This window comes from Streptomyces sp. NPDC127038 (assembly GCF_042725875.1).
GTDB lineage: Bacteria > Actinomycetota > Actinomycetes > Streptomycetales > Streptomycetaceae > Streptomyces.
In genome coordinates this window covers 1-56,323 of sequence record NZ_JBHXDQ010000043.1, presented here as the reverse complement: position 1 = coordinate 56,323, position 56,323 = coordinate 1, and the positions used below count along the sequence as shown (strand labels likewise).

Sequence of the window (56,323 nt, the reverse complement as noted above, 5' to 3'; positions counted from 1 at the left end):
TCACGGCGACCCACGCGGGCGGCAAGGCGGACGGCCCCCCGCTGCTGCCCTGGCCCGACAACCACGCCGAAGGCCTCACCGTGCTGCTCGGCCCCGGCTCCGACGTCGGCCGCGCGCTCGCCGCGGGCCGCCCCGACCGCGCGGCCGTGCTGCTCGCGCCCTGGCGGGAGATCTACGGCGACGCCCTGCGCCTCGAAGCCGTCTGGCACGGCCGCCAGGGCACCGGCCCCGGCTCCCTGCGCCTGGCCGCCCGCACGGTCGGCTTCGCCGCCGAGCAGCGGGTGCGCCCCGTGCTCAGCAACGCCGTCCGGTACGCCGACGCGGGACTCGGCCCCGTCGCCGACGTCCTGGACGCCGCCCGCCGGCTCGTCCCCGTCGACCCCCGCGGCGAGCTGGACTCCGGCGAGGCCTGGCTCAAGGACGAGGCCGCCATGCTGGCCGCCGCCGAGCGGATCGTCGAGGCGGCGGGCTACCGCCGTGACACCGCGCTCCGGCTGCTCGAACAGACACGGGCCACCGCCGCCGCCTGCCGCGTCGACCCCGAGGACGACCTCGGCATCGGCGGCGTCCGCTTCCCGGAACCGCACCTCGTCGGCGCGGACCGGCGCACCGCCCAGCGCGTCCTCGCCTCGCGCGCGGCGGCGGGCATGGTGCTGCGCGGCTACGCCGACCGCCGCGACTACTGGGAGCGGATGCACCACGAGCTGGACATCATCGCCCACCACAACTTCGCCTCCTACTTCCTGACGGTCGCTCAGGTCGTGGACGACGTACGGAAGATGGGCATCCGGGTCGCGGCCCGAGGCTCCGGGGCCGGCTCCCTGGTGAACCATCTCCTCGGCATCGCGCACGCCGACCCCGTCGAGCACCGGCTGCTGATGGAACGCTTCCTGTCCAAGCGCCGCCCGGTGCTGCCCGACATCGACATCGACGTGGAGTCCGCCCGCCGTCTGGAGGTCTACCGCGCGATCATCGGCCGGTTCGGCACCGAACGGGTCGCGACCGTCTCCATGCCCGAGACCTACCGCGTCCGGCACGCCGTCCGTGACGTGGGCGCCGCCCTCTCGCTGGACCCGGCCGAGATCGACCGGATCGCCAAGGCCTTCCCGCACATCCGGGCCCGTGACGCCCGTCTGGCCATGAAGGAACTCCCCGAACTGCGTGAGCTGGCGAGGGAGAAGGACAGGTACGGCAGGCTGTGGGACCTCGTCGAATCCCTCGACGCCCTCCCGCGCGGTATCGCCATGCACCCGTGCGGGGTGCTCCTCTCCGACGCCTCCCTGCTCGCCCGCACGCCGGTCGTGCCGACCAGCGGCGAGGGCCTGCCCATGTCGCAGTTCGACAAGGAGGACGTCGAGGACCTCGGTCTGCTCAAGCTCGACGTGCTGGGCGTGCGGATGCAGTCCGCGATGGCGCACGCGGTGGCCGAGGTGGAGCGGGCCACGGGGGACCGGCCGGACATCGACGCGGTGGCGCCGGGCGACCCGGCGACGTACCGGCTGATCCGGTCCACCGAGACGCTGGGCTGCTTCCAGATCGAGTCGCCGGGCCAGCGCGACCTGGTCGGACGGCTCCAGCCCGCGACCTTCCACGACCTCGTCGTCGACATCTCGCTCTTCCGGCCGGGGCCGGTCGCCGCCGACATGGTGCGGCCGTTCATCGAGGCACGGCACGGCCGGGCGCCGGTCCGCTACCCCCACCCGGATCTGGAGGGGCCCCTGAAGGAGACGTACGGAGTCGTCGTCTTCCACGAGCAGATCATCGACATCGTCGACATCATGACCGGCTGCGGACGCGACGAGGCGGACCGGGTGCGGCGCGGACTGTCCGACCCCGAGTCGCAGGGGCGCATCCGGTTCTGGTTCGCCCAGCACGCGGCGGTCAAGGGGTACGACACCGAGACCATCGCGCGCACCTGGGAGATCGTCGAGGCCTTCGGGTCGTACGGCTTCTGCAAGGCGCACGCCGTCGCCTTCGCCGTCCCGACGTACCAGTCGGCGTGGCTGAAGGCCCACCATCCGGCCGCCTTCTACGCGGGGCTGCTCACGCACGACCCCGGGATGTATCCGAAGCGGCTGCTGCTGGCGGACGCGCGGCGGCGCGGGGTGCCGATCCTGCCGCTGGACGTGAACCGGTCGGCGGTCGCCCATCGTATCGAACTGGTGTCCGATCCGAAGGGGGACGGTCCCGCCGGTTCCTCCGTCTCCCGCGGCCGGTGGGGTGTCCGGCTGGCGCTCTCCGACGTGCACGGCATCAGCGAGGCCGAGGCGGCGCGGATCGCGGACGGGCAGCCGTACGCCTCGCTGCTCGACTTCTGGGAACGGGCCCGGCCGAGCCGGCCGCTCGCCCAGCGGCTCGCGCAGGTCGGCGCGCTGGACGCGTTCGGCGCCAACCGCCGTGATCTCCAACTGCACCTGACCGAACTGCACCGCGGGTCCCGGGGCGCGGGCGGCGGCCAACTCCCTTTGTCCGGCGGGCGGAACACCGCCTCCGCCGGGCTGCCCGACCTGTCCCCGGCGGAACGGCTGAGCGCCGAACTGGGCGTGCTCTCGATGGACGCCTCGCGCAATCTGATGGACGATCACCGCGCGTTCCTGGGAGAGCTGGGCGTGGTCACGGCCCGTCGGCTGCGCGAGGCCCGGCACGGCGAGACGGTCCTGGTCGCGGGCGCCAAGGCGGCCACCCAGACCCCGCCGATCCGGTCCGGCAAGCGGGTCATCTTCAGCACGTTGGACGACGGGACGGGCCTGGTCGACCTCGCCTTCTTCGACGACTCCCACGACGCCTGCGCCCACACCGTCTTCCACTCCTGGCTGCTGCTCGTACGCGGAGTGGTGCAGCGCCGCGGCCCGCGCAGCCTCAGCGTGGTGGGCGCGGCGGCCTGGAATCTCGCCGAACTGGCCGAACTGCGCGCCGAGGGCGGTCTCGACGTGGTGGCGGCGCGCCTGGCCGAGCCCGCGCCGGAACGGCCGAAGAGGCAGGGGGAGCGGGGCAGTTCGGGAGAGGAGCCGGGGGAGCCGGACGGGCGGGGAGGTCCGCGGGGGCCGCGGCGGCTCGAACCGTCCGGTGACGGCGGTCCGTCCGATGGTGGCGGTCCGTCCGGGGGCGGCCGGACGATCCGGATGCCAACGGGGTACGAGATGCACCCCTGGGCCGATCTGCGTCCCGCGGGCGAAGGTCCCGCGGGTGGGAAGAAGTTGTGGCACCAGAGTCCGGGGAGTGCGGGATGACCGTCCTTTGTGTACGTTTCCAGCTGCCTCCGCTGGACGAGGCCGCCCTGCCCCGGCTCCTCGGCGTCCTGGAGGAGTTCACCCCCGTCGTCGAGGCGCTGCCGCCCGACGCGGCCCTGCTCGATCTGCGGGGTGCCGAGCGCTACTTCGGGCGCGGCGCCGTCGAGTTCGCCTCGCTGATCCGGGTGCGGGCGCTCGCCCTGTACGGGACCGACTGCGTGATCGGCGCCGGGCCCGGGCCGATGCTCGCGCGGATGGCGCTGCGGGACGCCGTGCCCGGGGTGCCCCGGGTGGTGCCCGAAGAACCGGACGCCGTCACGGAGTTCCTCGCCGGCCGGCCCGTCGCCGCGCTGCCCGGTGTCGGCGGCGCCACCGCCCGCACCCTGTGCGAGTACGGCCTCGACACCATCGGCAAGGTCGCGGCCGCGCCCCTGTCCACGCTCCAGCGTCTCACCGGTGTCCGGCCCGGCCGTGAACTGCGCGAGAAGGCGTCCGGCATCGACCGCGGCCGGGTCGTGCCGAACGCCACCTCGCAGTCCCTGGCCGCCGAACACCCCTTCTCGTACGACGAGTTGGATCCCTCCATGCATCGCCGGGCCCTGCTCTCCACGGCCGGGGAGCTCGGTACCCGGCTGCGCTCCCTGGAGAAGGTCTGCCGCACGCTGACCCTCACCGTGCGGTACGCCGACCGCTCCGCGACCGTCCGCAGCCGTACCCTCAGGGAGCCCACCGCCCACTCCGCGACGCTGACCGGCACCGCGTACCGGATGTACGAGGCGCTCGGCCTCCAGCGGGCCCGGGTCCGGGTGATCGCCCTGCGGGCCGAGGGCCTGACCCCCGCGGCGCAGGCCTCCCGTCAGCTCACCTTCGACCCGGTCGACGAGAAGGTCCGCCGTATCGAGGAGGTCGCCGACCGGGCGCGGGCGAAGTTCGGCCCGCATGTGATCGGCCCCGGGACGCTGGCCGCCTGAGCCGAGGGCTCAGTTGGCCCAGGGCGGTGTGAGGACCGAGCCGTCGGCCAGCTCCGCCCGGAGGCCGACGGACGTGGTGACCCAGGAGAGCGCGGTCTCCCGGGTCGGGTTCTCGACGCCGAAGGACACGCCCGGGGTGATGATCAGGGTGTCGCCCTCGGTCATCCGCTCGGTGCGGCCGTCGAGGGTGACCAGCAGTTCTCCGGAGAGGAGCAGGAAGACCTCCTCGCGGTCGACGGTGTGCACGGGGGCCCGGTGCCCCGCGGGGATCTCCGCACGCCAGGCGCACAGCTCCTTGCTGCCGCTGCGGGGAGAGGCGTACGAGACGAACCGGGCGCCGTGGATCTCGTGGACGACGGCTTCGGACGAACGGATGACGGGCACGGGTGCCTCCAGGGTCGGGATCGGGATCGGGGCGGGGTCTGGATGGGGTCTGGATGGGGCCGGGATGGAAGATGGTCAAGTTGCTTGACCATCCATGATGAACATAGTCAAGCTGCTTGACCGAATAGTCAAGGGTGTTTGAATGCGTGCGTGCAGAACTCCGAGGCCATGGCCCTGTCCGCCGCCCTGCTCGCCGCCGCCGGCGAGCTGACGCAACGTATCCACGAGGGGGTCGTCGCCCGCGGCTTCGAGGGGGTGCGCCCCGCGCACGGCTTCGCCTTCGCGCGGCTCGCGCCGGACGGCGCGACCGTCACCGAGATCGCCGCCCACCTGGGGGTCACCAAGCAGGCGGCCAGCCAGCTCGTCGAGGAACTCGTCCGCAGGGGGTACGTCGAGCGGCGGCCGCATCCCGAGGACGCGCGGGCCCGGCTCGTGGTGCTCACCGAACTGGGGTGGGCCTGCACCCGGGCGGCCGAGGAGGCGGCCGCGGACGCCGTACGGGCGTGGGCCGAAGTGCTGGGGGAGAGCGAAATGCGCGCGTTGCGCACGCGCTTGACGAGCATCGCGCCCTACGGTCCGATCAAGCCCACCTGGTGACGTTCCGTCACCGGCGACGATCACCCTGGTTATCACTGGAAGTTTTTACTGACGCGTAACTTCACACATCTGCTACTCGACCGTAACTTGACGAGTGAACAGCATCCTCGTGATCCGGATCGCAGGGCGTACACCCCCACAACTCCCTTGAGCCGCAAGGAGATCACCCGATGCTGCCCTGGAAGCGAGTGCTCAGACCCCTGGCCGCGCTGCTCCTGACCGCCACGGTCGCGATCGTCCCCGCCGCCGCAGCACAAGCTGATTCCGCCCCCAGCAGTGGCTGGAACAACTACTCCTGCAAGCCCTCCGCCACACACCCCCGCCCCGTCGTGCTCGTCCATGGCACCTTCGGGAACTCCGTCGACAACTGGCTGGCCCTCGCCCCCTACCTGACCAGCCGCGGGTACTGCGTCTTCTCCCTCGACTACGGGCAGCTGCCCGGCGTCCCGCTGTTCAACGGCCTCGGCCCGATCGACGCCTCGGCCGCGCAGCTCCAGGTGTTCGTCGACAAGGTGCTCGCCGCCACCGGCGCGGCCAAGGTCGACCTGGTGGGACACTCGCAGGGCGGCATGATGCCCCGCTACTACCTCAAGTTCCTCGGCGGAGCGGCCAAGGTGAACGCCCTCGTCGGCATCGCCCCCGACAACCACGGCACGAACCTCAACGGGCTCACCAACCTGCTCCCGTACTTCCCCGGAGCCAAGGACCTGCTGTCCGCGGCCACCCCCGGACTCGCGGACCAGATCGTCGGCTCCGCGTTCCTGACCAAGCTCAACGCGGGCGGCGACACCGTCCCCGGCGTCCACTACACGGTCATCGCCACCAAGTACGACGAGGTGGTCACCCCGTACCAGTCCGAGTTCCTGAGCGGATCCGACGTCCACAACGTCCTGTTGCAGAACCTGTGCTCCCTGGACCTGTCCGAGCACGTGGCCATCGGGATCCTCGACCGGATCGCGTACCACGAGGTGGCGAACGCGCTCGACCCGGCGCACGCGTCGACCACCACCTGTGCGTCCGTGTTCAGCTGACCTGCTCGGCGGACCACTCGTCCATGGTGGTCCGCCCGAGCGCGCCGGCGTGATCGTCCGTCCGTCCGCGTTCCGCCGCGTGCGGACCGCGGACGGCGGACCACGCCGCCGGGGGCTGTCCGGCCTGAGCCGCCGGTCAGCCCCCGGAGTCGTTTCCGCACCCCGGTCTTCCCGGGGCGCGCCCCAGGGCCTGTCTGACGATTCCCGTCCCCCGGCCCTAGCGCCCGCGCCGGCCGCTCGGGGTCGCGCGCCGCCGCACCGAGGCGAACAGCGCCGCGGCACCGAGCGCGAGGGCGGCGGCACCGCCGATCGCGACGTACGAGGTGGAGGCGTCGCCGCCGGTCTCGGCGAGGCTCCGGGCCGAACCGGCGGCCTCCGGCCGGCTCTCCGCGGAGTCCACGGACCCGGCGGAATCGACGGTGTCCCGGGTCTCCGCGGCCGGTCCGGCCGACGCGGTGTTCCCGGCCGCCCCGGACTCGCTCGCGGCCGGCTTCGCGGAGGCACCGGCGTCCTCGTGCCCGTGATCGTGGTGCACGGTCGACTTGTCGCTGCCGTCCTCGATCTGCTTCTCCGACGGAGCCGAGGCGCTCGGCGCGGGAGCGCTGCCGGAGCCCGCGCCCTTGCCGCCGCCCGCGCCCCCGAACGCCACGTCGGAGCAGGAGTAGAAGGCCTCCGGACTGTCCGAGCGCTGCCAGACCGCGTACAGGAGCTGCTTGCCCGAGCGCTCCGGGAGCGTGCCGGAGAAGGTGTAGAAGCCGCCCGAGGCCGCCGGGTCGGTGGCCGTCGCGACCGGGTGCGTCAGATCGAGGTCGCTCCAGGCCAACGGCCGCGACGGGTCGTAGCCCTGCTTCGTGATGTACACCTTGAACGTGCCCTTGTGGGGTGCGGTCACCCGGTACTTGAAGCTGTACGAGCCGCTGCTCACGCTCGTCGCGGGCCAGTCGGCGCGCGCCAGGTCGAGCCCCTTGAACTCGGCGCTGTTCGCGCTGCACAGCTTGCCGTCCGGGATCAGCTCCTGGTGCCGCCCGTTCGCGTCGCCGATGCGGATGCCGTTCCAGTCGTACAGCGCCTGGGTGCCGCCCGCCGCGACGGCCGCCTTGCAGGCCGCCGACCTGGGGTTCTCCGGCCCTTCGGCGTAACACTGGGACACCCGGCTCACCGGGTCCCCCATCGAACCGTGCGCCGCCGCCGGCACCGCGGCCAGCGCGGACAGGGCGAGCGGGACGGTGCCGAGCACGGCGACGCCGGCGGCCTTGCGGCGTGCGGACATGGGGAACTCCTCGAACGGTCCTGGTACGTGGGGGGTGAGCCCCGCACGGCGCTCCGTGCGGGGATCCCGTGGGGGATCCCGTGGGGGTGATCAGAAAACTAGCCCGAGGAACCCGCGAAATCGCCTGTCGGAGCCGGGAGACGGAGATCCTTATGCTGCGTTTAAGGCAGGGCTAACGGGGGGCTGAGGAAGGGGGTCGGGGAGCTCGGTCCGAGCCCGGTCCGACCTGCTGCGGAGCGCTGCCGCTGTCCGGCGGGGCGGCCGGCGGGAAGAGGTGCGTGCGGGAGGCGCTGAAGCGGGTGATTCCCTGAGCACCCCCGTGTTCACCGGTGGTGCGACGACTTCCGCGAAACCGTGAACTCTTTCGAACCCATCGGGGAACAGCAGGTGACACGCACTCACCGACGAGTCAGGGGAAACATTGTGAGCGGACCGCCGCCGTCCACGGCACGGGCGGAGGACGACGCGGAGATAGTCGCGCAGTCGTTGGAGCAGTCGGAGCTTTTCGCCCTGCTCTACGACCGCTACGCCCCCGACATCCACCGCTATGTCGCCCGTCGCCTGGGTGACACCGTCGCCGACGACATCACCGCCGACACCTTCCTGATCGCTTTCCGGATCCGGTCCCGCTACGACCGCACGCGCGCCAACGCGCGCCCCTGGTTGTACGGCATCGCCGGAAACCTCATCGGCAAGCAGCGCCGCGCCGAGGTGCGGGCGCTCAGGGCGCTCGCCCGCACCGGCCGCGACCCGCTCGACGTGTCCGGGGGCGAGTCCTGGCTGGAGGACGCCGACACCCGGATCGCGGCGCAAGGCCCGCTGGCCGGCGCCCTCGCAGGACTGTCGGCGCCGGACCGGCACGTCCTGCTGCTCGTCGCCTGGGCCGAACTCACCTACCAGGAGGTCGCGGAGGCGTTGGACATACCGGTCGGCACGGTTCGTTCGCGGCTCAACCGGGCGCGACGCAAGGTACGTACAGCGCTGGGTGCCGATCCTGCGTTCGTGATCGACGTGGCGGAGGTGGCGTAGCCATGGACGAGATGACCGAAGTACGCGAGTTGCGCGCCCACGTGCCGGTACCCGACCGGGCCCGGCTCGCACCGGGACGGGCGCGTCTCACCGAGGCCGTGCTGGCCAGGGAATCGCGGCACGCGTTGTGGCGACGGCGGGAGTTCGCGATCGTCGCGGTCGTGGCCGCCGTGACCGCCGTCGCCGTCGCCGCCACCCTCCTGGTGGGCGGGAAGGGCGCGGGACGCTCGGTGCACCCCGCGGCCACGCCGAGTGTGCGCTACAAGGGGGTGAGCGCGGCCGAGTTCCTGCGGCAGGCCGCCGACGCGGTCCAGGCGCAGCCGGACGGCGCCGCTCCGACGGCGAAGCAGTGGATCTACATCAAGTCGGCGCCGGAGCCTTGGAGGAAGCCCGACCGTTTCATGGGCGACGGGGAGGGCTGGATCCGGTTCGACGGCTCCGCCAGCGCCTCCCGGTTGGGGAACAGGCCGCTCGACATCACCAAGATGCACCTGGAGAACGGAGCCGAGGGCGACGACCGCTCGGCGCGCGAGATGTACCGGGTCCTCGTCGCCCTGCCGGCCGACGGCAAAGGAACGACGAAGGCGCTCCGCGAGCAGAACGCCATCGCCGACTCGAAGGAACTCTCACAGGCACGCAACGACTACTCCGAGATCAGCGTCCTGCTCTCGGCCGACGTGATGCCGGCCAAGGGCCTGGCCTCGCTCTATCGCGCCCTCGCGCTGGTACCGGGCGGAAAGGTCACCGACCACCTGGTCGAGACCGCCGCCGGACGCCGGGCGATCGCCCTGAACTACAACCGCGGGAAGAACCCCGCCACCGGTGAATCGATGGACGACCAGTGGCTGATCGACCCGCAGACCTACCGGATCGTCGGCAAGAGGTACGTCGATGGACGCGGCAAGGTCCTCGGCGGCAAATCGACCGTCGCGACGGCCGTGGTGAACAGGGCAGGTGACCGCAGCTGACCGACCACGGTTCCGGGCGGCCCGCACCACGGGGGCGGGCCGCCCCGCTCCCGATGCTTCGGAGGGATCGCCCTCGGCGGGCTCTACGCTGCCTTCAAAGGGAGTGCCGAGACTGCGATCAGGTGGATGGGGTGCGGGCATGGGCGAGACGGCCGGGAGGGGCGGCGGGGTGTCCGCGGGGGACGGGGTGCGGGTGGCGGTCGCCGGTGACGTGCCTCTGGTCAAAGCCGTGATCGACGCCGCGTTCCAGCCCTATGTGGAGCGCATCGGGGTCGTGCCGGTGCCCATGGAGGCGGACCACGCGGCGAACGTGGCGGCGGGGCGGGTGTTCGTCACCGGAGAGCCGGTTCTCGGGCTCGTGGTCGTCGAGGAGCGCCCGGACCACCTCTACCTCGACATCATCGCGGTCCGGCCCGAAGCCCACGGCCAGGGCGTCGGCCGGCGGCTGCTGCGGTTCGTCGACGCGCACGCGCGGGCGCTCGGGCTGGACGAGATCAGGCTCTACACCAACGCGATGATGTGGGAGAACCAGAAGATCTACCCGCGGTACGGGTACGAGATGACCGAGCGGCGCGTGAACGGGCCCTACGACCGGATCCACTACCGCAAGCGGCTGGCCTGACGCGGGCCGTCGCCGGCTGCCGGGGCCGCTCGCTCGGGCTTTCGTCAGGCTCTCGGCGGCGGCCCGCGATGGCTCAGCCGTCCGGCCACCAGGTGCGCGCGATGTCCTTCCGGACCTCCGGGCGCTCGGCGGGGCGCTCGTCCGGCTCGTCCCGTACACGGCGGGAGTCGGACTTCCTCAGGGGCTTCTGCACGGTCACTCGGCGCATGGCTGCCTCCTAGTGTCCACCCGGATCCGCGGTTGTACGGGGGTGGACCGTTCCGGGGAGAGTTCCTCATCGGTCGCGAAATGTCTGTGGCGCCCGTCACCCGCCGGGCGCCCGTGGCGGGCCCGGGCCGATTGTCAGTGGCGGGTGACAAGGTGGAACGCATGGTGAGCGACGGTGGGACGAATCCAGGGGCGGGCGTCGACTGGGACGCGGCGTCCGGCACCTTCGACGAGGAACCCGACCACGGGCTGCGCGACCCCGAGGTCCGTGGCGCCTGGGCGGCCCGGCTGCGGGACTGGCTGCCCGGCAGCCCCGGTGATCTGCTCGACGTGGGCTGCGGCACCGGCAGCCTCTCGCTCGTGGCGTCCGAGCAGGGGCACCGCGTCACCGGGGTCGACCTCGCCCCGGCCATGATCGACAGGGCCCGCGCCAAGCTGGCCGGGCGGGACGCCGCGTTCCTCGTCGGCGACGCGGTGGCACCGCCCGTCGGGGAACAGCGTTTCGACGTCCTGCTCAGCCGCCATGTGCTGTGGACCCTGCCCGATCCCGGGCGCGTGCTGCGGCACTGGCGCGGACTGCTGCGCCCGGGCGGGCGGCTGGTGCTCGTCGAGGGAGTGTGGGGGACGGTGAGCCCGGTCGGCATATCCGCCGAGCGGATGGCGACCCTGCTGCGGCCCCTGCTGTCCGACGCCGCCGACCTGCGCGTGGAGCCGTTGTCGGGCGAGGCGCTGCTGTGGGGCCGGGAGGTCGAAGACGAGCGGTACGCGGCGGTGGCCCGCTTCTGAGCGGCGTCCGGCGGGTGTGTGAGCGGCGTCCGGCGGGTGCGTGCTTTCGTGAAGCCTCGCCGGGTGCCCTCGTGAGGCCTTGCCCGGGTTTCCGCGCGGGAGCCTCGCCGGGTGCCCTCGTGGGGCCCTGTCCGGCGTACCGTGGGGCCCTGTCCGGCGTTCCGCGGAGCCCTGTCCGGCGTTCCGCGGAGCCCGGCGGGTGATCCGCGAAACGGCGTCCTTCGTGGCCCGGGCCCGAGGGCTAGGTCAGGAGTGTCTCGAAGCCGCCCTCGCGGGCCAGGTGTTCGAGGTCGTCCAGGGCCTTCTCGGCGGCGGCCGCGGCTGCCGGGTCGGTGGTCGCCAGGCCGCTCTCCGCGAACTCGTCCTCGTCCAGACGCCGTACGTCCGTGCCGTCGGCCGAGAGCCACAGGTCCAGGTCGAGATCCTCGACGGTCAGCCGGTCCCCGGAGACGGTGGCCGGACGGGTGATGTCGCAGTACCAGCCCTTGCGTTCACCCGCCGCGTTCGTGACCTCCTTCACCGCGTACCAGCGGTCCCGCCAGTAGTACTCGGTGAAGACATCGCCCTTCTCGAACCGGACGAAGCCGAAGTCGCGGACGCCGTCGCCCGCCCAGGGGGCCCGCACGACCACCCGGTTCCCGTCGTCGGCGAGCAGCTCGGCCGGGTAACTGATCTTCGTACGGCCCGCCTTGACGAGTACGATCTCCAGGGACGAGCCGGGCGTGTCAGCCGAGGTCGCGGACATACATCACCTCCGTTGCGCAGATTTCGTAACCGAACCAGTCGTTGATCGCCAGCATCGGCACGTTGCCGGCGTCGTTGCCCGTGAACGCCTCGGTGAACCCGGCCGCTCGGGCCCGGTGCAGGGAGTCGTTCTTGGCGAGTTTGGCCAGACCACGGCCTCTGAAGGCGCGGCCGGTGCCGGTCATCACGGTGGCGTAGCGGGTGCCGCCGTCGGTGCCGGCCGCGCTGAACGCCGCCGGGCCGCCGTCCACGAGCGCCACGGACGTGAGCTCGTGGTTCAGGAGCGGGTGGTGCCAGGTCTCCGCCAGCCAGGCGTCGTAGTCGGTGAACTCGCGGTCGACGTCGCCCGGTTCGTCGCCGAGCGTCTCGGCGTGGAGCCTGAACAGCGGCCGGGGGTCGTCCGCGAAGTCCGCTCCGGTGCGCAGCTCCACGCCGTCCGGCGGAGGCCGGAGCGCCGGAAGGGTGCCGTTCGCGAGGTCGAGGCGGAGGAAGTGCGCCGGTCTGGCGGCGCGATAGCCGCGTTTCTCGGCGAAGGCGCGGTATCTGGGTTCGTCCAGCACCCAGGTGTGCAGCCGGGTCGCGCCCAGGGCGGCCAGCCGTTCCTCGGCGGCGCGGGCCAGCAGCGAACCCGCCCCGCGTCCCGTGCGGCCGGGCCGGACGTAGATGTTGAGGCTTCCCTGGCCCGGCTCCGGGCTGTCGTGCACGAGGCCGATCTGCGCGGTGCCGATCAGCTCCCCGTCCTCCTCGGCCAGCAGCGGCACGCGGTGGGCGTCGGGATGGGCCCGCTCCAGGTCGTAGGTGACGGACTCGGGCGTGAAGAGGATGAACGGGAGGGCCTGTTGACGAATGCGCGCGAACCCCGCCGTGTCCACCGGGTCCCCGTGCCGCAGTTCGCGAACGATCACGGTCATGTGATCGCACGTTACGCGGGCGCCGCGGGCGGATGCCCCTCATTTTCGCGCGGGTACGGGACAATCGCCGCGTGACCCTGAAGATCCGCATCGCAGAGGGGGCCGCGCCGTACGAGCAGGTGCGCGCCCAGATTTCCGAGCAGGCCAGGTCCGGCGTGCTGCCGGTCGGCCACAAGCTGCCGACGGTACGGGGGCTGGCCGAGTCGCTGGGCCTCGCGGCCAACACCGTGGCCAAGGCCTACCGGGCCCTGGAGTCGGACGGGGTGATCGAGACGCGGGGCCGCAACGGCACGTTCGTGGCCGCCGCCGGGGACGCGGCGTCCCGCGAGGCCGCGTCCGCCGCGCAGGCCTACGCCGAGCGCGCGCACCGGCTCGGTCTGACCGAGGCCGCCGCTCTGGACGCCGTACGGGACGCCCTGCGGGCAGCCTTCGAGGACGCTTAGCCGGCGGCCGCCGGCCGCGCCGGGTTCGAGGGGGCCGGTGCGGGCCTCGGTGCCGTCACAGGTACAGACCCGCGTCCGCGCCCTCGCGCTGGTCCGGGACCGACGTCGGGGTCGTCCCGCGGCGCAGCGCGTACAGCTCCGCCAGGGTCGCGCCCTCGCGCGAGACCCCTTCCTCGGTGCCCAGCCAGCCCACCGCCTCGCGGCGCGTGAGTGCTCCGACCTCGATCCGGGCCAGGCAGCGGCCGGGGCGGACGACGGCGGGGTGCAGGCGCTCCAGGTCCTCGTTGGTCGTGACGCCGACGAGGACGTTGCGGCCCTGGCCGAGGAGTCCGTCGGTGAGGTTGAGCAGCCGGGACAGGGCCTGGCCCGCTGTGTGCTTCGCCTCGCCGCGGATCAGTTCGTCGCAGTCCTCGAGGAGGAGGAGCCGCCAGCGGCCCTTGCCGGTGCCGTCCTCCTCGCCGATCGCGATGTCCATCAGATAGCCGACGTCGGAGAAGAGCCGCTCGGGGTCGAGTACGCAGTCCACCTGGCACCAGTCGCGCCAGGAACGGGCCAGCGTGCGCAGGGCGGAGGTCTTCCCGGTGCCGGGCGGGCCGTGCAGCAGCAGCAGCCGGCCGGCGATGTCCTCCGGCGTCGTCTTCATCAGCCGGTCCATGGCGTCCGCCACCGGCGCCGTGTAGTTGGGCCGGATCTCCTCCCAGGTGCCCGCCGAGATCTGCCGGGTCGTGCGGTGCGGGCCCCGGCGCGGTGACACGTACCAGAAGCCCATGGTGACGTTCTCCGGCTGCGGTTCGGGTTCGTCCGCGGCCCCGTCGGTGGCCTGCTTCAGCACCTTCTCGGCGAGCTCGACGGTGGTCGCGGTCACCGTGACGTCGGCGCCGCGGTTCCAGCGGGACACCAGCAGGGTCCAGCCGTCGCCCTCGGCGAGGGTGGCGCTGCGGTCGTCGTCACGGGCGGACCGCAGCACCCGGGCGCCCGGCGGGAGCAGGGTGGCCCCGGACCGTACGCGGTCGATGTTCACCGCGTGCGAGTGCGGCTGCTCGCCCGTCGCGAAGCGGCCGAGGAACAGCGCGTCGACGACGTCCGACGGCGAGTCGCTGTCGTCGACGTTGAGCCTGATCGGCAGAGCGTCGTGTGGGTTCGCAGACATGCCGCCATGATCTGCCACACGGGCGCCCCGTGCACCCGGTTTCCACGGTGCGTCCGGTGTGTCGCGCCCGGGTCCCGCTCTTCCGGTGCATCCGCGGGGGCCGGGATTCCCCCGTGGCGGCTCCCCGCGGCGGCTTCCGGCCGTCCCGTCGCGGGCCGCGGGAGTTGACGCGTTGCCCCGCTTTGTCATGCGGTTGCCGCACGATCGTCATGGACATGTAACGGCATAGGTGATGAACGGTCACATATCGGCCGGTTGATGCATAAGAGTCTTGGCATGGACACTTCCTGTCAACACGCGTAGCTGCTACCAAAGTTGTGGCAGAGATCCTGCTAAAGGGAGGTTCCATGAGACGTCCCAGATTTTCGGCATACGTGACCTCACTCCTCCTGGCCGCCGGCCTCGCCCTCACCGGGGCGGCGGCGGCTCAGGCGCAGACAGCGGCGGCCACCGGCTACGTGGCCCTCGGTGACTCCTATTCCTCCGGTGTCGGCGCGGGCAGCTACATCAGCTCCAGCGGCTCCTGCGACCGCAGCACGAAGGCGTACCCCTATCTCTGGAACGCCGCGCATTCACCCTCGTCGTTCAACTTCACCGCTTGCTCCGGCGCTCGTACGGGTGATGTCACGGCGAATCAGCTCGGCCCGCTCAGCTCCTCCACGGGCCTCGTCTCCATCACCATCGGCGGCAACGACGCCGGATTCTCGGACGTCATGACGACCTGTGTCCTCCAGTCCGAGAGCACCTGTCTCTCACGCATCGCCACGGCGAAGGCGTACGTCGACTCCACGCTCCCCGGCAACCTCGACTCGGTCTACTCGGCGATCAGTGCGAAGGCTCCGGCCGCCCATGTGGTCGTCCTCGGCTACCCGCGCTTTTACAAGCTCAACGGCAGCTGCCTGACCGGGCTTTCGGAGACCGAACGGTCCGCCATCAACGGTGCGGCCGACTATCTGGACAGCGCGATCGCCGCCCGTGCCGCCGCCCACGGTTTCACGTTCGCCGATGTGCGCGGCACCTTCACCGGTCACGAGATCTGCTCCGGTGACGCCTGGCTGCACAGTCTGAACTGGCTGGACATCGGCGAGTCGTACCACCCGACCGCGGCCGGCCACTCCGGCGGCTACCTGCCTGCCTTCTCCGGAGCCGTCTGACCTCCGGGCCCCCACCCCGGAACCCTTCGAGAGAACACCGTCCCGGCGGGGAGAACGCCCGCCCCGCCAGGACGTCACCCGCCCCGCCAAGGGCAGCCCGCAGTGTCAGGGACACAGCCCACGCTGCCGGGGGGCAGAGCCCACCCTGTCAGGGGGAGGCGGACACGGATGCGGAGGCCCCGTCCGTCGGGGTCTCCGTCACACAGGTGATGGTGAACGGGACGGAGTTCGAGGTCACGCGCACGGGGCTGCGCACCTCCACACCGATCGAGTTGGCGAACTCCCCGCTCGTGTCGTACGTCGTCGCCACCACCGTCTTCTGCTGGGTCCTGCCGCCGCCCGCGGGGAACGACAGCGTCTTCCAGCTCGGATCGGTCACCTCGCCGGTCTGCGTCACCCAGCGGTACTCGACGTCCACCGGAACACGGCCCACCGTGAACGTCACCGTGAACGAGGGGGCCTGTGCGCTCGACGGCGGACAGCTGCCCGTGTAGTGGGTGTTGTGACCCTCGACCGTCACCTGGACGGACTGCGCGGGCGGGGCGGTGGTCGAACTCCCGCCCCCGGGAGCGCTGCTGGAGGGACTCTCGCCGCCGGTCGCACCGGCCGTGGCGCTCTGGCTCGTGTGGCCTCCCGGGACCGTCCCCCCGTCGGTGGTGCCGCTGCTGCTTTTCCCCTGCCCGGTGTTCCCCTTGTTCCCCTTGTTCTGGTCGAGCAGGGCGTACGTCAGCCCGCCGAGGGCGAGTGCCAGCGCGACCAGGCCCGCGATCAGGGCGACGGCCGCCCGGCGGTTGCGGCCGGGTTCCGCCGCCGGGGTGGCCGACGGGACGGTCGCGGGAGCCGGACCGAACCCCTGGGGCGGAGTCGGGGAGGAGGACGAGGCCGCCGGACCGAACGCGCCGATCGTCGGCGCCTCCGACGAACGGGTCACGCCACCCAGGGGACGCGTGGGCGCCGTACCGCCCCCGGCGACCACGCGCAGCTCGCGCTCGGCCGCCTCGGCATCCGTCCGCTCGGCCGGGTCCTTGGCGAGCAGCCCCTCGATGACCGGGCCGAGCGCGCCCGCCCGGCGGGGTGCGGGCAGCGGTTCGTCCACGATGGCCCGCAAGGTGCTCAGCGGAGTGGGCTGCCGGAAGGGGGAGTTGCCCTCGACCGCCGCGTACAGGAGCACCCCGAGCGACCACAGGTCCGACTCGGGCCCGGGGGTGCGCCCCAACGCCCTTTCCGGCGCCAGGAATTCGGGTGAACCGATGACCTCGCCCGTCATGGTCAGCGCGGAGCTGCCCTCGACCGTCGCGATGCCGAAGTCCGTCAGGACGACCCGCCCGTCGTTCGCCATCAGCACGTTGCCGGGCTTGACGTCCCGGTGCAGGACCCCCGCCTCGTGCGCGGCGCGCAGCGCGGCGAGCACCTCGGCGCCGATGTGGGCCGCGCGCCGCGGATCGAGCGGCCCCTCGGCGTCCAGCAGATCGGAGAGCGCGATGCCGCGGATCAGCTCCATCACGATCCACGGCCGGCCGTCCTGCACGGCCACGTCGTACACCGTCACCACGTTGCGGTGGGAGACCCGGGCGGCCGCCCACGCCTCCCGCTCCAGACGCGCGTACATCCGCTCGACCTCGGAATCGGGAAGCCCGGCCGGGGCGCGGACCTCCTTCACGGCGACCTCGCGTTGCAGCACCTCGTCGCGGGCGCGCCACACCGTGCCCATCCCGCCTTCGCCCAGGGGCGAGAGCAGACGGTAGCGCCCCGCGATCACACGTTCACTGCCCGGATCTTCGGACACGTGCGTCCCCCATTCGCTCGCGCGCGATTTCTCCCCAAAAGTAGCTCAGCCGAGGACGGATGCCGCCCCCTTGAGTACCAATCCGGCCCCGAGCGCCACGACGATCAGCGCCGATCCGAGGGGCGCGGTCCTGCGGACGAGGAGCACGAGACGTCCCTCGGCCCAGCTCCGGCGTCCGGCCAGGGCGCGGTTCACGCCGCTGCCGAGCTTGACGACGGCGAAGCCGGCCGCGGTCAGGGTCAGGGCGAGCCCGACGCCGTACGCGAGCACCAGCAGCAGGCCGAACCAGGCCTGTCCGAGGGCCGCCGCGCCGACCAGGACGACGACCGCCGAGGGACTGGGCACCAGCCCGCCGGCGAAGCCGAGCAGGATCGTGCCGCGGACGGTGGGGGCGATCTCGTGGGTGTGGGTGAAACCGCCGTGGGTGTGTTCGAGGGCGGGGGAGCGGGGGGTGCGGCCCGAGCCGTGGGCGTGGTCGTGGTGGTGGCCGTGACCGTGGTCGTGGCCCTGTTCGTGCTCGTGGCTGTGGTCGTGCGGGTGCGGGTGCGGGTGCGGGTGCGGGTGGTCGTGGGTGTGGGGCCGGGTTGCCGTTGCTGTCGCCGTCGTGGTCGCGGCGGTCGTCGTGACGGCGGCGGTGGCGTGGGCCAGTACCAGGGGGCGCGCGGAGTGCACATGGTCGTGATCCGGGGCGTGTTCGTGCTCGTGGTCGTGCACATGGCCGTGCTCGTGCTCGTGATCGGTGTCGTGGCCGTCGCCCGGTCCGTGTCCGTGTCCGTGGTCATGGTCGTGGTCGTGGGCGTGGGCGTGGGCGTGGTCATGGGTGTGGGCCGGGGCCCGGTCCCGGCCGTGTTCGTGGGCGTGCTCGGGCCCGTGGCCGGACGCGTGGTCGTGGGTGTGGCCCGCGTCGTGCGGGTGCCCGTGCTCGTGTGTGTGCGAGGCGACGGATCCGTGCTCGTGGTCATGTGCCGGGGCGTGGGCCGCGGGCCGGCTGCGCCAGGCCCGGCGCAGGAGGGTGACCCCGGCCCCGGTGACGAGGACGCCGCTGGACACGCCCAGCCAGGCGATCACGGAGGGGGCCGCCGCCGAGCCCGCGGTGACCAGCAGACCGAGGGCGACGACCCCGAGGGTGTGGGTGACGGTCACCGAGGCGGCCAGGGGCAGTACGTCCTTGAACCGGGCCCGGCCCCCGCGCGCCGCCGCCGTCGCGGCCATCAGGGTCTTGCCGTGGCCGGGCGCGAGAGCGTGCAGGGCACCCAGGCCGACGGCGATGAGCAGCGACAGCGCCGCGAAGCCGAAGGTGAGGTGATGCCGGGCGACCAGGTCGTTCAGGTACTGCGTCCAGCGGTCGGCGCCGCGCGGGAGCACGGAGGCGGCCGGAGCGGCACGGTGCTCCTCGACGAGGGCCGGGCCGCCGGGGCGTATCCGCAGCGAGGCGGCGGCGGTGTCGGCGGGGGAGGAGAGCAGTGCCTTGGGGTACCGGGTCAGTTCCGACGAGACGGACTTCCGCGGTACGTCCGAGGAGGTGAGCGTCATCCGGTCGCCGCGGGCGGTGATCTCGCGCCAGCCGGGCCCGTGGTCGGTGCCCGCGCTGTGGAAGTCCACGGTCACCGCGCCCGCGCCGGACAGCGGTGCCGTCAGCCGGCACTCCACGCGCAGCGTGTGGAGCCCCGCCTGCCCCGGCCTCAGCTCGGCGTGGCTCGCGCCCGAGGTGAGCGTCACCGCCCGCCCGTCCACCGTGACCCTGCTGCCGTGCGCGGCGGTCTCGCACCGCTGCCGGGCCCACTCGGACATGCCGAGCCGCTTGATGTCCGGCTCGGCCTGGGTGGCGGGGATCTCGGCCAGGTCCTCGAAGTGATCGACGCGCAACTGCCCGGGTGCGGCGACGAGACCGTCGTAGCGGTTGACGGTGAAGTTGCCCAGCGGATGCGCGCTCGCCGGCCCCGACGGGCCCAGCACGAGCGCGCAGGCCGCGGTCAGGACCGTGCCGCAGAGCGCGAGGACCCTGGGCGCCCTCACTTCGACGCCCCCAGTGCCTTACGGGCCTCGCGGGCGCCCAGCGGCGAGAAGCCCGGGTTCAGGTCCAGGGCCGCCTTCAGCGCCGAACGGCCCTTGTCGGCATGGCCGTTGGCCCGCTCGATGATGCCGAGGTGGTAGAGGAAGGACGCGTTGCGGTAGCCGGTCGCCGTGGCCTGACGCGCGTACGGCAGGGCCTCCGCGTCGCGGCCCGACACGTGCAGGGCCCAGCCGAGCGCGTCCGCCGTGTGCACGGTGTGGCGGCGGGCCCATTCGGCGCGGGCCGCGGTCAGCGCGGCCTTGTGGTCGCCGTGGTCGGCCGCCGCCAGCGCGGTGTCGAGGTCGGCGTTGACGCCGTAGGCGTGGGCGAGGGCGATCCAGGCGTTCACCAGCTTGTACTGGTCGTGGGCCTTCCGCTCGTCGCCAGCCGCGCCCCTGGCCTCGTACAACTCACCCAGTTCGACGAGGGGTTGGGGCAGCGGGTAGCGCTGTACGACCAGTTCCATCCCCTTGATCGCGGCCGCCCGGTCGCCGAGGGCGGCCTGGGTGCGGGCCCGGCCCTCAAGGGCGGGGAGATAGTTGTCGTCGGCGGCGAGCGCTCGCGCGTAGTAGGAGAGCGCCGAGTGGTAGTCGCCCTGGTTCCAGGCGAGTTGGCCGAGCGCGGAGGTCACGTACGAGATGTCGCCGCGGCTGGTCGCCGTGTCCAGCGCCTGTTTCAGGACCCGTTGGGCCGTCTTCACGTCGCCGCGCAGCTCGTGGACGTAGGCGTAGCGGGTGAACACCGGGACGCCCGGCCGCCGTGAGTCGGCCAGGTCGGCGGCCTTCGACGCCTCGTCGTACCGGCCGAGTTCGACGAGCGCGTCGATCCGGGAGGACAGGGCGCGTTCGCTGTACGGGTTCTGCTTCAGGGCGAGGTCGGCGTACTTCAGGGCGCCGGCGAAGTCGTGCCGGGCCGCCGCGAGGGCCGCTCGTCCGGCGAGCGCGGGATCGTAGCCGGGACGCAGCTCGAGGGAGCGGTTGAGGGCTTCCTGCGCCTGGGGGTAGCGGGAGGGGTCGCCCTTGGTGCGGGCCTGCTCGACATAGGCGAGACCGAGCGTCGCCCAGCCGCCGAAGTCCTTGGGCTGGGTGCGGAGATGGGCCTGGAGGGCGAGGATGCTCGCGTCGAGGTCGCCGCTCGCGAGGAGCTGCGGTGACACGCCGTTGGACACGGCCGCGACGGCGGGAGTCGTCGCGCCGTCCCGCAGGGCGCCGAGCACCACCGCGCCCGCCGTCATGGCGACGGCCAACGCGGCGGCACAGAAACCGAGTTGAGCCGCCCTCCAGCGACGCTGCGACCGCGGGAGCAGCCGCACGGACGTCTCGGGCTCATCGCCCGCGTCCCCGGCGGCTGTCGACTTCGAGGTGCCCGCCTCGTCCACGTCCACCGCGCTCTCGACGGCCTCGTCCGCGACGGCCTCGTCCGCGACGGCCTCGTCTGTGACGGCCCCCTCTGCGACGGTCTCGTCAGCGGCTGCCCCGTGGGTGCCGGTGGCCGTGGCGGACGTCGTGTCATCGGCCGGTGCCGCCGGGCGGGCCCCCTCGTCGGGCGTGGCGTCCACCGCGCTCTCGGTGGCGTCGGCCCCCGCGATCTTCTCGTCGGGCGTGGCCCGGTCGGCGTCCGGCGTCGCGTTGTCGTTCGTCCGCGGGGACATGCCCTCTCCTCAAAATCCTTGGCGAAACGGTCGTCGTGGGGGTGGGGGGCGGCGCGGCCCGCACCGTGGGGGGTCGAGTACTGCGTGCGGGCCGCGCCAGTCGGGGAGCCGGGTCAGTAGGCCCGGTTGTACATCCGCCGGCGCCACCACAGCAGACCGGAGCCGATGAGCAGGATGCCGGCGGCGCCCGCCGCCGCGGAGCCCGCGATCAGCATGGTGTCGGTCCCGCCGCCGGAGCTCGTCCCGGCGGGCTGGAGCGCGTCACCGAGCTGGCTGCGCACGTCGGTCCCGCTGGTCGTGCCCTTGGCGAGCGCGCCGCGCGAACCCGAGGTCGGCTCGGCGACGTACGGGAACGTCTTCTCGAAGCTCTTGTCGTTCTTGTCGACCGCGTCGCCCAAGTCGTTCTTGGAACCGACCAGTTCACCCTCGACGACCTGGAGCGAGGCGTCGATCACGTCGTCGGTGAGCCGGCGTCCGTTCGGGAAGCCCGCGTTGTCGCCGTCGAGGACACCGAGCCGCTTGGGGTGCATGGACGGCTTGATCGAGGTGTTGAGGCGCAGTTCCTCCGCCGGACGCACGTGCGGCGGCTGGTTGAGGCCCTTCACGCCCTTCAGGAACACGTCGACCAGGTCGTTGCGGGGCTCGGCCGGAGCCTTGATCTTGTAGATCGACTCGATGAGCTTCGGCAGCTCGGGGTTGGTGACGTTCTTCAGGAACTGGGCGTCGTCCCAGGGCGCGGACGCGTTGAACTTGTCCTTGTCCTTCTGCGGGTTGACGACCTCGTTGACCAGCGGCATGCCCAGACGCGACACCTGGCGGTAGCGGCCGCTCGCGTCCCTGCGCTGCGTGGTGGACCAGATGCCGACGATCGGCTGCCCGGCCGACTCACGGATCATGTCGTTCGGGACCTGGAGGGCTATGGAGTTGACGTTGTAGCCCTTGAGGGTGTCCCGTCCGACCTCGCTCAGGTTCCCGCCGTACAGCAGGTCGAAGACGCGCAGGTCCAGGAAGAACGGGTCGTCGGCCTGGCCGGCGAACGTGGTCGAGCCGCCGGCGAGCTTGGACACCGCCTGGTGGCGCAGCTTGGCGTAGTCGGGCATGGACGCCTTGCCGACGTCGGACGGAGCGACCGGGATGTCGTCCGCGATCTTGGTCTTCGACACCAGCCGCTGGTTGTGCAGCCGCAGCAGATCGATGTCGTACGTCTGCGTGATGTTCAGGTCGGGGTCGTTCAGGCTGGTGACCGGACCCGTGTTGTACAGGAACGTGTTGCCGTTCTTGCGGTGCGTCTTGAAGGTGTAGCGGTAGATCAACTCACCTTGCGCGTCACCGTTGTTGTCGATGTGGATGTCGTACTGGGCGTCGTCGGCGAACGTGTAGAAGTTCGGGCCGCCGGCGGGCTCCTCGAAGGGGATCCAGTTCGCCACGATCGTCGTCGTGTCCGGCTTGTCCGGGCTGACGAAGGCGTACACGTCGGTGTTGTCGTACTGCGGAGTGCCCGAGATCAGCGGTGCCTCGCGGTGGCTGGAGGCGGAGGCCGCCCCCGGTGCCAGCGCCGTCGCACCCGCGGCCGCGAGCCCCCCGGCAGCCAGCGCACCGCATACGAGGGTCGCGAGAGTCCTGCGACCCGCGCCGCTCCTGGAGATAGGTGTCATGCCGTCCGTCCTCTGTCCAACTTGCCTGACGCACGCCATTCGGAGCGGTCGCCGGGGTGGATTGGTCGAATCCCAAACGTCTTTACGGCGGTTGTCGCGGCTTGTTTCACCGGCGCTCCGGCTTCTTCTCCGGTGCGCTCCCGGAGCGGCCGGCCGGGGAAGCGGGCCGGCGCCGGTGGGGGAGGGGGACGGACCGGTCGCGGAGCGCACGAACTGATCCCTGTCCGACACGCGTTTTCGGCTCCCTGATCCGTAACCCATCCGTAGACGGGTTCGCTGCGAAGACGTAGGGGAAAGGACGGGCCGTGCAGGGCCGGAGAGGGGGACGGGTGGAGGCTGACGAGCTGCTGCTGCTGGTGGCCGGAGGCGACCAGAAGGCGTTCGACGAGCTGTACGGACTGGTGTCCGGGCCGGTGTTCGGACTGGTGCGCCGCGTGGTGCGGGACCCGGCGCAGTCGGAGGAGGTGTCGCAGGAGGTCCTGCTCGAACTCTGGCGCTCCGCACCGCGGTTCGACCCACGGCGGGGCAGCGCCCTGTCCTGGGTCCTCACGCTCGCGCACCGCCGGGCCGTCGACCGGGTGCGCAGCGCGCGCGCCGCCACCGAGCGCGAACAGCGCGAGGGGCGGCGCAACCACCACCCGGCGTTCGACCAGGTCGCCGAGGAGGTCGAGGCCGGACTCGAACGCGAGTGGGTCCGCCGCTGTCTGGACCGGCTCACCGCGCTCCAGCGGCAGTCCGTCACCCTCGCGTACTACGACGGCTACACCTACCGCGAGGTCGCCGAGCGGCTGTCCCTGCCGCTGGGCACCGTCAAGACCCGTATGCGCGACGGGCTCACCCGCCTGCGCGACTGCCTGGGAGGGGCCGCGTGACCACCGACGACCGCCTGCCGGGCCGTGATCCGCACGGAAGAGAGGAGGGTGCCGCATGAGCGTCCTCGACCGACTGCTGGGCCGCGATCTGCACTCCCTCGCCGCCCCCTACGCCCTCGACGCGCTGGAGAGCGAGGAGAAGCGCCGCTTCGAACGTCATCTGAAGGGCTGTGACCGATGTGCCGAGGAGGTACGGGCGTTGACCGAGGACGCGGTACGGCTCGCCTGGTCCACCGCGGCGGCCCCGCCGGCCGCGCTGCGCGAGCGGGTGCTGGCCGCCGTACGGACGACCCCGCAGGAACCGGCGGCCCGGGACCTGCCGCGCGCACGGACGTTCCAGCAGCCCGCGCGGGCGCGGGAGCCCCGGTTCCGGCCGCTGTTCGCACCGCTCGCCACCACCACGGCCGCCGCGGCCCTCGTGGTCGCCGCGCTCTTCGCGGTGCAGGCGACCCAGGCGCGCGACGACCTGAACCAGGAGCGTGCCCAGGCACGTGAGATCGCCCACGTCCTGGCGGCTCCCGACGCGCGGGCGACCGGTGAACGCGACGCGCGGGGCCGAGGAATCGGAGTAGTGGCCTCCGCGTCGCAGCGGAGCGCCGTCGTGACCCTGAGCGGACTCGGCACGCCCTCCGGCGGACGCGTCCATCAGCTGTGGCTCATGCGCCCCAAGGAGAAACCGCGTTCTCTCGGCCTCTTCACCGGCGACACGCCCCTCGTCGCCGACGGACTGGATCAGAATGCGACGTCACTCGCAGTGACGGTCGAGCCTCACGGCGGCTCGGAACAGCCCACGACCTCGCCCGTTGTCCAACTCGCCCTGGAAACGGTCGGATTCGGAGAGTAACCGTCAACCCCCTTATGGGGAAGGTGAATCCTTTGTCCGAGATACACGCGCGCCATGAGGGGGCGATAGGGTTAGTCTGCCCGGGCCGGGTGGACTTGTACGGGTGGGGAGTGACATGGAACAGATAACAGTGCGCACCAGGGCACGCGTCCCTGCGATCACATGCGGGAGCAGCGCGACGAGTTCGCGCCTGGACCGACATCTCGCGGTGCTCGGCGGTCCCGCCATACCGCAGCGCGAGACGGTCGAGGCGACCTCGCTGATGCGTGAGCTCACGACCCGTGACCACGCGCACGACAGCGGCTCCAGGGTCGCGCGCGTGCGGCGGGTCTCGCTGTTCGCGCCGCTCAGGCGACTGCGCCGCTCGCTGTTCGGCGACCGCTGACCGGCCGTCGGCACCGGCCTTCCCGACCCGCGCTCCGGCGACTCCACCGAACCGGCACACCGCTGTCCTTCCGCGTCCGTCATCCCCACGGCGGGCAGCGGTGCCCGGTGATCACCACATCCGGAGCGCGGGTCACCACCTTCACCGGGCGCTGAGCCTCAGCGCACCACCCCGTCCCGCCGCAGCTCGGCGACGTCCGCGTCCGTCATGCCCAGCGCCCGCAGCACCACCCCCGTGTGCTCACCGAGCCGCGGGACGGGTCCCATGCGCGCCTCCTCCCCGCCCGGCAGCGTGATGGGAGGCAGCAGCGCACGCAGCGGCCCCGCCGGCGATCCCACCTCCCGCCACCGGTTCCTGGCCGCCAGCTGAGGATGTTCCGCCACCTCCGTCACGTCCCGCAGCCGGGCGCAGGCGATGCCCGCGGCCTCCAGGCGGGCCAGCGCCTCGTCGGCGCCGAGCGCGCCCAGCGCCTCTCCCACGAGCGCGTCCACGGCCTCCCGGTTTTCCACCCGCGCCGCGTTCGTGGCGAACCGCGGATCGTCCGCCGCCCCGGGCCGCCCGGCCACCTGCTGCGCGAGCCGGCGCCACTCCCGGTCGTTCTGCACCGACAGCAGGACATGCCCGCCGTCAGCCGTCGAATAGACGTCGTAGGGAACGATGACGGAATGGGAGAGGCCGGTGCGGGCCGGCGGGGTCCCGCCGTGCATCGCGTGGTGCAGCGGATGCCCCATCCACTCCGCGAGCGCGTCCAGCATCGACACCTCGACCGGGCCCCCGCGTCCGGTCGTGCCGCGCCGCACCAGCGCCGCGAGGACCCCCGAGAACGCGTACATGGCCGCCGCGATGTCCGCGGCCGGGACACCGGCCTTCACCGGCAGCCCGGGCGTCCCGGTCACCGACACGAGCCCCGCCTCGCACTGGACGAGCATGTCGTACGCGCGTTTGCCGGCGTACGGACCCGACGGCCCGTATCCGGAGATGTCCACGGCGATCAGCCGGGGGTGCTCGGCGCACAGGGTCGCCGCGTCCAGCCCGAGCCGGGCCGCCGCGCCCTGGGCGAGGTTCTGCACGAACACGTCCGCCTCCGCGACGAGCCGGCGTACGACGTCGAGTCCGCGCGGGTCCTTCAGGTCGAGGGCGACGGACTCCTTGCCCCGGTTGCACCACACGAAGTGCGAGGCCAGGCCCTTGGCCGCGGTGTCGTAGCCGCGGGCGAAGTCCCCGCCGTCGATCCGCTCGACCTTGACGACCCGGGCGCCGAGATCCGCGAGCTGCCGGGTCGCGAAGGGCGCGGCGACGGCCTGTTCGACGGCGACGACGGTGATGCCTTCGAGGGGCAGGGGCTCTGGCTGCATGCGATGGATCATGGACCCTGAACATACTTTTGTCATGCACCGATATCGCCGGAGCGGGTTCGCCGCCCTCGGCGGGGGCGCGGACCGGAGTCGTCCGTGCGCGCCGGAGCGAGCCGGCCGACGGCCTCGGCGGGCGTCCGCGGGCGGTTCTAGATCAGCGCGAACTGGCCCTCGGGGCCCTCTTCGTGGTGGTCGAGCACCGAGGCGGGGCGGCGGGCCGCGTCCGGGACCGGGAGCACCCCGGCGGTGCGCAGCTCCGTCCGGGTGATCGGTGAACGCGGCTCCAACGCGGCCTGCTGGGGGCGCAGTTCGGCGAGGAGCGCCAGCACCGTGATGAGTTCGAGGAGTTCGGAGGTCCACGTCTGGGGCCAGCTTGCGGGGCCGATCGCCTCCAGCGTGCCCGGCTCTCCCGCCCCGGTCCGTGCCGCGAACCACTGCTCCAGCACCCGTACACCGCCGACCTCGAAGTCCCAGGCCTCGGGCGGCACGGGCGAGATCCTGCCCTCGCCGAGGTGCAGGGACTCCTCCTCGCGGTCGTAGTACGGGTCGGTGAGCAGAGGGCCCGAAGCCGGCCGGGACGCCGGGGGCGGGGCGGACAGCGGTGCCCGCACGTAGGGCCGCCGGCCGCCGGGAAGCTTGGGGCGCTCGCCGCCGCGCCGCATCAGCCGCAGCATGGTCCGGCCCAACTCGACCCCGTACGACCACACTTCGGGGTCGGCGGTGAGCGGGACCACACAGCCGTCCCGGCCCCGCCGCGCGGCCGCCAGCGTCCAGGCGAGGACGTCGACGGGGGCCGGAGAGAGGCCGAGACGGGAGCCCAGATGCTCCAACAGGCCCGGAGCCAGGTTCGGTTCACGGCCGCCCGGACGCCGGTAGAGCGGACGCACCCGCCCGCCGCGCCCGGCGATCAGCGGCAGCACGGACGCGGCCAGCAGGACCGGACCCGAGGCCTCGGGTCCTTGCGCCTGCTCGACCGCGAACACCTGCTCCTCGTCCGCCACCCGCCACAGCTCGGGGCGGGCCGAGTCGATCAGCCGGTGATCGGGAATCAGCCACTGCTCGTCGAAGGGGGCGCTCAGCACCCGGACCGGCGGCGGACACGGGTCCGACGCCCGCGCGAGGCGGCCCGTCCCGCTGGACTGGCCCGGCAGCTGGGCCACAGCGGAATGCGTCGTGCGGGCCCGCGTCGGCCCGAACAGCGTCTCGCGGTCCGGCCCCTGGGCCCGTACGAGGGCGTCCCAGCGGGCCTTCAGGGAGGCCGCGTCGGGGGCCGTCGGCCACCTGCGGCCCAGCCTCGGCGGTGCGACGGACCACGGCATGAGGTCCGCGAGCAGCGGAGCGGCGTCGGGCGTCACGCTCGGCATCGTACGACGAGGGCGCCGTTCGCCGTCCCCGTACGCCGTCGTCAGTGTGCGTCGAGGGTGACCGTGAACGAGAAGCGGTCGCCCCGGTAGTGGATGACCGCCACGTCCAGCGCCTGCCCGTCCTTGCCGTGGATGACGCCCGTGTAGCGCAGGATCGGGCTGAGCAGCGGCACCTGGAGCAGGCGTGCCGTCTCGGGGTCCGCGAGCGTGGCCTCCACCGTGTCGGTGATCCGGCTGATGCCGACCCCGAGGACGTCCCGCAGCACCTTGGTCATCGGCCAGCGGATCAGGTCCTCGCGGTCGATGCGGTCGGCCAGCTCGGGCCGGAGATAGTTGCGCGCGTGGTTCGTCGGCTCGCCCGTCGTCTCGTCGCTGCGCAGCCGGTGGTACGTCGCCACCTCGTCCACGTCCGGGAAGAACTCGGCGAGTTCGCCGGAGACCCGCGTCCTCCCCTGGTCCAGCAGCTCGGTCGTCATGCCCGACTGCTGGGCCACGATCGCGTCCACCGAGCCGAGCAGCCGCACGGGCGCGCCCCGCCGGGCACTCGGCTCGATGAACGTGCCCCGCCTGCGGTGCCGGGTGATGAGTCCCTCGGCCTCCAGCTCCTTGAGCGCCTGCCGCATGGTCAGCACGCTCACCCCGTAGTGCCCCGCGAGCTGCTCCTCGGTGGGCAGGCGCAGGGGATCCTGAGGGGTGCGGCCGAGTATCGAGGCACGCAGGGACTGCGACACCTGGTACCACAGCGGCAGCTTGCGGTTCAGGACGATCGAATCGGGAGCGAAGGAGGTCACGAGGGTATCCGTACCGGTCGCGGGCGTGGAAGGCAACGGCCGGTGATGTTCAGCCGGCCGGACGGAAGTGCCGCCCGAGCCCCTTCCACACGTCGTCGTAGCGGCGCTGGAGGTGTTCCGCCCCGGCCGCCTGGGCCGTCGCGGTGACCGGCCAGCGGGTCTCGAACATGAAGGCGAGGCCGTCGTCGATCTTCTGCGGCTTCAGCTCGGCGGCGCTGGCCCGCAGGAAGGTCTCCTCGTCCGGGCCGTGCGCCGACATCATGTTGTGCAGCGAGCCGCCGCCCGGCACGAAGCCCTCCGCCTTCGCGTCGTACGCGCCCTCGATGAGTCCCATGTACTCGCTCATCACGTTCCGGTGGAAGTACGGCGGCCGGAACGTGTTCTCGCCCACCAGCCAGCGCGGCGCGAACGCGACGAAGTCGACACCGGCCAGCCCCGGGGTGTCGGACGGCGAGGTGAGCACCGTGAAGATCGAGGGGTCCGGGTGGTCGTAGCTGATGGAGCCGATCACATTGAAGCGGTGCAGGTCGTAGGTGTACGGCACGTGGTTGCCGTGCCACGCGACGACGTCCAGCGGCGAGTGGTCGTACGTCGCCGTCCAGAGGTTGCCGCAGAACTTGTTCACCACCTCGACCGGGCCCTCGACGTCCTCGTACGCGGCGACCGGGGCGAGGAAGTCACGGGCGTTGGCGAGGCCGTTGGCGCCGATCGGGCCGAGGTCGGGGAGCTGGAAGGGTGCTCCGTAGTTCTCGCACACATAGCCCCGGGCGCCGCCCCGGCCGTCCTCGGACACCGGGTCGAGCAGCTCCACCCGGAAGCGCACCCCCCGGGGGATCAGCGCGATCCGGCCCGGCTCCACGTGCAGCAGCCCGAACTCGGTGCGCAGCAGCAGCCCGCCGCGCTCCGGGACGATCAGCAGCTCGCCGTCGGCGTCGCTGAACACCCGCTCCATCGACGCGTTGGCGTGGTAGAGGTGCACCGCGATCCCGGTGCGCTGGGCGGCGTCGCCGTTGCCTCCCAGGGTCCACAGGCCCGCGAGGAAGTCCGTACCGGCCGGGGGCTCCGGGAGCGGGTTCCAGCGCAGCCGGTTCGGGTCGGGCACGGTCTCCGTGAACGGCGCCGTCCGCAGCGCGCCGTTGTCGGCGCGGACGAAGGCGGGGTGGGCGGCCGAGGGCCGGATGCGGTACAGCCACGAGCGGCGGTTGGACGCCCTCGGCTCGGTGAACGCCGAGCCGCTCAGCTGCTCCGCGTACAGGCCGAGTGGGGCCCGCTGCGGCGCGTTGCGTCCGTGCGGCAGGGCCCCGGGGACCGCCTCCGAGCTGTGCTCGTTGCCGAATCCCGAGAGGTGGGCCAGCCCCTCGGCCGTCTTCCTCGCGTCCCCGCTCATGATCGCTCCCTCGCGCCTGATTCCTATGCATCACCGTAGGATTCCGGCCCGCCCCGCGCAAGAGGTCGCCGGGTGCGCGGCGCGGGTTGGCCGGATTTGCCACGGGACTAGTCCTCACGGGGGTGCGCGGGGGCTCAAGAACCCGACTCCAGGGGGATCCGGCCACGAGGGCCCCTGTTCTACGCTCCGGACATGCGGTGGACGTGTGGACTGCTCGCCGCGCTTGCGGTCTGCGCCCTGCTCGGCGGAGCCGCGGGCTGCGGCACCGGTGACGCGCACGAGCGGGAGACCACGGTCCCCACCTCGCCCGTGGGCACCCTGGGCGACGAGATGGACGAGGACGGCCGGCTCTTCCGCGAGGTGGGCGCCAAGGGGGCGCCCGCGGTCGCGATCGAGATCCAGCCGGACTCCGCCGGTGGCTGGGACGTGCGGCTCACGGTCCGCAACTTCCGCTTCTCGCCCGCGGGTTCACGGACCGTGCCGGTCGCGGGGCGTGGTGTGGCCCGGCTCTACGTCGACGGCCGCGCCGTCGCCCGGCTGCGGACGGCCGAGTACCGCCTGGCCGGCCGGCTGGTCCCGCGCGGCACCCATCACGTCACCGCGCGGCTGTACGCGGACGACGGCACCGTGTGGGCCGTCCACCACAAGCCCGTCGAGAGCACGGCCGACATCACGGCCTCGGGCTCCGCCGCCGAGGGCTGACACCGGGGACCGGGCTCGCGGGAGGCGGTTCCGCGGTCCGGGGAGCGGTCACGGCACGGGGACGCCCGCCGGAATCCGGGGTCACGGGGGCGGAGGGCGCCTGCCGGAATCCAGGGTCACCGGGGCGGAGGGCGCCTGTCGAAGTCCGTGGCCACGAGGGAGGAGGGTGCCCGCCGGAATCCGGGGTCACGGGACGGCGGGTGCCCGCCGAAGTCCGGGGTCACGGGACGGGGGCACTCGCGGAAATGGGTGGTCACGGCACGTAGGCGCCCGCCGGAAATGAGTGGCCACGGCACGCAGGTGCGTACTGATGGGTGAGGTTCACCCGGCCCCGGCGGAAAGGCATCATGAAGAGCGTGCCCCCTACGACCCCGCTCCGCAGAGCGCCCGTACAGCGGCGTAGCGCAGAACGACTGACCAGAATCCTCGACGCCTGTGCCGACCTCCTCGACGAGGTGGGCTACGACGGGCTGAGCACCCGTGCCGTGGCCCAGCGGGCCGGTGTGCCCATCGGCTCCGTCTACCGCTTCTTCGGCAACAAGCGGGCCATGGCCGACGCGCTCGCCCAGCGCAACCTGGAGCTCTACACCGAGCGGGTCACCCGGAGCCTGCGCGAGGCGGACGGGGGCGGCTGGCGGGCCGCGATGGACGCGGTGCTCGACGAGTACCTCGCCATGAAGCGGACCGCCCCGGGCTTCTCCCTGGTCGACTTCGGCAATCAGATCCCCGTCGGCGCCCGGTACGCCGAACCCAACACCCGGGTCGCCGACCGCCTGACCGACCTGCTCTCCGGCTATCTCGACCGGGAGCCGGACGAAGACCTGCGCCGCTGCTTCCTGGTCGCCGTGGAGAGTGCCGACACCCTGGTGCACCTGGCCTTCCGCGTCGACCCTGACGGGGACGAACGGATCATCGCGGAGACACGCGAACTGCTGCGCGCGTATCTGTCCCGGGTCCTCGACTAGCCGCGCCCCCGGCCGCGGTGCCGGGGCGGGGTGCCAGGGCTGTGGTGCAGGGGCCGCGAAGCGCGGGGCGTGGTGCACAGGCCGCGATGCGCGGGGCGTGGTGCAGGGGCGGCGGTGCGCGGAATTCCGACGTGACCCCCGCCGTGCCCTCCCCACCGTGCGTACCGGTCGGTATGCTCGCCCGCGTCCCTGTGCGCCCAAGCCACCGTCCCTCCGGGAGGACCCGTGTCCCGCACCTCCGGCACCACCCCCGACTCCCGAACCGCGCTGCGCGTCTGCCCCCTGTGCGAAGCCACCTGCGGACTGACGCTGACCATCGAGGGCACCCGTGTGACGGGCGCCCGCGGTGACCGCGACGACGTGTTCAGCAAGGGCTTCATCTGCCCCAAGGGCGCCTCCTTCGGCGCCGCCGACGGCGACCCCGACCGTCTGGCCGGCCCGCTCGTCCGCGAGAACGGCGAACTGCGCGAGGCCACCTGGGAGGAGGCCTTCGACGCGGTGGCCGCCGGACTGCGCCCGGTCGTGGAGCGGTACGGGCCGCACGCCCTCGCGGTCGTCCTCGGCAACCCCAACGTGCACACCGTGGCCGGAGCCCTCTATCCCTCCGTCCTGCTCGGCGCCCTGCGCACGCACAGCGTCTTCTCCGCCTCCACGGTCGACCAGATGCCCAAGCACGTGTCGAGCGGCCTGCTGTTCGGCGACGCCAACGCGATCCCCGTACCGGATCTGGACCGCACCGACCACCTGCTGCTGATCGGCGCCAACCCGCTTGAGTCCAACGGGAGTCTGTGCACCGCCCCCGACTTCCCCGGCAGGCTCCGGGCGCTGCGGGCGCGCGGCGGCACGCTGACCGTGATCGACCCGCGCCGCACCCGGACCGCCAAGCTCGCCGACCGTCATGTGGCCATCCGCCCCGGCACCGACGCCATGCTCCTCGCGGCGATGGCGCACGTCCTGTTCGAGGAGAAGCTCGTCGACCTCGGCGCGCTCGCCCCGCACGTCCAGGGTGTCGACGAACTCCCCGACGCGTTGCGGGACTTCACGCCCGAGGCGGCGAGCGCGGCCTGCGACGTGGACGCCGCGACCATCAGGGAGCTGGCACGCGAGCTGGCCGCCGCGCCGACCGCCGCCGTCTACGGCCGCATCGGCAGCTGCACCGTCCCGCACGGCACCCTGGCCAGCTGGCTGGTGGACGTCCTCAACATCCTCACCGGCAACCTCGACCGGCCCGGCGGAGCGCTCTTCCCCACGGCCGCCACCGACCGGACCCCCCGCCCGGTCGGCCCCGGAAAGGGCTTCGCCCTCGGCCGCTGGCACAGCCGGGTGAGCCGGCACCCGGAGGCCAAGGGCGAACTGCCCCTGGCCGCGCTGGCGGAGGAGATCGACACCCCGACCGAGGACGGCAGCCCGGTCCGCGCCGTCATCGCCGTCGCGGCCAACCCGGTCCTCTCCGCGCCCGACGGCCTCCGCCTCGACAAGGCCCTCGAATCACTGGACTTCATGGTCAGCGTCGACCCCTATCTGAACGAGACCTCGCGCCACGCTCACGTCGTCCTGCCCCCGCCGCCGCCGTCCCGCAGCGCGCACCACGACTTCGCGTTCAACACCCTCGCCGTCCGCAACCAGGTCCGCTACAACCGCCCCGTCGTCCCCCTGGAGGAGGGCAGGATGGCGGAGACCGAGATCCTCGCCCGGCTCGTCCTGGCCGCGACCGGAATGCACGGCGCCGACCCGTCCGCCGTGGACACGATGGTTATCGAGGGCACCCTCGGCAAGGCGGTGCAGGACCCCGCGTCGCCGGTGCACGGGCGTGACCCCGGCGAACTCGCCGCCGCCCTCACCGGCGAGAACGGCCCCGAACGCCGGCTCGACATGATGCTGCGCCTCGGCCCCTACGGCGACGGATTCGGCGCGCGCCCCGACGGGCTGACCCTGGAGCGGCTCCTGGAGCACCCGCACGGCATCGACCTCGGACCGCTCGCCTCCAATCTGCCGCGCCGGCTCAGGACCCGCAGCGGGAAGGTCGAGCTGCTGCCCGGGCCGATCGCGGGAGATCTGCCGCGACTGCGGGACGCGCTGCTGGAACGCCCGGCGGCCGTCGTCCTGGTGGGCCGGCGGCACCTGCGCTCCAACAACAGCTGGATGCACAACGTCCCCGCGCTCACCGGCGGTTCGAACCGCTGCACCCTGCACATCCACCCCGAGGACGCCGCCCGGCTCGGGCTCGCCGACGGGTCGGCCGTGCGCGTGAGGGGCGCAGGGGGAGAGGTGACCGCCCCGGTGGAGATCACCGACACCGTACGGCGCGGAGTGGTGAGCCTTCCGCACGGCTGGGGGCACGACCGTCCCGGCACCCGGATGAGCCACGCCGCGCTGGACCCCGGGGTCAACGTCAACCAGCTCCTCGACGGCTCGCTGCTCGACCCGCTGTCCGGGACGGCCGTCCTCAACGGCGTACCCGTGGAGCTGACGGCCTGCTCCTGAACCGGCTTCGGGGCCCCCGCCGACGGCTGAGCCGGCCCCCCGGCCGGAGCGATGCCCCCGAGCCGCGTGGCCCGGGGGCGTCGTTGCGCCGGACGAGCGGTCCCTGACCGGGGACCGGGCGCAGTTGCGCCCCTTTGTGGATCTTCTGTGAGAACTAGTCAGATGACCTGAAATTTGTATGAAAATCATCTGACTCGGAGGAGTCCCGCATGTCCACCTCGTCCCACCTCGCGCCACGCCGCGGCGCCGGCGCCCTCGCGGCCCTCGCGGTCGCCGGCACCGCCCTCCTCGGCGCCCCGGCCGCGGTCGCCGCCCCCGGTGACAACGGCGACGTCAAGGTCCACGACGCGAACACCGCGTTCGACGACCAGCGGGACGATCCGAAGGTCTGTCACTTCTATCTCGACGGCTTCGACTTCGACGGCGGACAGCGGATCACCTGGTCGATCGCGACGCAGCCCCACGTGGCGGGCGGCGCCACCCTCGCCGGCACGCTGTTCACCTCCGCGACCGGACGCGGCCGTACCGGCGATCTGACGCTGCCCGACGGCCAGTACAAGCTGACCTGGACCTTCCAGGGCGAGAACGGCGCGGGCAAGAGCAAGGTCTTCAAGGTCGACTGCCCCGTCAGCGCCCCGACCCCGTCACCGTCCGCCACCGGCGGACCGAGTGCCTCGCCCAGCCAACAGGGCGGTCCGGGCGGGCCGGGCGGTCGGCCCAGCCCGAGCCGGACCGGCGCTCCCGGCGGCCAGCAGGGCGGTCCGGGGCAGCAGGGCGGCCCCGGCGGACCCAACGGAGGACCTCCGGCGGGCGGCGGCGGCCTCGCCCACGCGCAGAACTTCTCCCCGGTGGCCGGTGCGGCGGCCGTGGGTCTCGTAGTGGCCGGCGGAGTCGTGTTCCTGCGGCTGCGCCGACGCAGCAATGGCGCCGCGTAGACGACGGAGGCCCTGGTACCGGACGCGCGCCTACCGCCTGTCGAGGACCCTCGTGGTCACCGTCGCGCTGGTGGTGGGCGGCGTCTGGTGGGCGGGGGACGACGAGCCCGCCGGGACGGTGGCCTCCGGCGCCGTGCGCGACGACGGCGCCGCCTCCCGGGCCCCGGGCGGGCACGCCGCGGACGCCCGCCCCGGCGGCCTGGCGCACGGCCCGGACCACCCGCCCCCGCCCGCCGGCCGGGCGGCGGGGAAGCCGCCCGCCCCGCTGCCGCGCTCCAGGGCCGCCTCCCTGCGCATCCCCTCCCTGGGCGTCGACGCACCGGTCATCGGTCTCCGGCTGGACCGCGGACACCGGCTCGCCGCCCCGCCCGTGGACGATCCGAAACCCGTCGGCTGGTACACCGACGGACCCACCCCGGGCGAACGCGGCACGGCCCTCGTCGTCGGCCACCGCGACACCCGCACCGGCCCCGCCGTCTTCGCCCCGCTCGAACGGATCCGTCCCGGCGCCCGCGTCGAGGCGCGACGCGAGGACGGACGGACCGCCGTCTACACGGTCTACGCGGTCCGCACGTACGCGAAGGCGCACTTCCCCGACCAGGAGGTGTACGGGAACCGGGGGCGCGCCGAACTGCGGCTCATCACCTGCGGCGGTGCCTACGACCGGGGCACCGGCTACGCGGCGAACCTCATCGCCTTCGCCCGCCTCACCGAGGTCCGTGAGCGCCCCGGCGCCCGCTGAGCCGAACGGCCGGACGGCCGGACGGCGGACCGGGGTTCGGGCTTCGGGGTCCGGGGACCGGGCTTCGGGGTTCGGGCGGGAATGCCCGGACCGCCCGGTCTCCGCCCCGACCGGTATCCGATCGTCCGTTTCAGCCCGTACCGAACCCGCCCGTCCGATACCGCCCCGTGTCTTCCCCCGGACGTGCGCGGTCCGTTAGCTTCCGTGACTCAAGGTCCCGTACGACCCGTACGGGACGACCGGCCGCGGAGCACCAGCGCCTTGCACGCCCCCGGGGGCACCTGTCATGACACGCGCCATCTCCCTGCACCACGTCAGCAAGTCGTACGCCCGCGGGCCCCGCGTGGTGGAACGGTTCTCGCTGGACATCCGGCCCGGCGAGTTCCTGGTGCTGCTGGGCCCCTCGGGCTGCGGCAAGTCGACCGTGCTCCGGATGATCGCGGGACTCGAGGAGGTCTCCGAGGGCGAGGTGCGCCTGGACGGGGAGTACTCCAACGATCTGCCGCCCTCCGCGCGGAACATGGCGATGGTGTTCCAGAACTTCGCCCTCTATCCGAGCATGACCAGCCGCGACAACATCGGCTTCCCGCTGCGCATCGAGGCCCCGGGCGAGGACCCCCGGGCCCGCATCGACGCCACCGCGCGGATGCTCGGCATCCAGGACCTCCTCGACCGCTTCCCCGGCCAGCTCTCCGGCGGCGAGCGGCAGCGCGTCGCGATGGGCCGGGCGATCGCGCGCCACCCGTCCGCCTTCCTGATGGACGAACCGCTGTCCAACCTCGACGCCAAGCTCCGCAACCATCTGCGGGCCGAGATCTCCAAGCTCACCAGGGACCTGGGCGCCACCACGGTGTACGTCACCCACGACCAGGCCGAGGCCATGTCGCTCGGCGACCGGGTCGCCGTGATGCGCGGCGGGGTCCTCCAGCAACTGGGCACGCCCCGCACGGTCTACGGACTGCCCGCGAACGTCTTCGTGGCGGCCTTCATCGGCACCCCGCGGATCAACCTGCTGCGCGGACTGGTCCGGGCCCCGCTCGACGGCGCCATGACGATCAGTCTCGGCAAGCAGTTCCTGCGGCTGCCCGAACCCCTGTGCCTGGACCATCAGTTGCTCCGGGTGCAGCAGGGCCGCGAGGTGATCGTCGGGCTGCGCTCGGAGGCCGTACGGCTCGCGCGGCCGTCGGAGGCCCGGCCGGGCGAGGTGGCGATCACCGGACTGGTCGAGCACGTGGAGTTCCAGGGGCACGAGGTCCTGGTCCACTTCAACACCGGTTCGCGGCCCGCCTTCGTGCCCGAGCTGGAGTCCCCCCGCCCGACCCGCCCCGCTCGCCGCCGGCGCCGTGAGGGCCGCCCGGTCCTCGACCGGCTGCGGGGACGCGCCGGGGCGCTGCGGGCGGGGCCCGTGGTCGTCCTCGACCACCCCTCGGACGACGGGGCCGACCACCCCGGGCCCACACCGCCGGAGGGGCGGCTGCCCGGCGATCTCGTGGTGCGCACCACCCCCGACATCGAACTGCGCCAGGGCATGCAGATCCCGCTCCTGGTGGACCTCGCCCATCTGTTCGTCTTCGACCACAACGGCGAACGCATCTGTCCCGCCCCGGAACGGCTGCCCGACCTGGACGAGTGACGGCCCGGGGATCGCAGGTGTGACCCCGCGCGCGGCAGGTCGCCCTGGCGCCGCAAAACTATCATCGCTAGTTTAGGTCCCGGACGACGTTGCCCCGCCCGGGAGGAACACGATGAAGGCGCATGACGGCATGTACATCGACGGGGCCTGGCGCCCCGCGGCCGGACGGGACACGATCGAGGTCGTGAACCCGGCCGACGAGCAGGTGATCGGCCGGGTTCCGGCGGGCACGGCCGAGGACGTGGACGCCGCCGTGCGCGCCGCCCGGGCCGCCTTCCCCGCCTGGGCCGCGACCCCGCCCGCCGAACGGGCCGCCCGCCTCGCGGCCCTCAGGGACGTCCTGGCCGCCCGCGCGGAGGAGATCGCCGAGACGGTCACCGCCGAGCTCGGGGCGCCGCTCGCGTTCTCCCGGTCCGTGCACGCGGGCGTCCCGGTGCTGGTCGCCGGCTCCTACGCCGAGCTGGCGGCGACCCACGCCTTCGAGGAGAAGGTCGGCAACTCGACCGTCTACCAGGAGCCCGTAGGCGTCGTCGGCGCGATCACCCCCTGGAACTACCCGCTGCACCAGATCGTCGCGAAGGTCGCCCCCGCGCTCGCGGCCGGCTGCACGGTGGTGCTGAAGCCCGCCGAGGACACCCCGCTCACCGCCCAGCTCTTCGCCGAGGCGGTGGCCGAGGCGGGGATCCCGGCCGGCGTCTTCAATCTGGTCACCGGCCTCGGCCCGGTGGCCGGCCAGGCGCTCGCCGAGCACGCGGACGTCGACCTCGTCTCCTTCACCGGCTCCACCGCCGTCGGCCGGCGGATCGGCGCCGTCGCGGGCGCCGCGGTCAAGCGGGTCGCCCTCGAACTCGGCGGCAAGTCCGCCAACGTCATCCTGCCGAGTGCCGACCTCGCCAAGGCCGTCAACGTCGGCGTCGCCAACGTGATGTCCAACTCCGGCCAGACGTGCAGCGCCTGGACCCGCATGCTGGTTCCGGCCGACCGCTACGACGAGGCGGTCGGGCTCGCCGCGGCGGCCGCCGCGAAGTACGGCGACCGCATCGGCCCGGTCGTGAACGCCAAACAGCGCGACCGGGTCCGCGGCTACATCGAGAAGGGCGTCGCCGAGGGCGCCCGGATCGTCGCGGGCGGCCCCGAATCACCTCGCGAACAGGGCTACTTCGTCGCGCCCACCGTCTTCGCCGACGTCACCGAGCAGATGACGATCGCGCAGGAGGAGATCTTCGGCCCGGTCCTGTCCATCCTGCGCTACGAGGACGAGGAGGACGCCCTGCGGATCGCCAACGGCACCGTGTACGGGCTGGCGGGCGCGGTGTGGGCGGGCGAGGAGTCCGAGGCGGTCGCCTTCGCGCGGCGGCTCGACACCGGCCAGGTCGACATCAACGGCGGACGCTTCAACCCCCTCGCCCCCTTCGGCGGTTACAAGCAGTCGGGCGTGGGGCGCGAGCTCGGCGCCCACGGACTGTCCGAGTACATCCAGACCAAGTCCCTCCAGTTCTAGGAGCGTTCGCATGGTTCGCGCCGCCGTCCTGCCCGCCGTGGGTGCCCCGCTGGAGATCGCCGAGATCGAGCTCCCGGACCCCGGCCCCGGCCAGGTCCGGGTGAGACTCGCCGCCGCCGGGGTCTGTCACTCCGACCTGTCCCTGTCCGACGGCACCATGCGGGTGCCGGTGCCCGCCGTGCTCGGCCACGAGGGCGCCGGTACCGTCGTCGCCGTCGGCGAAGGGGTCTCCCAGGTCGCCCCCGGCTCGGCTGTCGTCCTCAACTGGGCTCCCTCCTGCGGGAGTTGCCACGCCTGCACGCTGGGCGAGGTGTGGCTGTGCGCCAACGCGCTCACCGGCGCGGGATCCGTGTACGCCCGCCGCGCCTCCGACGGGAGCGACCTCCACCCCGGTCTGAACGTCGCCGCCTTCGCCGAGGAGACGGTGGTGCCGGTGTCCTGCGTGCTGCCCGCCCCGGACGGCATCCCGCTCACCGACGCCGCCCTGCTGGGCTGCGCCGTCCTCACCGGGTACGGGGCCGTCCACCACTCGGCCCGGGTCCAGCCCGGCGAGACCGTCGCCGTGTTCGGGGCCGGCGGGGTCGGGCTCGCCGCCCTCCAGTCCGCCCGGATCGCGGGCGCCTCGACGATCGTCGCGGTCGACGTCTCACCCGGGAAGGAGCAGCTCGCCCGGGAGGCGGGGGCCACCGACTTCGTCGTCGCCTCCGGTACCACCGCCCGTGACATCCGCGCCCTGACCGGTGGTCACGGCGTCGACGTCGCCGTCGAGTGCGTGGGCCGCGCCGTCACCATCCGCACGGCCTGGGAGTCGACCCGGCGCGGTGGCCGGACCACGGTCGTCGGCATCGGCGGCAAGGACCAGCAGGTCACCTTCAACGCCCTGGAGATCTTCCACTGGGGCAGGACCCTGGCGGGCTGCGTCTACGGCGACTCCGACCCGGCGCGCGATCTCCCGGTGCTCGCGGAGCACGTCCGCGCGGGCCGCCTCGACCTGGGGGCCCTGGTCACCGACCGCATCGCCCTGGACGGCATCCCGGCGGCCTTCGAGAACATGATCGCGGGCAAGGGCGGCCGGGCGCTCGTCGTCTTCTAGACAGGCCGGACGGACCGGCTTCCCCAGAGGTCTCCTTCTAGACGGGCCCGGCGGACGCGTCGGGCGCGGGCGCGGCCGCCGAACCGGCGGCGGCGCCCGCACCGCTCGCCGCGCCCGCTCCGGACGCCGTGTCCGCACCGCTCGCCGCGCCCGGTTCGCCTACGTCACCCGGACCGGGCGCCACCGCCGGCGCCACCGCCACTGTCTGCGCCGTTCCGCGGCGCGGGCGGGAGCGCGACACCGCAACGCCCGCGAGACACAGCACCCCGCCCGCCAGCGTCAGCAGCCCCGGGACCTCGTCGAGGAACAGCCAGGACATCAGCACCACCAGGGCCGGCACCGCGTACGTCGTCGCGCCCATGCGGCTCGCGCTCGTCCGGGCGAGCGCGTACCCCCAGGTCGTGAAGGCCAGCGCGGTCGGGAAGACGCCCAGATAGACCATGTCGAGGGTGGCGGGGAGGGGAGCGGCGGCCGCGTCGTGGACGAGCCGCCCCGCGAACGGCAGGCAGACCACGGCCCCGATCAGACAGCCGTACGTCGTCACCTGGAGCGAACTCGCCCGGCCGAGCGCCGGCTTCTGCGCGACGACCCCCGCGGCGTACGCGACGGCGGCGAGCAGGCACAGCACGACCCCGAGCACCGAGGAACCCCCGCCGCCCGACATCGACAGCCCCACCGCGACCGCGCCCGCGAACGACACCGCCATCCCGGCCAGCAGCCGCGGCGGCATCGCGTCCCCGAGCAGGCGGGCCCCGAGCAGGGCGATCAGGATCGGGCCGATGTTCACCACCAGCGCCGCCGTACCGGCGTCCACCTGCTGCTCGCCCCAGTTCAGGGCGATCATGTAGAAGCCGAACCACAGCACCCCGGATATCGCGATGCCGCGCCAGGCACCGCGCGGCGGCAGCCCCTCACCGCGTACGGCGCAGACGGCGCCGAGCACCAGGGCTCCCGTCAGCAGCCGTCCGAGCGCCAGCGCGCCGGGCGAGTAGGAGGCGCCCGCGCTGCGGATCGCCACGAAGGCGGAGGCCCACAGCCCGACGGTGACGGTCGCCGCACCGGCGGCGAGCAACTGGGGGCGCCGCCCGGCGGGCGCTGCGGGGGAGGTGTTCATCATGCCCCTGAGGCTAGGCGGGTCACCGTGCCCGGGGCTCGCGGATTTCGGACGCGCACGTCGGCGCAGGTCGGCATGGGCCCGAGCGCGGAGCCGAGCACCGGTCCGATCCCGGGGGTCGGCATCGGAGGCAGGCCGGGTGCCGCCGGGGCCCCTGCTCAGGCGTCCCGGACCAGCCCCGCGTACTGCACCGCGAGGCCGTCCAGGAGGGCGCGGAGCCCCGTCTCGAAGGCCCGTTCGTCGATCTTCTCCTGCTGGTCGGCCAGGAGGTGCGCCTGCCCCAGATGGGGATAGTCGGCCGGGTCGTACGCGCTCTCGTCGTCCACGAAGCCCCCGGCGAAGGAGCCCAGCGCGGACCCCATGACGAAGTACCGCATCAGCGCCCCGATCGAGGTGGCCTGGGCCGGCGGCCAGCCGGCGCGGACCATGGCGCCGAAGACGGCGTCGGCGAGCCGCAGTCCGGCCGGGCGGCGGCCCGGCCCGCGCGCGAGGACCGGGACGATGTTCGGGTGGTCGCGCAGGGCGGCGCGGTAGGAGACGGCCCAGTCGTGCAGCGCGGTCCGCCAGTCGCGGCCGTCCTCGAACATCGACAGCTCGACCTGCGCGCTCACCGAGTCCGCGACCGCCTCCAGGATCTGGTCCTTGGTGCGGAAGTGGTTGTAGAGGGAGGGCCCGCTCACCCCCAGCTGCGCCGCGAGCCGGCGCGTCGAGACGGCCGCCAGGCCCTCGGCGTCCACCAGCTCCCGTGCCGTCTCGACGATGCGGTCGGTGCTGAGGAGGGGCTTGCGCGGTCGGGCCATGGCGCACATAGTAGGGCTGCACCATGAAACTAGCAGTGCTAATTTAAATGTACGGCTTTCAAAGTCCGCCGACTGTGGGGTGACCCGGCATGAACCTCGGGCTCAGTGATGAGCAGACCGCCGTCCGGCAGCTCGCCAGGGACTTCGTGACCCGCGAGATCGCGCCGCACGTCGTCGCGTGGGACCGCGCGGAGGACGTCGACCGGTCGATCGTGAAGAAGCTCGGCGAGGTCGGCTTCCTCGGCCTGACCGTCGACGAGGAGTACGGCGGCAGCGGCGGCGACCACCTCGCGTACTGCCTGGTCACCGAGGAGCTCGGGCGCGGTGACTCCTCCGTGCGCGGGATCGTCTCCGTCTCGCTCGGCCTCGTCGCCAAGACGATCGCGCACTGGGGGGACGAGGAGCAGAAGCGGCGCTGGCTGCCGGGGCTGACCTCGGGCGAGTACGTCGGCTGCTTCGGGCTCACCGAGCCGGGCACCGGCTCCGACGCGGGAGCGCTCTCGACCCGGGCCGTGCGCGACGGCGACGACTACGTCATCAACGGCGGCAAGATGTTCATCACGAACGGCACCTGGGCCGACGTCGTGCTGCTCTTCGCCCGCTCCACCGACGCCCCGGGCCACAAGGGCGTCTCCGCCTTCCTCGTGCCCGCGGACAGCCCCGGCCTGACCCGCCGCACCATCCACGGCAAGCTCGGGCTGCGCGGCCAGGCCACCGCCGAACTCGCCTTCGAGGACGTGCGCGTGCCGGCGAGCGCGATGCTGGGCCCCGAGGGCAAGGGCTTCGCGGTGGCCATGTCGGCGCTCGCCAAGGGCCGGATGTCGGTGGCCGCCGGCTGCGTCGGCATCGCCCAGGCCGCGCTGGACGCGGCGGTGAGGTACGCGACCGAGCGGGAGCAGTTCGGGAAGACGATCGCCCACCATCAGCTCGTCCAGGAACTGATCAGCGACATCGCCGTCGACGTGGACGCGGCACGCCTGCTGACCTGGCGGGTCGCGGATCTGATCGACCGCGGGCTGCCGTTCGCGACCGAGTCCTCGAAGGCCAAGCTGTTCGCCTCCGAGGCCGCCGTGCGCGCGGCGAACAACGCCCTCCAGGTGTACGGCGGTTACGGCTACATCGACGAGTACCCGGTCGGCAAACTGCTGCGCGACGCCCGGGTGATGACCCTCTACGAGGGCACCAGCCAGATACAGAAGCTGGTCATCGGACGCGCTCTGACGGGCGTCTCGGCGTTCTGACTCTGAGTACCTCTCTGAGTACGACGACGGATGTGGCGTGAGCCACACACGCCGACCCTGGTGTCCATGAGTGAGACACCCGTCAAGCAGCAGAGCACGACCGCCTTCTACGGTCAGGCCGTCGCCTCCTTCGCCATCGCCATGGCGGCCACGTCCATCGGCATCTACCGGCTGCACACCGATGCCTGGGTCCGGGCCTTCCTGGCCATCGCGGTCCTGTACCTCGTCACCTCCGCCTTCACCCTGGCCAAGGTGATCAGGGACCGGCAGGAGGCCGGTCAGATAGTGAGCCGGGTCGACCAGGCGCGGCTGGAGAAGCTCCTCGCCGAGCACGACCCCTTCGAGAAGATCTGAGCAGGCACGCTAAGCGACCGCTCACCTTCGGCGGTATGGTGTACCTCCTGTCACCGAGAAGGGCGAGTGAGCGATGAGCACGGCGCAGGAGACGCCCGGCGGCGAGATGCAGCCGTGGGCCGAGGTGACCCCGGACGCGGCACGGCGGCTGCTGATCGCCGCGGTGGAGGCCTTCGCCGAGCGCGGGTACCACGCGACGACGACCCGGGACATCGCGGGCCGCGCGGGCATGAGTCCGGCCGCGCTGTACATCCACTACAAGACCAAGGAAGAGCTGCTCCACCGGATCAGCCGGATCGGCCACGACAAGGCGCTGGACATCGTCCGCACCGCGGCGGCGGGCGAGGGCACCCCGGCCGAGCGGCTCTCCGACGCCGTCCGCTCCTTCGTACGGTGGCACGCGGGCCAGCACACCACCGCGCGCGTGGTCCAGTACGAGCTGGAGGCCCTCGGGCCCGACGCGCGCGCCGAGATCATCGGGCTGCGCCGCCAGGTCGACGCCGAGGTCCGCGGCATCATCCAGGACGGTGTCGCGGCGGGCGAGTTCGACGTCCCGGACGTCCCCGGCACCACCGTCGCCGTGCTGTCCCTGTGCATCGACGTGGCCCGCTGGTTCAACGTGGAGGGCCCCCGCACCCCGGACGAGGTCGGCGCGCTGTACGCCGACCTGGTCCGGCGGATGGTGGGCTTCAAGGGGTAGGTCCGGGCCCGTCTCCCGCCCGGCCGGCCCCGGACCGGCTCAGAAGTAGTAGCGCGAGACCGATTCCGCGACGCAGACCGGCTTCTCGCCGCCCTCGCGCTCCACGGTGAAGGCGACGGAGACCTGGACGCCGCCGGGCACCTCGTCCACCGCGGTGATCGTCGCGGTGGAGCGCAGCCGCGAGCCGACCGGCACGGGAGCGGGGAAACGGACCTTGTTCGTCCCGTAGTTGACGCCCATCCGCACGCCCTCGACGCTGATCAGCTGCGGGCCGAACAGCGGCAGCAGCGACAGGGTGAGGTAGCCGTGCGCGATCGTGGTGCCGAACGGACCCGCCGCGGCCTTCTCGGGGTCGACGTGGATCCACTGGTGGTCGCCGGTCGCCTCCGCGAAGAGGTCGATCCGCTTCTGCTCGATCTCGACCCAGTCCGTGTAGCCCAGCTGCTCGCCCACGGCGTCCCGCAGTTCGTCGACCGTCGCGAACGTCCTCGGCTCTGCCATGTCCCTGGCCTCCCGCATCTCATAGTCTAAGCGACTGCTTAGCATGGTCCGCCGGGCGGCGCATGTCAACGGACCGGACGGGTGGCGCGGTGGGTAGGTTGGACGGGTGCCCCAGATCCCCGAGACGGTTCACGAGCTGACCGTCGGACAGTTGTCGGCCCGCAGCGGAGCGGCCGTCTCCGCCCTGCACTTCTACGAGTCGAAGGGTCTCATCAGCAGCCGCCGCACCTCGGGCAACCAGCGCCGCTACCACCGTGACACGCTGCGCCGGGTCGCCTTCGTACGGGCCGCCCAGCGCGTCGGCATCCCGCTGGCCACCATCCGCGAGGCGCTGGCCGAACTCCCCGAGGAGCGCACCCCGACGCGGGAGGACTGGGCGCGGCTGTCCCGGGCCTGGCGCTCCGAACTCGACGAGCGCATCAGACAACTCGGCCGGCTGCGCGACCACCTCACCGACTGCATCGGCTGCGGCTGCCTCTCCCTGGAGACCTGTGTGCTGTCCAATCCCGACGACGTCCTCGGCGAGCGCCGGGCCGGCTCCCGGCTCATGACGGAACCGGCCGACGCGCGGCCGGCGCCGGCGCCGCGGGAGAGCGGGCCGGCGGCCGTGTGCGGACCGGGGGCACGGGAACCGGTCGCCGCGTGCGAACCCGGCCCGGGCCGCGAACCGGCGCCGGGAGACCGCCGCTGACGTGCCGTCCCGAGTGCCCTGCCCCCGACGCGTGAGCCCGTCGTCGCCGGGCGAGCGGTCTTTCCGCCTCCGGTTCCCGCCCGGGAGGGCACCTCACTCGTACTCGGTGCCGCCCTTGCGGGTCAGATAGGCCGGGCTGACCGCCTTGGCGATCGCCCGTCCGCCCGTCACCGGGCTGTACCGCTCGGCGGCGACGAAGGTCCCCTCCGGGCCGCCCGGAGCGGGCGCCGCGGGCCGGATCACGACGCCCTCGCGCAGATGCAGTCCACGACCCGACACGGTCTCCCGGCCGGAGGCGATCGCGAGGATCCGCTCGACGTCGTACGGGCCCGCGTACAGCCTTGGTGCGAGCGGGAGTTCACCGGCCAGCAGCTCCTCCGCGTCCAGCCAGCGGACCTCGCCGTCGATCTCCGCGGACACGTCGAACACGGCGTAGCCGATCGTCTCGCGGCGTCCGTCGGCGCCGTACGTCAGATCCTGCACGCCCGCCCCGTACACCTCGCCGAAGATGCCGACCCGGCGCGCGCCGAGGCGTCCGGCGAGCCGGGCGGCGGCCTCCGCGACCCCGTGCCCGTGCACCGCGCGCCAGTACAGGTTGCGCGGATCCTCCTTCAGCGCGAGGGACTTGGAGCCGAAGCCCTTGGAGGAGACCTGGACGCGGTCCTCGTCGGCGAGGTACGTGAGCAGGCAGGCCGAACCGTGCAGCTTCTCCGTCACGACGACGGGTTCGCCCGGGGTGAAGATGTCCGGATACCGCTGGATGTTCTCGATGTCCACCCAGGGCAGCAGACCAGGCGCCGCCTCGACGTCCCCGCTCATCGTGGGCGGGATCGGCGGCACCCATTTCACGATGCCGAGGATCTCCGCGAAGTCCGTCCCGTCCTCGGCCGCCCGCGCCAGGTCCACGCCCTCCAGCGCCTTCGGGCGGCACACGATGCCCTGGGACAGCTCGCCGCGCAGCCGTACCGCCCTGACCCGGTCCGACGCGGTTCCCGCCAGCCGTCCGGTGAGCCCCAGCTCCTCGATCAGCGGGGCCGGCAGCACGGACTGCTCGGGGATGTACACGGCCCACTCGCCGGTGCGGTAGGCGCCCTTGGCGACCACGGCGCGGTACAGGCCCACCTGGGCCAGTTCGAGCGCGTCGGCGTTCGGGTGCTCGTGGACGGTCAGCGCCTCGGCGGTGACACGCAGCGTCGACATGGGGGACTCCTCGGGTGCTCAGCCGGTATGCATCACCCCCGACTGTCCGGGGGAGAAAGGGCTGGAACCAGTGGATTTCCCGCTGCTACCGTCGTTCGCCGCCCGTACGGTCGGGGACACCCGGCCGCGCGGATGGGCCGCTCGGCCGGGCGTGGTGCTCACGCGGAGACGAGCAGCCGGTGGCGCCGGGCGCCGGCCAGTGCTTCCGGGGTCAGGACGGGCCGCGGCACCACGATTCCGCAGCTCGTGCAGACGGGACCCGACGAGGGTTCGTGGGCCAGGTCGTACATCCAGACCAGGCGCTCTCCGGAGCACACCGGGCAGACGGTGCCCGGGACGCGCTCCAGCGCGGCGATCAGCCGGCGCAGCACCTCGGCCAGCGGTTCATCGGGGTGGACACGGGGGTCGTCGCACCAGGCGACGCCGAAGCCGCCCCAGGTCAGCCGGTGCCAGTCGTCGACACTGCCCGGCCTGCGCAGCCCGTCGTGCTTCTCCTTCTTGCGGCGTTCGGCGAACTCGGCCTCGTAGGCGAGCCAGACGGAGCGGGCCTCCTCCAGTTCGTCCAGTGCGGCCACGAGCCGCGCCGGGTCGGGGGAACGGTCCTCGGGGTCGAATCCGGCCCGGGAACACAGATGGTCCCAGGTCGCCCGATGCCCGTAAGGGGCGAACCTCTCCAGGCACTTGCGCAGTGAGTACCGCCGCAGCGCCAGATCACACCTCGGATCTCGCGTCTGTCTCGCCAGACTCCGGAAACCGGCCATCGTCCTGCACCTCCGTCACACCTGCACCTGTACTCCGGTCACTTCGGCGCCGTCCCGTACGGACGTCGTCGAGTAGACGTATCGACAAGCGATTCGGCTCCATCCAATTTTCCGGCGCCCCCGTGAGCCTCTCGCCGAGTGCCTCGGGCCCGCCGCCGTCGCCGCCGGCCGGCCGTCACGCCGGTTTCCCGGCGCACCATCACTCGCTGTGAATCCCAAAAACTGACGCATGTTCATCTTCAAACTCGGGGATACCGGCGGTAACGTCCGGCCACCCCCATCGGTAGGAGCCGACATGCCACCGAGCACCCCACGCACCACCCTGGACAGACTGAGAACTCCCCGCAGATTCCCCAAGTTCCTCAGGGCAGCATCCCTATGCGTGCTCATTGCCGGTCTTTTGTCGCCGCTTTCCCAGGCGGCCGCCGCGGACACCTCGACGGCGGCCGCCGCGAACGACTACTGCGGCGGCCAGTGCTCCGACATCCTGCCGCCCGGTGAGAACGGCAACGCCACCCTCGCGCAGATCCTGCTGAACCAGGTCTTCGGCACCCAGCCCAGCCATGCCGAGGACCAGCTCGGGCTGTACGGCAACCTGCCCTCCGGCTATTCGGGGCTCACCGACGCCAAGATCAACGACTTCTTCAACGACGCCTCCTTCGGCGTGGCCGCCAACCAGGTCGAGTCGACCACCAAGCCCGGCGGACGCACCGACGTCACGATCGTCCGCGACAAGAAGACGGGCGTCCCGCACATCACCGGCACCACCCGCTACGGCACCGAGTACGGCGCCGGTTACGCCGCGGCCCAGGACCGGCTGTGGCTGATGGACGTCTTCCGGCACGTCGGACGCGGCCAGCTGACCAGCTTCGCCGGCGGCGCGGCCTCCAACCAGGGCCTGGAGCAGGAGTTCTGGCGCAACGCGCCCTACACCGAGGCCGATCTCCAGGCCCAGATCGACGAGGCGACGAGCAGGGCCGGGGCCCGCGGCACCCAGGCGCTCAACGACGCCAACGCCTATCTCGACGGCATCAACGCCTACATCGACGCCTCCGACAGCGGCCGCTACTTCCCCGGCGAGTACGTCCTGACCGGCCACAAGGACTCCATCACCAACGCCGGCACCATCGACCACTTCAAGCTCACCGACCTGGTCGCGCTGGCCTCCGTCATCGGCTCGCTCTTCGGCTCGGGGGGCGGCGGTGAGGTCAACAACGCCCTCTCGCTGCTCGCCGCCCAGAACCAGTACGGAGTGACCGAGGGCACCAAGGTCTGGGAGGCCTTCCGCGAGCGCAACGACCCGGAAGCCGCGCTCACCGTGCACAACGGCGAGAGCTTCCCGTACGCCTCGCGGCCGGACAGCCCGCAGGGCGAGGCCCTGCCCGACGCCGGCTCGGTGACCCAGGAACCGCTGGTCTACGACCGCACCGGCAGCGCGGCCACCGCGAGCGCCACCAGCGCCTCCGCCACGGCGGCGAAGACGTCGCTCACCTCCGCCAAGCGCGGGATGTCCAACGCCCTGGTCGTCAGCGGCAAGTACACCGCGAGCGGCCACCCGATCGCCGTCTTCGGCCCGCAGACCGGCTATTTCGCGCCACAGCTGCTCATGCTCCAGGAGATCCAGGGCCCGGGCCTCAGCGCGCGGGGCGCCTCGTTCGCCGGCCTGAGCATGTACGTCGAACTCGGCCGCGGCCAGGACTACTCCTGGAGCGCGACGACCTCCGGCCAGGACATCATCGACACGTACGCCGTCGAACTGTGCCAGGACGACTACCACTACCTGTACCACGGCACCTGCACGGCGATGGACAAGGTCGAGCGGACCAACTCGTGGAAGCCGACCACCGCCGACGGCACCGCGGCCGGCTCGTACCGCATGCAGGTCTACCGGACCAAGTACGGACCCGTGGAGTACCGCGCGACGGTCGGCGGCAAGAAGGTCGCCTACACCACCCTGCGCAGCTCCTTCATGCACGAGGCCGACTCGATCATCGGCTTCCAGATGCTCAACGACCCCGACTACGTGAAGAGTCCGGCGACGTTCCAGAGCGCGGTGCAGAACATCAACTACACCTTCAACTGGTTCTACGCCGACTCGGCGCACACCGCCTACTACAACAGCGGTGACAACCCGGTGCGGGCGAACGGCGTCGACGCCGAGTTCCCGGTGTGGGCGCAGGCCGCGTACGAGTGGCAGAACTGGGACCCGGCCACCAACACCGCCGACTACACCCCGCCGTCCGCGCACCCCAACTCGGTCGACCAGGACTACTACATCTCCTGGAACAACAAACAGGCCAAGGACTACACCACGGCCTCCTGGGGCGACGGTTCCGTGCACCGCGGCGACCTCCTGGAGGACCGGGTGTCCAAGCTGGTCGCGGCCGGCGGAGTGACCAGATCCGCGCTGGTGAAGGCCATGGCCGACGCCTCGGTCGCCGATCTGCGGGCCGAGGACGTGCTCCCCAACCTGCTCAAGGTCGTCAACAGCTCCCCGGTCACGGACTCCACGGCCGCCGACGCGGTGAGCAAGCTGTCGGCCTGGGTGACCGCGGGCGCCAAGCGCACCGAGACCTCGGCGGGCTCGCACACCTACGCCAACGCCGACGCGATCCGCATCCTGGACGCCTGGTGGCCGCTGCTGGTGAAGGCGGAGTTCCAGCCGGGGCTCGGCAGCGACCTGTACACCGCGTTCGGCAACAACCTCCCGGTGGACGAGGCGCCGTCCGCGGGACACGGACCGACCGGCTCGCACGCCGGAAGCTCCTTCCAGTTCGGCTGGTGGAGCTATGTCGACAAGGACATCCGGTCGGTGCTCGGCCAGCCGGTGCAGGGCGGCCTGTCGCGGACGTACTGCGGCGGGGGCAGCCTCAGCGCCTGCCGGGACGCCCTGATCAGCTCGCTGAAGGAGGCGGCCGGCAAGCGCGCCTCGACCGTCTACCCCGGCGACGACCAGTGCTCCGCGGGTGACCAGTGGTGCGCCGACTCGATCGTCCAGCGGACGCTCGGCGGCATCAAGCACGGCAAGATCACCTGGCAGAACCGGCCGACCTTCCAGCAGGTCGTCGAGTACACCTCGCACCGGTGAGCACACCGGGGGAGTGAGGGACCGCTCCCGGAACCGGCCGGTTCCGGGAGCGGCGGCGGGTCAGTGGACGCGGCCCGCCGCCAGCACCACCTGGGCCAGCTCGCGGTGACAGATGTCGCTGTGGGCACCCGCGGGCGCGCCGCCTCGGCACACCACCGAGGCGGCGTCCACGTTCACGCACCCCGAGACCGGCAGCCGGGTGCGCAGGGCCTCGGCGAGCGTGAACGACGCCGTCCCCGGCACCGCCTGCACCCCGTCGTGGCCCATCGCGCCCCACTGCGCGCCGAGCATGCCGCCGATGCCGAAGTCCGCCACGACCGACCGGTCGTCACCCGCCATCCGGGAGGCCAGCGGATAGATCGTGCCGAGCGCCGAGTCGAAGTGGGAGTAGCAGCAGACCAGCGGGCCGTCGATCCGGTGGTGCTGCCCGTCGAGCACCCCGCTCGCGCGCGGGTCGTGGGGCAGCCGCGGGGAGAACGCGTAGTGCGAGAAGGCGCCCTGGAGCAGCGTCACCGACTTGACCGTGTGCACTCCCGGGGGCAGCCCGCGCAGCGCGAAGGAGACCAGCCGGCCGCCGAAGCTGTGCCCGACCAGATGCACGCGTACGTCCGGCGCGGCCGCGGCGAGCAGGCCCACCGCCCGGCCGAGCCCGCGCTCGCCGACCGTGCCCGCGCGTCTCTTCATGGCGTAGTACGTGGCCTGGCGCAGCAGTTCCAGGGCCCCGTCCCACAGCCGGGGCAGCGCGAAGGCGGGGGCCTGGGCCCCGGCGAGCGCCTGCGCGAACTCGGCGCACACCGTCGCGGTGTCCCCGAAGAGCATCTCGGGATCGCTCTCCGGCACGCCCTCCGCGAGGGTGTCCGCGGCGAAGGAGGTCTGCGGGCCCTGCGGGCGGACCTCGACGAGCAGGCGTACGAGACGGCCGAACTCCTCCAGCGAGGCTCCCTCGTCCGGCCGTTGGTCGAGCAGCCGGGCGATCTGCTCGACCACGGTGGCGCGGCCGGGGAACACCTCCAGCAGGGCGTGGCGGGTGTTCTTGCCGAGCGGCGAGGCGCTGTCGTCGGCGACGGCGGCGGCCACCGACGGGGGGAAGTCGGGGATCGGTTCGTCCGAGAACCGCATAGAGGGCCAGACCACTCCCACGTATCCGAGACGCGCTGTGGGCGCGAGTTCCGGGACGGGTGCGAAGAACTGGCTGAAGAGGCTGGTTGCCGCGGAACGGTCGTTGTTCCAGCCGTGGGTGAAGACGATCAGGTCGCGGACCCCGCGTCGCGGCACGTCCTCCAGCCATCGGTCCCGTTCCCGGGTGTCCGCGTCCCCGTCGGCGTCGAAGGTCAGCTCCCAGTAGGGAGAAACGCTCACTGCCGGTTCCGTCATGTCTGGCCCCCTGACCCCGCGGGCGATGCGCTAGGGGCGCATCGTCCACCCGTAGGGGAAAGTTGGCCATACGTCCCGACCCATTCCACACGCACAAGTCACTCGTTCGTGCAAGAGCACCCCGGATCACTTGTAGATGAGGTACTGCTTCCGGACCCTGCGGAAGGTCTCCAGCTCGTCCTGCCAGGCCGCCGCGATCTCGTCGGTGTCCGCGCCCGCGTCGATCATCGTGCGCACCAGCGCGGAGCCCGTCAGCTTGTCGATCCAGTTGTCGGGGCGCCAGGCGAACCCGTCCCAGACCTTCTTCGCGGTCACCAGGAGGGCGATCCCGGTCCGCACGGGTTCGTACGCGGCCCGGTCGTGCACATGGATCTGGACGCCCCCGACGGTGACGCCCTGGAACTTGGAGAAGGTGGGGGCGAAGTACGCCTCCCTGAAGTACACGCCGGGAAGCCCCAGTTCACCCGCGGCGGCGGCCCAGCGTCCGTCGAGGCCGGCCGCGCCGAGCAGTTCGAAGGGCCGTGTCGTGCCCCGCCCCTCCGACAGGTTCGTGCCCTCGAACAGGCAGGTCCCGGAGTACACCAGCGCGGTGTCCGCCGTCGGCATGTTCGGGCTCGGCGGCACCCAGGGCAGCCCCGAGGCGTCGTAGAAGTCCCCCCGTTTCCAGCCCGACATGAGCACGGTGTCGAGTTCCACGGGTGCCGTCAGGAACTCGCCGTTGAAGAGCCGGGCCAGCTCCGCCACCGTCATCCCGTGCGCCTGCGCGATCGGCCGGCGCCCGACGAAGGTGGCGAACTCGGGGTGCAGGACGGGGCCTTGGGCCGAGCGTCCGGTGACCGGGTTCGGCCGGTCGAGGACCACGAACCGTTTCCCGGCCAGCTGCGCGGCCTCCATGCAGTCGTACAGCGTCCAGATGTACGTGTAGAAGCGCGCGCCCACATCCTGGATGTCGAAGACGACGGTGTCGACGCCGGACGCGGTGAAGACGTCGGCGAGAGCCTGACCGCTCTTCAAGTACGTGTCGTAGACGGGCAGTCCGGTCGCCGGATCGTCGTAGCGGCCCTCGGATCCGCCCGCCTGCGCGGTGCCCCGGAAGCCGTGCTCGGGGCCGAAGACGGCCGTCAGGTCCACCCGGGCGTCGGCGTGCATGACGTCGACGACGTGCCGCACGTCCCGGGTGACACCGGTGGGGTTGGTGACGATCCCGACGCGCCGGCCGTCGAGCCGCGCGTACCCGTCCGCGGCCAGGCGCTCGAAACCGGTGCGCAGCCGGGCACGGGGCTCCCCGGCCCGCGCCGCCGCCGCGGCGGGCAGCGGGGTCAGGGCGGCCGCGGCGGTGCCGGCCGTGAGCAGTGACCGTCGGGACAGGCGCATGGTGGGACCTCCGTGATCGCGGAAGGCTGGCACAGGCACGCTAAGGGCTCGCGCGGGAAGTTCGTAGGGTGCGGAGGCCACCGGCCTGTCGCGGTCCCGTACGGGGGACGCGGGGCGGAAGTGACGGACGCCGCCTCGTGCGGCGGCCGGGAGCCCTTCCCTTGCTACATACCGACTGGTTAGTCTGGCGTCGCAGCAGAGCCGTGTCACGTCGCGTCGAAGGAGACCCGTGGTGGAAGCCATGCAGGGTGCGGGAGTCGTCGTCACCGGAGCGGGGGGCGGGATCGGGGCCGCGCTGGCCCGCAGATTCGCCGCCGAGGGAGCGCGGGTGGTGGTCAACGATCTCGACGCCGGCAAGGTGAAGGCCGTGGCCGACGAGATCGGCGGCATCGCGGTCGTCGGCGACGCCTCCCGGATCGTGGCCGAGGCCCGCGACGCCCTCGACGGGACCGTCGACGTCTACTGCGCGAACGCCGGAGTCGGCTCCGGCGGCTCCGAGGCCGCCGACGAGAGCGTCTGGGCCCTGGCCTGGGACGTCAACGTGATGGCCCACGTCCGCGCCGCCCACGCGCTCCTCCCGGACTGGCTGGAGCGCGGCGACGGCCGGTTCGTCTCGACCGTCTCCGCCGCCGGACTGCTCACGATGATCGGCGCCGCCCCGTACAGCGTCACCAAGCACGGCGCCTACGCGTTCGCCGAGTGGCTGTCCCTGACGTACCGCCACCGCGGGGTGAAGGTGCACGCCATCTGCCCCCAGGGCGTGCGCACCGACATGCTGGAGGCGACCGGCAGCGCCGGCGACCTCGTGCTCCAGCCCACCGCCATCGAGCCCGAGGCCGTCGCCGACGCCCTCATGAAGGGCATCGAGGAGGACCGCTTCCTGGTCCTGCCGCATCCCGAGGTCGCCGCCTACTACCAGGCGCGGGCCGCCGACCCCGACCGCTGGATGACCAACATGAACCACCTCCAGCAGAAGTGGGAGACCGCGCAGTGACCCGCTACGCAGACCGGCCCTGGACCGCGCTGCTCAACGAGGCGCAGCGCGGCCCCGTCGACCCCGCCGACACCCTGGTCCACGCCCTCGCCGATGTGGTCGCCCGCACCCCCGACCGCACCGCGCTCGCCTACTTCGACGGGCGGGTGAGCTACCGCGAGCTCGACGAGCTGAGCGACTCCGTGGCCGGACACCTCGCCGCCCGCGGCCTGGAGCGGGGCGACCGGGTCGCCCTGATGCTCCAGAACTCCCCGCAGTTCGTGCTCGCCCTGCTCGGCGCCTGGAAGGCCGGCGCGACCGTCGTACCGGTCAACCCCATGTACAAGTCCGGCGAGGTCCGGCACGTCCTGCACGACGCCGAGGCGGTCGCCCTCGTCTGTTCGGACCGCGCCTTCGACGCCTATCTGCGCGAGACCGCCGCCGACTCGCCCGTACGGATCGTCCTCACGGCCTGCGAACTCGACCTCCAGACCCGGAACGACCCGCGCGTGCTGGCCTTCGAGCGCCTACCCCTCGACGAGACCGCCGACGACCTCCTCGCCATAGCCCGGCAGGGGCACGAGGCGCCCGCCGGCCGCGTCCTCGGACCGTCGGACATCGCGCTGATCAGCTACACCTCCGGCACCAGCGGCACCCCCAAGGGAGCCACCAACACGCACGGCAACATCATGTACAACGCCGAGCGGCAGCGGACCGGCCTCGCGCTGCCCGAGGCGCCCGTGTACTTCGCGCTGGCGCCGCTGTTCCACATCACCGGAATGGTCTGCCAGCTCGCCGCCTGCCTCGACAGCGCGGGCACCCTGGTCCTCGCCTACCGCTTCGAGGCCGGGGTCGTCCTGGAGGCGTTCGCCGAACACCGGCCGCTCTACACCGTCGGCCCCTCCACCGCCTTCATGGCCCTGGCCGCCCACCCGGACGTCACGCCGGACCACTTCTCGTCCTTCGTCAACATCTCCTCGGGCGGCGCACCGCTGCCGCCCGCGCTCGTCGAACGGTTCCGGGCCGGTTTCGGGCCGTACATCCGCAACGGCTACGGGCTCACCGAGTGCACCGCGCCCTGCGCCTCCGTGCCCCCGGACCTTGAGGCACCGGTGGACCCCGCCTCCGGGACCCTGGCCGTGGGCGTCCCGGGACCCGACTCCGTCGTCCGCATCGTCGACGACCTCGGCCAGGAGGTCCCCTTCGGGGAGCAGGGCGAGATCCTCGTCAGCGGTCCGCAGGTGGTCCCCGGCTACTGGCGCCGCCCCGAAGCGACCGCCGAGACCTTCCCGGACGGCGAACTGCGCACCGGGGACATCGGCTTCATGGACGAGGACGGCTGGCTCTACGTCGTCGACCGCAAGAAGGACATGATCAACGCGTCCGGCTTCAAGGTCTGGCCGCGCGAGGTCGAGGACGTCCTGCACACCCATCCGGCGGTCCGCGAGGCGGCCGTCGTCGGGATCCCGGACGGCTACCGCGGCGAGACCGTCATGGCCTACATCAGCCTGCGGCCCGGAGCCGCCGAGGACCCCGAGGCGCTGGCCGCGTACTGCAAGGAGAGACTGGCCGCCTACAAGTATCCGCGGCGGGTGGAGATCCTGCCCGACCTGCCGAAGACGGCGAGTGGGAAGATCCTTCGTCGGGAACTGCGTTCCCGGCCGCTGGACTCCCAGTAGTCTCCAGGACTCCTCCCGGACGACAGACGGCGTTCGACGAAACAACGCACGGAAAGCAGGTGGCGGCAGTGCCCAGGACGACGGACGGTGACGGGACTCCTGTCCCGCAGAGACTCCTTGCCGCCGCCACCCGGCTCTTCGCGGAGCAGGGCTACGACCGCACGTCGGTGCAGGAGATCGTGGAGGCGGCGGGCGTCACCAAGGGGGCGCTCTATCACTACTTCGGCTCCAAGGACGACCTTCTGCACGAGGTCTACGCGCGCGTGCTGCGTCTCCAGCAGGAGCGGCTCGACGCGTTCGCGGACGCGGACGCGCCCGTCGAGGAGCGGCTGCGGCGCGCGGCGGCCGACGTGGTCGTGACGACCATCGACAACCTCGACGACGCCTCGATCTTCTTCCGGTCGATGCATCATCTCGGGCCCGAGAAGCTCAAGCAGGTGCGGTCCGAGCGGCGGCGCTACCACGAGCGGTTCCGGGCCCTGGTCGAGGAGGGCCAGAAGAAGGGCGTCTTCTCCACGGCCACCCCCGCGGACCTGGTCGTCGACTACCACTTCGGCTCGGTCCACCACCTGTCCACGTGGTACCGCCCCGACGGCCCCCTGGCCCCCCAGGAGGTCGCCGACCACCTGGCCGACCTCCTCCTCCGCGCCCTGCGCCCCTGACAGACGTCTCTCGCCCCCTCCGCCCCTACCCGTCCCGTACCCGGGGGCGCCGCCCCCGGACCCCCGCTCCTCAAACGCCGGAGGGGCTGAATTTCGCTCGCCGGAGAGTTCCAGCC

Annotated in this window: 50 protein-coding genes (1 of these 50 cut by a window edge); 29 read left to right on the top strand and 21 right to left on the bottom strand. The window is 72.5% G+C overall.

The window, feature by feature from the left end:
• Both ACFWI4_RS26445 and ACFWI4_RS26440 read left to right on the top strand, forming a co-directional pair.
• Nucleotides 1–3,230: the 3' portion of a DNA polymerase III subunit alpha gene (locus ACFWI4_RS26445; RefSeq protein WP_387200790.1), read on the top strand. Its footprint begins 340 nt before the window's first position; only the last 3,230 of its 3,570 coding nucleotides appear in the window; its start codon lies off the left edge, out of view; its stop codon occupies nt 3,228–3,230.
• Nucleotides 3,227–4,201 (top strand): hypothetical protein, encoded by a 975-nt coding sequence (locus ACFWI4_RS26440; protein WP_387200787.1) that lies wholly within the window; start codon nt 3,227–3,229, stop codon nt 4,199–4,201. Before ACFWI4_RS26445 ends, ACFWI4_RS26440 begins: the two co-directional genes overlap by 4 nt.
• A 9-nt stretch (nt 4,202–4,210) precedes the next feature.
• Here the strand turns inward: ACFWI4_RS26440 and ACFWI4_RS26435 are convergent, their stop codons facing one another.
• Nucleotides 4,211–4,585 (bottom strand): cupin domain-containing protein, encoded by a 375-nt coding sequence (locus ACFWI4_RS26435; RefSeq protein ID WP_385405254.1) that lies wholly within the window; start codon nt 4,583–4,585, stop codon nt 4,211–4,213.
• A 150-nt stretch (nt 4,586–4,735) separates the two neighbouring features.
• On the opposite strand from ACFWI4_RS26435, the gene ACFWI4_RS26430 reads away from it, so the two are divergent.
• Complete coding sequence (locus ACFWI4_RS26430; protein ID WP_385405256.1) at nt 4,736–5,182, top strand: MarR family winged helix-turn-helix transcriptional regulator; 447 nt, start codon at nt 4,736–4,738, stop codon at nt 5,180–5,182.
• Nucleotides 5,183–5,352: 170 nt separating this feature from the next.
• Nucleotides 5,353–6,213 carry an alpha/beta fold hydrolase gene (locus ACFWI4_RS26425; RefSeq protein ID WP_339128434.1) on the top strand — a complete coding sequence of 287 codons (861 nt, stop codon included), beginning with the start codon at nt 5,353–5,355 and terminating at the stop codon, nt 6,211–6,213.
• A gap of 217 nt (nt 6,214–6,430) precedes the next feature.
• Here ACFWI4_RS26425 and ACFWI4_RS26420 read toward each other — a convergent pair whose 3' ends face one another.
• Nucleotides 6,431–7,483, bottom strand: coding sequence for a lytic polysaccharide monooxygenase (locus tag ACFWI4_RS26420; RefSeq protein ID WP_387200783.1), 1,053 nt, complete (start codon nt 7,481–7,483; stop codon nt 6,431–6,433).
• 423 nt (nt 7,484–7,906) lie between these two features.
• On the opposite strand from ACFWI4_RS26420, the gene ACFWI4_RS26415 reads away from it, so the two are divergent.
• The 3 genes from ACFWI4_RS26415 (at nt 7,907) to ACFWI4_RS26405 (ending at nt 10,102) form a co-directional block, all read left to right on the top strand.
• Nucleotides 7,907–8,512, top strand: coding sequence for an RNA polymerase sigma factor (locus ACFWI4_RS26415; RefSeq protein WP_387200780.1), 606 nt, complete (start codon nt 7,907–7,909; stop codon nt 8,510–8,512).
• A gap of 2 nt (nt 8,513–8,514) precedes the next feature.
• On the top strand, nt 8,515–9,480 hold the full coding sequence (locus ACFWI4_RS26410; protein WP_387200777.1) for a CU044_5270 family protein: 966 nt from the start codon (nt 8,515–8,517) through the stop codon (nt 9,478–9,480).
• Nucleotides 9,481–9,619: 139 nt separating this feature from the next.
• A complete protein-coding gene (locus ACFWI4_RS26405; RefSeq protein WP_387200774.1) occupies nt 9,620–10,102 on the top strand; it encodes a GNAT family N-acetyltransferase in 483 nt (160 codons plus the stop codon).
• Nucleotides 10,103–10,175: 73 nt separating this feature from the next.
• Here ACFWI4_RS26405 and ACFWI4_RS26400 read toward each other — a convergent pair whose 3' ends face one another.
• A complete protein-coding gene (locus ACFWI4_RS26400) occupies nt 10,176–10,310 on the bottom strand; it encodes a hypothetical protein (protein ID WP_263974428.1) in 135 nt (44 codons plus the stop codon).
• A 161-nt stretch (nt 10,311–10,471) separates the two neighbouring features.
• Here ACFWI4_RS26400 and ACFWI4_RS26395 point away from each other — a divergent pair, with 161 nt between their 5' ends.
• Nucleotides 10,472–11,095: a class I SAM-dependent methyltransferase gene (locus ACFWI4_RS26395; protein WP_387200771.1), complete on the top strand. Its 624-nt coding sequence runs from the start codon at nt 10,472–10,474 to the stop codon at nt 11,093–11,095.
• A gap of 241 nt (nt 11,096–11,336) precedes the next feature.
• Here the strand turns inward: ACFWI4_RS26395 and ACFWI4_RS26390 are convergent, their stop codons facing one another.
• Both ACFWI4_RS26390 and ACFWI4_RS26385 read right to left on the bottom strand, forming a co-directional pair.
• Nucleotides 11,337–11,840 (bottom strand): DUF402 domain-containing protein, encoded by a 504-nt coding sequence (locus tag ACFWI4_RS26390; RefSeq protein ID WP_387200768.1) that lies wholly within the window; start codon nt 11,838–11,840, stop codon nt 11,337–11,339.
• Nucleotides 11,821–12,750, bottom strand: a complete 930-nt coding sequence (locus ACFWI4_RS26385; RefSeq protein ID WP_387200765.1) for a GNAT family N-acetyltransferase — start codon at nt 12,748–12,750, stop codon at nt 11,821–11,823. Before ACFWI4_RS26385 ends, ACFWI4_RS26390 begins: the two co-directional genes overlap by 20 nt.
• 71 nt (nt 12,751–12,821) lie before the next feature.
• Here ACFWI4_RS26385 and ACFWI4_RS26380 point away from each other — a divergent pair, with 71 nt between their 5' ends.
• Entirely contained in the window at nt 12,822–13,193 is a 372-nt protein-coding gene (locus tag ACFWI4_RS26380) for a GntR family transcriptional regulator (RefSeq protein WP_385405281.1), read from the top strand.
• 55 nt (nt 13,194–13,248) lie between these two features.
• Here ACFWI4_RS26380 and ACFWI4_RS26375 read toward each other — a convergent pair whose 3' ends face one another.
• Entirely contained in the window at nt 13,249–14,343 is a 1,095-nt protein-coding gene (locus ACFWI4_RS26375; protein ID WP_387200761.1) for a DUF5925 domain-containing protein, read from the bottom strand.
• A gap of 347 nt (nt 14,344–14,690) precedes the next feature.
• Here ACFWI4_RS26375 and ACFWI4_RS26370 point away from each other — a divergent pair, with 347 nt between their 5' ends.
• Nucleotides 14,691–15,497, top strand: a complete 807-nt coding sequence (locus tag ACFWI4_RS26370; RefSeq protein WP_387200758.1) for an SGNH/GDSL hydrolase family protein — start codon at nt 14,691–14,693, stop codon at nt 15,495–15,497.
• 148 nt (nt 15,498–15,645) lie between these two features.
• Here ACFWI4_RS26370 and ACFWI4_RS26365 read toward each other — a convergent pair whose 3' ends face one another.
• The 4 genes from ACFWI4_RS26365 to ACFWI4_RS26350 form a co-directional block, all read right to left on the bottom strand.
• The gene (locus tag ACFWI4_RS26365) at nt 15,646–17,283 is read right to left on the bottom strand and encodes a protein kinase (protein WP_387200755.1); all 1,638 of its coding nucleotides are present in this window, start codon (nt 17,281–17,283) and stop codon (nt 15,646–15,648) included.
• Nucleotides 17,284–17,328: 45 nt separating this feature from the next.
• Nucleotides 17,329–19,299: a sulfite exporter TauE/SafE family protein gene (locus ACFWI4_RS26360; RefSeq protein WP_387200753.1), complete on the bottom strand. Its 1,971-nt coding sequence runs from the start codon at nt 19,297–19,299 to the stop codon at nt 17,329–17,331.
• Complete coding sequence (locus tag ACFWI4_RS26355) at nt 19,296–20,987, bottom strand: tetratricopeptide repeat protein (RefSeq protein ID WP_387200750.1); 1,692 nt, start codon at nt 20,985–20,987, stop codon at nt 19,296–19,298. The genes ACFWI4_RS26360 and ACFWI4_RS26355 overlap by 4 nt, the downstream gene beginning before the upstream one ends.
• A 113-nt stretch (nt 20,988–21,100) precedes the next feature.
• Complete coding sequence (locus tag ACFWI4_RS26350; protein ID WP_387200747.1) at nt 21,101–22,642, bottom strand: DUF4331 domain-containing protein; 1,542 nt, start codon at nt 22,640–22,642, stop codon at nt 21,101–21,103.
• Between the two features lie 329 nt (nt 22,643–22,971).
• Between ACFWI4_RS26350 and ACFWI4_RS26345 the strand changes: the two genes are divergently transcribed.
• The 3 genes from ACFWI4_RS26345 (at nt 22,972) to ACFWI4_RS26335 (ending at nt 24,743) form a co-directional block, all read left to right on the top strand.
• Complete coding sequence (locus ACFWI4_RS26345; RefSeq protein WP_385405300.1) at nt 22,972–23,514, top strand: sigma-70 family RNA polymerase sigma factor; 543 nt, start codon at nt 22,972–22,974, stop codon at nt 23,512–23,514.
• Nucleotides 23,515–23,569: 55 nt separating this feature from the next.
• Complete coding sequence (locus ACFWI4_RS26340; RefSeq protein ID WP_387200744.1) at nt 23,570–24,358, top strand: anti-sigma factor domain-containing protein; 789 nt, start codon at nt 23,570–23,572, stop codon at nt 24,356–24,358.
• Nucleotides 24,359–24,473: 115 nt separating this feature from the next.
• Nucleotides 24,474–24,743 (top strand): hypothetical protein, encoded by a 270-nt coding sequence (locus tag ACFWI4_RS26335; protein WP_385405305.1) that lies wholly within the window; start codon nt 24,474–24,476, stop codon nt 24,741–24,743.
• Between the two features lie 158 nt (nt 24,744–24,901).
• Here the strand turns inward: ACFWI4_RS26335 and ACFWI4_RS26330 are convergent, their stop codons facing one another.
• From ACFWI4_RS26330 to hmgA, 4 genes are all read right to left on the bottom strand, one after another.
• Nucleotides 24,902–26,110 (bottom strand): CaiB/BaiF CoA transferase family protein, encoded by a 1,209-nt coding sequence (locus ACFWI4_RS26330; protein ID WP_387200741.1) that lies wholly within the window; start codon nt 26,108–26,110, stop codon nt 24,902–24,904.
• 137 nt (nt 26,111–26,247) lie between these two features.
• Complete coding sequence (locus tag ACFWI4_RS26325) at nt 26,248–27,462, bottom strand: type ISP restriction/modification enzyme (protein ID WP_387200738.1); 1,215 nt, start codon at nt 27,460–27,462, stop codon at nt 26,248–26,250.
• A 41-nt stretch (nt 27,463–27,503) separates the two neighbouring features.
• Nucleotides 27,504–28,253: a GntR family transcriptional regulator gene (locus ACFWI4_RS26320; RefSeq protein WP_385405312.1), complete on the bottom strand. Its 750-nt coding sequence runs from the start codon at nt 28,251–28,253 to the stop codon at nt 27,504–27,506.
• A gap of 49 nt (nt 28,254–28,302) precedes the next feature.
• Nucleotides 28,303–29,640: a homogentisate 1,2-dioxygenase gene (gene hmgA, locus ACFWI4_RS26315; RefSeq protein ID WP_387200735.1), complete on the bottom strand. Its 1,338-nt coding sequence runs from the start codon at nt 29,638–29,640 to the stop codon at nt 28,303–28,305.
• Between the two features lie 192 nt (nt 29,641–29,832).
• On the opposite strand from hmgA, the gene ACFWI4_RS26310 reads away from it, so the two are divergent.
• From ACFWI4_RS26310 to ACFWI4_RS26275, 8 genes are all read left to right on the top strand, one after another.
• On the top strand, nt 29,833–30,342 hold the full coding sequence (locus ACFWI4_RS26310) for a hypothetical protein (RefSeq protein WP_387200733.1): 510 nt from the start codon (nt 29,833–29,835) through the stop codon (nt 30,340–30,342).
• 347 nt (nt 30,343–30,689) lie between these two features.
• A complete protein-coding gene (locus ACFWI4_RS26305; RefSeq protein WP_387200730.1) occupies nt 30,690–31,307 on the top strand; it encodes a TetR family transcriptional regulator in 618 nt (205 codons plus the stop codon).
• A gap of 225 nt (nt 31,308–31,532) precedes the next feature.
• On the top strand, nt 31,533–33,791 hold the full coding sequence (locus tag ACFWI4_RS26300) for a molybdopterin oxidoreductase family protein (protein WP_387200727.1): 2,259 nt from the start codon (nt 31,533–31,535) through the stop codon (nt 33,789–33,791).
• A gap of 209 nt (nt 33,792–34,000) precedes the next feature.
• Nucleotides 34,001–34,726, top strand: coding sequence for a hypothetical protein (locus tag ACFWI4_RS26295; protein WP_387200724.1), 726 nt, complete (start codon nt 34,001–34,003; stop codon nt 34,724–34,726).
• Between the two features lie 52 nt (nt 34,727–34,778).
• Nucleotides 34,779–35,468, top strand: a complete 690-nt coding sequence (locus tag ACFWI4_RS26290; RefSeq protein ID WP_387200721.1) for a class F sortase — start codon at nt 34,779–34,781, stop codon at nt 35,466–35,468.
• A gap of 286 nt (nt 35,469–35,754) precedes the next feature.
• Nucleotides 35,755–37,101 carry an ABC transporter ATP-binding protein gene (locus ACFWI4_RS26285; protein ID WP_385405332.1) on the top strand — a complete coding sequence of 449 codons (1,347 nt, stop codon included), beginning with the start codon at nt 35,755–35,757 and terminating at the stop codon, nt 37,099–37,101.
• 112 nt (nt 37,102–37,213) lie between these two features.
• Nucleotides 37,214–38,602: an aldehyde dehydrogenase family protein gene (locus ACFWI4_RS26280; protein WP_387200717.1), complete on the top strand. Its 1,389-nt coding sequence runs from the start codon at nt 37,214–37,216 to the stop codon at nt 38,600–38,602.
• Between the two features lie 10 nt (nt 38,603–38,612).
• A complete protein-coding gene (locus tag ACFWI4_RS26275; RefSeq protein WP_387200713.1) occupies nt 38,613–39,695 on the top strand; it encodes a Zn-dependent alcohol dehydrogenase in 1,083 nt (360 codons plus the stop codon).
• A 37-nt stretch (nt 39,696–39,732) separates the two neighbouring features.
• On the opposite strand, the gene ACFWI4_RS26270 is transcribed toward ACFWI4_RS26275, so the two are convergent.
• Nucleotides 39,733–40,812, bottom strand: a complete 1,080-nt coding sequence (locus tag ACFWI4_RS26270; protein WP_387200710.1) for a DMT family transporter — start codon at nt 40,810–40,812, stop codon at nt 39,733–39,735.
• 155 nt (nt 40,813–40,967) lie between these two features.
• Nucleotides 40,968–41,609 carry a TetR/AcrR family transcriptional regulator gene (locus ACFWI4_RS26265; RefSeq protein WP_385405343.1) on the bottom strand — a complete coding sequence of 214 codons (642 nt, stop codon included), beginning with the start codon at nt 41,607–41,609 and terminating at the stop codon, nt 40,968–40,970.
• Nucleotides 41,610–41,698: 89 nt separating this feature from the next.
• Between ACFWI4_RS26265 and ACFWI4_RS26260 the strand changes: the two genes are divergently transcribed.
• From ACFWI4_RS26260 to ACFWI4_RS26250, 3 genes are all read left to right on the top strand, one after another.
• Entirely contained in the window at nt 41,699–42,850 is a 1,152-nt protein-coding gene (locus ACFWI4_RS26260) for an acyl-CoA dehydrogenase family protein (protein ID WP_387200707.1), read from the top strand.
• A gap of 66 nt (nt 42,851–42,916) precedes the next feature.
• Nucleotides 42,917–43,204 (top strand): YiaA/YiaB family inner membrane protein, encoded by a 288-nt coding sequence (locus ACFWI4_RS26255; RefSeq protein ID WP_339128401.1) that lies wholly within the window; start codon nt 42,917–42,919, stop codon nt 43,202–43,204.
• A 73-nt stretch (nt 43,205–43,277) separates the two neighbouring features.
• Entirely contained in the window at nt 43,278–43,904 is a 627-nt protein-coding gene (locus tag ACFWI4_RS26250) for a TetR/AcrR family transcriptional regulator (protein WP_385405349.1), read from the top strand.
• A gap of 39 nt (nt 43,905–43,943) precedes the next feature.
• Here ACFWI4_RS26250 and ACFWI4_RS26245 read toward each other — a convergent pair whose 3' ends face one another.
• Nucleotides 43,944–44,405, bottom strand: a complete 462-nt coding sequence (locus ACFWI4_RS26245; protein ID WP_387200703.1) for a MaoC family dehydratase — start codon at nt 44,403–44,405, stop codon at nt 43,944–43,946.
• Between the two features lie 106 nt (nt 44,406–44,511).
• Here ACFWI4_RS26245 and soxR point away from each other — a divergent pair, with 106 nt between their 5' ends.
• Complete coding sequence (gene soxR / locus ACFWI4_RS26240) at nt 44,512–45,096, top strand: redox-sensitive transcriptional activator SoxR (RefSeq protein ID WP_387200700.1); 585 nt, start codon at nt 44,512–44,514, stop codon at nt 45,094–45,096.
• A gap of 93 nt (nt 45,097–45,189) precedes the next feature.
• Here the strand turns inward: soxR and ACFWI4_RS26235 are convergent, their stop codons facing one another.
• Both ACFWI4_RS26235 and ACFWI4_RS26230 read right to left on the bottom strand, forming a co-directional pair.
• Complete coding sequence (locus tag ACFWI4_RS26235; protein WP_387200697.1) at nt 45,190–46,296, bottom strand: RNA ligase (ATP); 1,107 nt, start codon at nt 46,294–46,296, stop codon at nt 45,190–45,192.
• 158 nt (nt 46,297–46,454) lie between these two features.
• Nucleotides 46,455–47,057, bottom strand: coding sequence for a hypothetical protein (locus tag ACFWI4_RS26230; protein WP_385405360.1), 603 nt, complete (start codon nt 47,055–47,057; stop codon nt 46,455–46,457).
• Between the two features lie 295 nt (nt 47,058–47,352).
• On the opposite strand from ACFWI4_RS26230, the gene ACFWI4_RS26225 reads away from it, so the two are divergent.
• Entirely contained in the window at nt 47,353–50,145 is a 2,793-nt protein-coding gene (locus tag ACFWI4_RS26225) for a penicillin acylase family protein (protein ID WP_387200694.1), read from the top strand.
• 60 nt (nt 50,146–50,205) lie between these two features.
• Here the strand turns inward: ACFWI4_RS26225 and ACFWI4_RS26220 are convergent, their stop codons facing one another.
• Both ACFWI4_RS26220 and ACFWI4_RS26215 read right to left on the bottom strand, forming a co-directional pair.
• Nucleotides 50,206–51,519 carry a serine-threonine protein kinase gene (locus tag ACFWI4_RS26220; protein ID WP_387200691.1) on the bottom strand — a complete coding sequence of 438 codons (1,314 nt, stop codon included), beginning with the start codon at nt 51,517–51,519 and terminating at the stop codon, nt 50,206–50,208.
• Nucleotides 51,520–51,645: 126 nt separating this feature from the next.
• A complete protein-coding gene (locus ACFWI4_RS26215) occupies nt 51,646–52,893 on the bottom strand; it encodes an exo-beta-N-acetylmuramidase NamZ domain-containing protein (RefSeq protein WP_387200688.1) in 1,248 nt (415 codons plus the stop codon).
• A gap of 229 nt (nt 52,894–53,122) precedes the next feature.
• On the opposite strand from ACFWI4_RS26215, the gene ACFWI4_RS26210 reads away from it, so the two are divergent.
• From ACFWI4_RS26210 to ACFWI4_RS26200, 3 genes are all read left to right on the top strand, one after another.
• A complete protein-coding gene (locus ACFWI4_RS26210) occupies nt 53,123–53,887 on the top strand; it encodes an SDR family oxidoreductase (RefSeq protein WP_387200685.1) in 765 nt (254 codons plus the stop codon).
• Nucleotides 53,884–55,545: a class I adenylate-forming enzyme family protein gene (locus ACFWI4_RS26205; RefSeq protein WP_387200682.1), complete on the top strand. Its 1,662-nt coding sequence runs from the start codon at nt 53,884–53,886 to the stop codon at nt 55,543–55,545. Before ACFWI4_RS26210 ends, ACFWI4_RS26205 begins: the two co-directional genes overlap by 4 nt.
• A 68-nt stretch (nt 55,546–55,613) precedes the next feature.
• On the top strand, nt 55,614–56,207 hold the full coding sequence (locus ACFWI4_RS26200; protein ID WP_328454182.1) for a TetR/AcrR family transcriptional regulator: 594 nt from the start codon (nt 55,614–55,616) through the stop codon (nt 56,205–56,207).
• Nucleotides 56,208–56,323 lie beyond the last annotated feature (116 nt).

Coding starts and splice junctions, on each gene's coding strand:
- ACFWI4_RS26440 (WP_387200787.1), top strand. CDS start 3,227: ATGACCGTCCTTTGTGTACGTTTCCAGCTGCCTCCGCTGGACGAGGCC.
- ACFWI4_RS26425 (WP_339128434.1), top strand. CDS start 5,353: ATGCTGCCCTGGAAGCGAGTGCTCAGACCCCTGGCCGCGCTGCTCCTG.
- ACFWI4_RS26420 (WP_387200783.1), bottom strand. CDS start 7,483: ATGTCCGCACGCCGCAAGGCCGCCGGCGTCGCCGTGCTCGGCACCGTC.
- ACFWI4_RS26410 (WP_387200777.1), top strand. CDS start 8,515: ATGGACGAGATGACCGAAGTACGCGAGTTGCGCGCCCACGTGCCGGTA.
- ACFWI4_RS26405 (WP_387200774.1), top strand. CDS start 9,620: ATGGGCGAGACGGCCGGGAGGGGCGGCGGGGTGTCCGCGGGGGACGGG.
- ACFWI4_RS26400 (WP_263974428.1), bottom strand. CDS start 10,310: ATGCGCCGAGTGACCGTGCAGAAGCCCCTGAGGAAGTCCGACTCCCGC.
- ACFWI4_RS26395 (WP_387200771.1), top strand. CDS start 10,472: ATGGTGAGCGACGGTGGGACGAATCCAGGGGCGGGCGTCGACTGGGAC.
- ACFWI4_RS26390 (WP_387200768.1), bottom strand. CDS start 11,840: ATGTCCGCGACCTCGGCTGACACGCCCGGCTCGTCCCTGGAGATCGTA.
- ACFWI4_RS26385 (WP_387200765.1), bottom strand. CDS start 12,750: ATGACCGTGATCGTTCGCGAACTGCGGCACGGGGACCCGGTGGACACG.
- ACFWI4_RS26375 (WP_387200761.1), bottom strand. CDS start 14,343: ATGTCTGCGAACCCACACGACGCTCTGCCGATCAGGCTCAACGTCGAC.
- ACFWI4_RS26370 (WP_387200758.1), top strand. CDS start 14,691: ATGAGACGTCCCAGATTTTCGGCATACGTGACCTCACTCCTCCTGGCC.
- ACFWI4_RS26355 (WP_387200750.1), bottom strand. CDS start 20,987: ATGTCCCCGCGGACGAACGACAACGCGACGCCGGACGCCGACCGGGCC.
- ACFWI4_RS26350 (WP_387200747.1), bottom strand. CDS start 22,642: ATGACACCTATCTCCAGGAGCGGCGCGGGTCGCAGGACTCTCGCGACC.
- ACFWI4_RS26340 (WP_387200744.1), top strand. CDS start 23,570: ATGAGCGTCCTCGACCGACTGCTGGGCCGCGATCTGCACTCCCTCGCC.
- ACFWI4_RS26335 (WP_385405305.1), top strand. CDS start 24,474: ATGGAACAGATAACAGTGCGCACCAGGGCACGCGTCCCTGCGATCACA.
- ACFWI4_RS26330 (WP_387200741.1), bottom strand. CDS start 26,110: ATGATCCATCGCATGCAGCCAGAGCCCCTGCCCCTCGAAGGCATCACC.
- ACFWI4_RS26325 (WP_387200738.1), bottom strand. CDS start 27,462: ATGCCGAGCGTGACGCCCGACGCCGCTCCGCTGCTCGCGGACCTCATG.
- hmgA (WP_387200735.1), bottom strand. CDS start 29,640: ATGAGCGGGGACGCGAGGAAGACGGCCGAGGGGCTGGCCCACCTCTCG.
- ACFWI4_RS26310 (WP_387200733.1), top strand. CDS start 29,833: ATGCGGTGGACGTGTGGACTGCTCGCCGCGCTTGCGGTCTGCGCCCTG.
- ACFWI4_RS26305 (WP_387200730.1), top strand. CDS start 30,690: ATGAAGAGCGTGCCCCCTACGACCCCGCTCCGCAGAGCGCCCGTACAG.
- ACFWI4_RS26295 (WP_387200724.1), top strand. CDS start 34,001: ATGTCCACCTCGTCCCACCTCGCGCCACGCCGCGGCGCCGGCGCCCTC.
- ACFWI4_RS26285 (WP_385405332.1), top strand. CDS start 35,755: ATGACACGCGCCATCTCCCTGCACCACGTCAGCAAGTCGTACGCCCGC.
- ACFWI4_RS26280 (WP_387200717.1), top strand. CDS start 37,214: ATGAAGGCGCATGACGGCATGTACATCGACGGGGCCTGGCGCCCCGCG.
- ACFWI4_RS26275 (WP_387200713.1), top strand. CDS start 38,613: ATGGTTCGCGCCGCCGTCCTGCCCGCCGTGGGTGCCCCGCTGGAGATC.
- ACFWI4_RS26270 (WP_387200710.1), bottom strand. CDS start 40,812: ATGATGAACACCTCCCCCGCAGCGCCCGCCGGGCGGCGCCCCCAGTTG.
- ACFWI4_RS26265 (WP_385405343.1), bottom strand. CDS start 41,609: ATGGCCCGACCGCGCAAGCCCCTCCTCAGCACCGACCGCATCGTCGAG.
- ACFWI4_RS26260 (WP_387200707.1), top strand. CDS start 41,699: ATGAACCTCGGGCTCAGTGATGAGCAGACCGCCGTCCGGCAGCTCGCC.
- ACFWI4_RS26255 (WP_339128401.1), top strand. CDS start 42,917: ATGAGTGAGACACCCGTCAAGCAGCAGAGCACGACCGCCTTCTACGGT.
- ACFWI4_RS26250 (WP_385405349.1), top strand. CDS start 43,278: ATGAGCACGGCGCAGGAGACGCCCGGCGGCGAGATGCAGCCGTGGGCC.
- ACFWI4_RS26245 (WP_387200703.1), bottom strand. CDS start 44,405: ATGGCAGAGCCGAGGACGTTCGCGACGGTCGACGAACTGCGGGACGCC.
- ACFWI4_RS26235 (WP_387200697.1), bottom strand. CDS start 46,296: ATGTCGACGCTGCGTGTCACCGCCGAGGCGCTGACCGTCCACGAGCAC.
- ACFWI4_RS26230 (WP_385405360.1), bottom strand. CDS start 47,057: ATGGCCGGTTTCCGGAGTCTGGCGAGACAGACGCGAGATCCGAGGTGT.
- ACFWI4_RS26225 (WP_387200694.1), top strand. CDS start 47,353: ATGCCACCGAGCACCCCACGCACCACCCTGGACAGACTGAGAACTCCC.
- ACFWI4_RS26220 (WP_387200691.1), bottom strand. CDS start 51,519: ATGACGGAACCGGCAGTGAGCGTTTCTCCCTACTGGGAGCTGACCTTC.
- ACFWI4_RS26215 (WP_387200688.1), bottom strand. CDS start 52,893: ATGCGCCTGTCCCGACGGTCACTGCTCACGGCCGGCACCGCCGCGGCC.